Origin of the sequence: Kitasatospora sp. NPDC101447, from assembly GCF_044767225.1 — a bacterium.
Lineage (GTDB): Bacteria > Actinomycetota > Actinomycetes > Streptomycetales > Streptomycetaceae > Kitasatospora.
In genome coordinates this window covers 1-57,671 of the sequence record NZ_JBIWNL010000014.1, presented here as the reverse complement: position 1 = coordinate 57,671, position 57,671 = coordinate 1, and the positions used below count along the sequence as shown (strand labels likewise).

The 57,671-nt window shown below is 72.7% G+C and carries 45 protein-coding genes and 2 tRNA genes (1 of these 47 running past the window's edge); 13 read left to right on the top strand and 34 right to left on the bottom strand.

The features are described from left to right. On the top strand, positions 1-16 hold the final stretch of the coding sequence (locus ACIRST_RS21160; RefSeq protein ID WP_402803543.1) for a hypothetical protein. Its footprint begins 788 nt before the window's first position; the window shows 16 of its 804 coding nt (coding positions 789-804); its start codon lies beyond the left edge, outside the window; its stop codon occupies positions 14-16. An 85-nt stretch (positions 17-101) separates the two neighbouring features. Here ACIRST_RS21160 and obgE read toward each other — a convergent pair whose 3' ends face one another. The 6 genes from obgE to ACIRST_RS21130 all read right to left on the bottom strand — a co-directional run bounded on the left by obgE (position 102) and on the right by ACIRST_RS21130 (position 9,477). After that, a complete protein-coding gene (obgE, locus tag ACIRST_RS21155; RefSeq protein ID WP_350525626.1) occupies positions 102-1,580 on the bottom strand; it encodes a GTPase ObgE in 1,479 nt (492 codons plus the stop codon). A 117-nt stretch (positions 1,581-1,697) separates the two neighbouring features. Beyond that, positions 1,698-1,955 carry a 50S ribosomal protein L27 gene (gene rpmA / locus ACIRST_RS21150; RefSeq protein ID WP_030058248.1) on the bottom strand — a complete coding sequence of 86 codons (258 nt, stop codon included), beginning with the start codon at positions 1,953-1,955 and terminating at the stop codon, positions 1,698-1,700. A gap of 14 nt (positions 1,956-1,969) precedes the next feature. After that, positions 1,970-2,287, bottom strand: coding sequence for a 50S ribosomal protein L21 (rplU, locus tag ACIRST_RS21145; protein ID WP_030233759.1), 318 nt, complete (start codon positions 2,285-2,287; stop codon positions 1,970-1,972). Positions 2,288-2,515: 228 nt separating this feature from the next. Continuing rightward, positions 2,516-6,076 carry a ribonuclease E/G gene (locus tag ACIRST_RS21140; protein ID WP_402803540.1) on the bottom strand — a complete coding sequence of 1,187 codons (3,561 nt, stop codon included), beginning with the start codon at positions 6,074-6,076 and terminating at the stop codon, positions 2,516-2,518. 395 nt (positions 6,077-6,471) lie between these two features. Beyond that, on the bottom strand, positions 6,472-7,272 hold the full coding sequence (locus tag ACIRST_RS21135) for a TIGR03936 family radical SAM-associated protein (RefSeq protein ID WP_350525628.1): 801 nt from the start codon (positions 7,270-7,272) through the stop codon (positions 6,472-6,474). A gap of 276 nt (positions 7,273-7,548) precedes the next feature. After that, positions 7,549-9,477: a TIGR03960 family B12-binding radical SAM protein gene (locus ACIRST_RS21130; protein WP_396551707.1), complete on the bottom strand. Its 1,929-nt coding sequence runs from the start codon at positions 9,475-9,477 to the stop codon at positions 7,549-7,551. Between the two features lie 491 nt (positions 9,478-9,968). Here ACIRST_RS21130 and ACIRST_RS21125 point away from each other — a divergent pair, with 491 nt between their 5' ends. Next, complete coding sequence (locus tag ACIRST_RS21125; protein WP_350525646.1) at positions 9,969-11,270, top strand: M14 family zinc carboxypeptidase; 1,302 nt, start codon at positions 9,969-9,971, stop codon at positions 11,268-11,270. Between the two features lie 138 nt (positions 11,271-11,408). Here the strand turns inward: ACIRST_RS21125 and rodA are convergent, their stop codons facing one another. The 8 genes from rodA to ACIRST_RS21085 all read right to left on the bottom strand — a co-directional run bounded on the left by rodA (position 11,409) and on the right by ACIRST_RS21085 (position 20,252). Further along, the gene (gene rodA / locus ACIRST_RS21120) at positions 11,409-12,608 is read right to left on the bottom strand and encodes a rod shape-determining protein RodA (RefSeq protein WP_350525647.1); all 1,200 of its coding nucleotides are present in this window, start codon (positions 12,606-12,608) and stop codon (positions 11,409-11,411) included. Next, complete coding sequence (gene mrdA / locus ACIRST_RS21115; RefSeq protein WP_402803537.1) at positions 12,605-14,989, bottom strand: penicillin-binding protein 2; 2,385 nt, start codon at positions 14,987-14,989, stop codon at positions 12,605-12,607. The genes rodA and mrdA overlap by 4 nt, the downstream gene beginning before the upstream one ends. Before the next feature lie 52 nt (positions 14,990-15,041). Further along, positions 15,042-15,680: a rod shape-determining protein MreD gene (gene mreD, locus ACIRST_RS21110; RefSeq protein ID WP_402803535.1), complete on the bottom strand. Its 639-nt coding sequence runs from the start codon at positions 15,678-15,680 to the stop codon at positions 15,042-15,044. Positions 15,681-15,683: 3 nt separating this feature from the next. Continuing rightward, entirely contained in the window at positions 15,684-16,619 is a 936-nt protein-coding gene (gene mreC, locus ACIRST_RS21105; RefSeq protein ID WP_350525650.1) for a rod shape-determining protein MreC, read from the bottom strand. Between the two features lie 97 nt (positions 16,620-16,716). Next, the gene (locus tag ACIRST_RS21100; protein ID WP_030256393.1) at positions 16,717-17,742 is read right to left on the bottom strand and encodes a rod shape-determining protein; all 1,026 of its coding nucleotides are present in this window, start codon (positions 17,740-17,742) and stop codon (positions 16,717-16,719) included. 321 nt (positions 17,743-18,063) lie between these two features. Then, on the bottom strand, positions 18,064-18,477 hold the full coding sequence (gene ndk / locus ACIRST_RS21095; protein ID WP_030058261.1) for a nucleoside-diphosphate kinase: 414 nt from the start codon (positions 18,475-18,477) through the stop codon (positions 18,064-18,066). A gap of 108 nt (positions 18,478-18,585) precedes the next feature. Beyond that, positions 18,586-18,939, bottom strand: coding sequence for a DUF4233 domain-containing protein (locus ACIRST_RS21090; protein ID WP_402803532.1), 354 nt, complete (start codon positions 18,937-18,939; stop codon positions 18,586-18,588). A gap of 2 nt (positions 18,940-18,941) precedes the next feature. Continuing rightward, positions 18,942-20,252 (bottom strand): bifunctional folylpolyglutamate synthase/dihydrofolate synthase, encoded by a 1,311-nt coding sequence (locus ACIRST_RS21085; protein WP_402803689.1) that lies wholly within the window; start codon positions 20,250-20,252, stop codon positions 18,942-18,944. Between the two features lie 278 nt (positions 20,253-20,530). On the opposite strand from ACIRST_RS21085, the gene ACIRST_RS21080 reads away from it, so the two are divergent. Together ACIRST_RS21080 and wecB are read left to right on the top strand one after the other, a co-directional pair. Then, the gene (locus tag ACIRST_RS21080) at positions 20,531-21,964 is read left to right on the top strand and encodes a glycosyltransferase family 2 protein (RefSeq protein ID WP_402803531.1); all 1,434 of its coding nucleotides are present in this window, start codon (positions 20,531-20,533) and stop codon (positions 21,962-21,964) included. A 49-nt stretch (positions 21,965-22,013) separates the two neighbouring features. After that, complete coding sequence (wecB, locus tag ACIRST_RS21075; protein ID WP_402803529.1) at positions 22,014-23,168, top strand: non-hydrolyzing UDP-N-acetylglucosamine 2-epimerase; 1,155 nt, start codon at positions 22,014-22,016, stop codon at positions 23,166-23,168. Between the two features lie 100 nt (positions 23,169-23,268). Here wecB and ACIRST_RS21070 read toward each other — a convergent pair whose 3' ends face one another. Beyond that, entirely contained in the window at positions 23,269-23,793 is a 525-nt protein-coding gene (locus tag ACIRST_RS21070) for a hypothetical protein (protein ID WP_350525655.1), read from the bottom strand. A gap of 319 nt (positions 23,794-24,112) precedes the next feature. Then, a complete protein-coding gene (locus ACIRST_RS21065; RefSeq protein WP_402803687.1) occupies positions 24,113-26,725 on the bottom strand; it encodes a valine--tRNA ligase in 2,613 nt (870 codons plus the stop codon). Positions 26,726-26,943: 218 nt separating this feature from the next. Here ACIRST_RS21065 and ACIRST_RS21060 point away from each other — a divergent pair, with 218 nt between their 5' ends. Beyond that, positions 26,944-27,756, top strand: coding sequence for a hypothetical protein (locus ACIRST_RS21060; RefSeq protein ID WP_350525656.1), 813 nt, complete (start codon positions 26,944-26,946; stop codon positions 27,754-27,756). A gap of 80 nt (positions 27,757-27,836) precedes the next feature. Here ACIRST_RS21060 and clpX read toward each other — a convergent pair whose 3' ends face one another. The 5 genes from clpX to ACIRST_RS21035 form a co-directional block, all read right to left on the bottom strand. Further along, on the bottom strand, positions 27,837-29,126 hold the full coding sequence (clpX, locus tag ACIRST_RS21055) for an ATP-dependent Clp protease ATP-binding subunit ClpX (RefSeq protein WP_045696864.1): 1,290 nt from the start codon (positions 29,124-29,126) through the stop codon (positions 27,837-27,839). A gap of 395 nt (positions 29,127-29,521) precedes the next feature. Then, complete coding sequence (locus ACIRST_RS21050; RefSeq protein ID WP_329931164.1) at positions 29,522-30,184, bottom strand: ATP-dependent Clp protease proteolytic subunit; 663 nt, start codon at positions 30,182-30,184, stop codon at positions 29,522-29,524. A 56-nt stretch (positions 30,185-30,240) separates the two neighbouring features. Further along, positions 30,241-30,858, bottom strand: a complete 618-nt coding sequence (locus tag ACIRST_RS21045) for an ATP-dependent Clp protease proteolytic subunit (protein WP_046386806.1) — start codon at positions 30,856-30,858, stop codon at positions 30,241-30,243. Positions 30,859-31,127: 269 nt separating this feature from the next. After that, complete coding sequence (gene tig, locus ACIRST_RS21040; RefSeq protein WP_402803526.1) at positions 31,128-32,516, bottom strand: trigger factor; 1,389 nt, start codon at positions 32,514-32,516, stop codon at positions 31,128-31,130. 293 nt (positions 32,517-32,809) lie between these two features. After that, a tRNA-Pro gene (locus ACIRST_RS21035) sits at positions 32,810-32,883 on the bottom strand. A 197-nt stretch (positions 32,884-33,080) separates the two neighbouring features. On the opposite strand from ACIRST_RS21035, the gene ACIRST_RS21030 reads away from it, so the two are divergent. Next, positions 33,081-33,151 (top strand) — tRNA-Gly (locus ACIRST_RS21030). 59 nt (positions 33,152-33,210) lie between these two features. On the opposite strand, the gene ACIRST_RS21025 is transcribed toward ACIRST_RS21030, so the two are convergent. Continuing rightward, positions 33,211-33,780, bottom strand: coding sequence for a hypothetical protein (locus ACIRST_RS21025; protein ID WP_402803524.1), 570 nt, complete (start codon positions 33,778-33,780; stop codon positions 33,211-33,213). A 190-nt stretch (positions 33,781-33,970) separates the two neighbouring features. Here ACIRST_RS21025 and ACIRST_RS21020 point away from each other — a divergent pair, with 190 nt between their 5' ends. Beyond that, positions 33,971-34,762 carry a DUF6348 family protein gene (locus tag ACIRST_RS21020; protein ID WP_402803523.1) on the top strand — a complete coding sequence of 264 codons (792 nt, stop codon included), beginning with the start codon at positions 33,971-33,973 and terminating at the stop codon, positions 34,760-34,762. Positions 34,763-34,795: 33 nt separating this feature from the next. Here the strand turns inward: ACIRST_RS21020 and ACIRST_RS21015 are convergent, their stop codons facing one another. The 4 genes from ACIRST_RS21015 to ACIRST_RS21000 form a co-directional block, all read right to left on the bottom strand. Further along, positions 34,796-34,993 (bottom strand): hypothetical protein, encoded by a 198-nt coding sequence (locus ACIRST_RS21015; RefSeq protein ID WP_030058274.1) that lies wholly within the window; start codon positions 34,991-34,993, stop codon positions 34,796-34,798. Between the two features lie 540 nt (positions 34,994-35,533). Continuing rightward, positions 35,534-36,673 (bottom strand): PP2C family protein-serine/threonine phosphatase, encoded by a 1,140-nt coding sequence (locus ACIRST_RS21010; RefSeq protein WP_402803521.1) that lies wholly within the window; start codon positions 36,671-36,673, stop codon positions 35,534-35,536. A gap of 392 nt (positions 36,674-37,065) precedes the next feature. Then, entirely contained in the window at positions 37,066-37,551 is a 486-nt protein-coding gene (locus ACIRST_RS21005; protein WP_350526079.1) for a ribose-5-phosphate isomerase, read from the bottom strand. 82 nt (positions 37,552-37,633) lie between these two features. Then, positions 37,634-38,233 carry a biotin transporter BioY gene (locus ACIRST_RS21000; protein WP_350526078.1) on the bottom strand — a complete coding sequence of 200 codons (600 nt, stop codon included), beginning with the start codon at positions 38,231-38,233 and terminating at the stop codon, positions 37,634-37,636. Between the two features lie 266 nt (positions 38,234-38,499). Between ACIRST_RS21000 and ACIRST_RS20995 the strand changes: the two genes are divergently transcribed. Further along, entirely contained in the window at positions 38,500-39,912 is a 1,413-nt protein-coding gene (locus tag ACIRST_RS20995; protein ID WP_350526077.1) for an amino acid permease, read from the top strand. Positions 39,913-40,025: 113 nt separating this feature from the next. Here the strand turns inward: ACIRST_RS20995 and ACIRST_RS20990 are convergent, their stop codons facing one another. Further along, positions 40,026-40,658, bottom strand: a complete 633-nt coding sequence (locus tag ACIRST_RS20990) for a disulfide bond formation protein DsbA (protein WP_396551692.1) — start codon at positions 40,656-40,658, stop codon at positions 40,026-40,028. A 223-nt stretch (positions 40,659-40,881) separates the two neighbouring features. On the opposite strand from ACIRST_RS20990, the gene pepN reads away from it, so the two are divergent. Further along, on the top strand, positions 40,882-43,446 hold the full coding sequence (gene pepN, locus ACIRST_RS20985; RefSeq protein WP_402803518.1) for an aminopeptidase N: 2,565 nt from the start codon (positions 40,882-40,884) through the stop codon (positions 43,444-43,446). A gap of 110 nt (positions 43,447-43,556) precedes the next feature. Here the strand turns inward: pepN and ACIRST_RS20980 are convergent, their stop codons facing one another. The 4 genes from ACIRST_RS20980 to ACIRST_RS20965 all read right to left on the bottom strand — a co-directional run bounded on the left by ACIRST_RS20980 (position 43,557) and on the right by ACIRST_RS20965 (position 49,094). Then, positions 43,557-44,864: a glycoside hydrolase family 18 protein gene (locus ACIRST_RS20980; protein WP_402803516.1), complete on the bottom strand. Its 1,308-nt coding sequence runs from the start codon at positions 44,862-44,864 to the stop codon at positions 43,557-43,559. Positions 44,865-45,048: 184 nt separating this feature from the next. Further along, complete coding sequence (acnA, locus tag ACIRST_RS20975; protein WP_350526074.1) at positions 45,049-47,697, bottom strand: aconitate hydratase AcnA; 2,649 nt, start codon at positions 47,695-47,697, stop codon at positions 45,049-45,051. 183 nt (positions 47,698-47,880) lie between these two features. Further along, the gene (locus ACIRST_RS20970; protein WP_350526073.1) at positions 47,881-48,036 is read right to left on the bottom strand and encodes a hypothetical protein; all 156 of its coding nucleotides are present in this window, start codon (positions 48,034-48,036) and stop codon (positions 47,881-47,883) included. After that, positions 48,033-49,094: a hypothetical protein gene (locus tag ACIRST_RS20965; RefSeq protein WP_402803513.1), complete on the bottom strand. Its 1,062-nt coding sequence runs from the start codon at positions 49,092-49,094 to the stop codon at positions 48,033-48,035. Before ACIRST_RS20965 ends, ACIRST_RS20970 begins: the two co-directional genes overlap by 4 nt. Positions 49,095-49,123: 29 nt before the next feature. Between ACIRST_RS20965 and ACIRST_RS20960 the strand changes: the two genes are divergently transcribed. From ACIRST_RS20960 to ACIRST_RS20950, 3 genes are all read left to right on the top strand, one after another. Beyond that, positions 49,124-49,471, top strand: a complete 348-nt coding sequence (locus ACIRST_RS20960; protein WP_350526071.1) for a hypothetical protein — start codon at positions 49,124-49,126, stop codon at positions 49,469-49,471. A 118-nt stretch (positions 49,472-49,589) separates the two neighbouring features. After that, on the top strand, positions 49,590-49,997 hold the full coding sequence (locus ACIRST_RS20955) for a type II toxin-antitoxin system VapC family toxin (RefSeq protein WP_402803511.1): 408 nt from the start codon (positions 49,590-49,592) through the stop codon (positions 49,995-49,997). A gap of 206 nt (positions 49,998-50,203) precedes the next feature. Then, on the top strand, positions 50,204-50,740 hold the full coding sequence (locus tag ACIRST_RS20950) for a superoxide dismutase family protein (RefSeq protein WP_402803509.1): 537 nt from the start codon (positions 50,204-50,206) through the stop codon (positions 50,738-50,740). A 57-nt stretch (positions 50,741-50,797) separates the two neighbouring features. Here the strand turns inward: ACIRST_RS20950 and argF are convergent, their stop codons facing one another. The 3 genes from argF to ACIRST_RS20935 all read right to left on the bottom strand — a co-directional run bounded on the left by argF (position 50,798) and on the right by ACIRST_RS20935 (position 56,351). Further along, complete coding sequence (gene argF, locus ACIRST_RS20945; RefSeq protein ID WP_396551685.1) at positions 50,798-51,799, bottom strand: ornithine carbamoyltransferase; 1,002 nt, start codon at positions 51,797-51,799, stop codon at positions 50,798-50,800. Between the two features lie 149 nt (positions 51,800-51,948). Further along, complete coding sequence (locus ACIRST_RS20940; RefSeq protein ID WP_402803507.1) at positions 51,949-54,573, bottom strand: polynucleotide kinase-phosphatase; 2,625 nt, start codon at positions 54,571-54,573, stop codon at positions 51,949-51,951. After that, complete coding sequence (locus tag ACIRST_RS20935) at positions 54,570-56,351, bottom strand: 3' terminal RNA ribose 2'-O-methyltransferase Hen1 (RefSeq protein ID WP_402803506.1); 1,782 nt, start codon at positions 56,349-56,351, stop codon at positions 54,570-54,572. Before ACIRST_RS20935 ends, ACIRST_RS20940 begins: the two co-directional genes overlap by 4 nt. 141 nt (positions 56,352-56,492) lie before the next feature. Here ACIRST_RS20935 and dapD point away from each other — a divergent pair, with 141 nt between their 5' ends. After that, positions 56,493-57,497, top strand: coding sequence for a 2,3,4,5-tetrahydropyridine-2,6-dicarboxylate N-succinyltransferase (dapD, locus tag ACIRST_RS20930; protein ID WP_350526065.1), 1,005 nt, complete (start codon positions 56,493-56,495; stop codon positions 57,495-57,497). Positions 57,498-57,671 lie beyond the last annotated feature (174 nt).

The window sequence follows — 57,671 nt, the reverse complement described above, 5'->3', positions numbered from 1 at the left end:
CTCCTGGGCGAAGTGACGCACCATCGGCCCTGAGCACGGGAACGGCCCCCGCCACCTCGACAGGTGGCGGGGGCCGTTCGCGTCAGCCGGTCCGAGCCGGCTCAGTCCTCGTCGTCGTCGCCCTCGATGGCGGCCTGGCGGCCGCTGGACAGCGCCTCGAAGGCGAGGAACTCGGCCTCCGCCGCGTCCCGGCCCTTCTGCTTCTCGCGGCGGCGGTCGACCGCCGGGCGGGGCGACTCGAAGCGGTGGTCCTCACCGCGGCGGCCGAGCATCTCGGCGCCGGCGGCCATGGTCGGCTCCCAGTCGAAGACGACGGCGTTCTCGTCCGGGCCGATGATGACGGTGTCACCCTCGTGCGCCCCGGACTTCCACAGCTGGTCCTCGACACCGAGGCGGGCCAGCCGGTCGGCGAGGTAGCCGACGGCCTCGTCGTTGGAGAAGTCGGTCTGGCGGACCCAGCGCTCCGGCTTGACGCCGCGGATGCGGTAGGCGCCGTCCTCCTCGGTGATGGTGAAGCCCGCGTCGTCGACGGCCTTGGGCCGCAGCACGATCCGGGTGGACTCCTCGGCCGGCTTGGCGGCGCGCGCCTCGGCGACGATCCCGGCCACCGCGAAGCTCAGCTCGCGCAGGCCCTTGCGGGAGGCGGCGGAGACCTCGAACACCCGGTAGCCGCGCTCCTCCAGGGAGGCGCGGGTCAGGTCCGCGATGTCCTGGCCGTCCGGCACGTCCACCTTGTTGAGCGCGACCAGGCGCGGACGGTCCTCCAGGCCGCCGTACTCGGCGAGCTCGGCCTCGATGGTCTCCAGGTCGGTCAGCGGGTCGCGGCCGGGCTCCAGGGTGGCGCAGTCCAGCACGTGCACCAGCACCGAGCAGCGCTCGACGTGCCGCAGGAACTCCAGGCCCAGGCCGCGGCCCTGGCTGGCGCCCGGGATCAGGCCGGGCACGTCGGCGATGGTGTAGACGGTCTCGCCCGCGGTGACCACGCCCAGGTTGGGGATCAGGGTGGTGAACGGGTAGTCCGCGATCTTCGGCTTGGCGGCGGAGAGCACCGAGATCAGCGAGGACTTGCCGGCGCTCGGGTAGCCCACCAGGGCCACGTCGGCGACGGACTTGAGCTCCATGACGATGTCACGGGCCTCGCCGGGCTCGCCGAGCAGCGCGAAGCCGGGCGCCTTGCGGCGGGCCGAGGCCAGCGCGGCGTTGCCGAGGCCGCCGCGGCCGCCCTGGGCGGCGATGAAGCTGGTGCCGTGCCCGACCAGGTCGGCGAGCACCTCGCCCTTGCGGTCCAGCACCACGGTGCCGTCCGGCACGAGGAGGACGAGGTCCTGGCCGTCGGCGCCGGTGCGGTTGCCGCCGGCGCCCGGCTTGCCGTTGGTGGCCTTGCGCTTGGGCGAGTGGTGGTACTCCAGCAGGGTGGTGACCTGCGAGTCCACGGTGAGGATGACGCTGCCGCCCTCACCGCCGTTGCCGCCGTCCGGGCCGCCGAGCGGCTTGAACTTCTCGCGGTGCACGGAGGCGCAGCCGTGGCCCCCGTTACCCGCGGCGACGTGAAGTTCGACGCGGTCCACGAAGGTGGTCATGGGTGTGCCTCCAGTGCGCGAGAGTCTGCTTCTACCTGCGTAAAGCGTGAAGGGTGGACCGGAGAATTCCGGCCCACCCTTCACTGTGAGTCATACGACTCGGGAGTCCGCTGGGACTCAGGCCTCGACGGCCACGATGTTGACGACCTTGCGGCCGCGACGGTTGCCGAACTGCACGGCACCGGCGGTCAGCGCGAACAGGGTGTCGTCGCCACCGCGACCGACGCCCGCACCCGGGTGGAAGTGGGTGCCACGCTGGCGGACGAGGATCTCGCCGGCCGAGACGACCTGGCCGCCGAAGCGCTTCACGCCGAGGCGCTGGGCGTTCGAGTCACGGCCGTTACGGGTAGAGCTTGCGCCCTTCTTGTGTGCCATATCTCGCTATCCCCTTACTTGCTGACCGAGTCGATGCTGGTGATGCGCACCGCGGTGTGCTTCTGGCGGTGGCCCTGACGACGGCGGTAGCCGGTCTTGTTCTTGTAACGCAGGATGACGATCTTGTCACCCTTGGTCTGGTCGACCACCTCGGCGTGAGCCTTCACGCCGGCCAGGACCCACGGGTCGGAGGTGACGGCGTCACCGTCGACGACGAGGATGGTCGAGAGCTCGACCGAGTCACCCGGCTTGGCCTCGATACGGTCGATCTCCAGCACGTCGCCGACGGCGACCTTGTGCTGGCGGCCGCCTGCGCGAACGATCGCGTACATGCGGTACCTGCTTTCCTTGCTCGGTCGGAACCCCCGACGCCAGCCACCTGGGTACGGACACAGGAGCCTCTCCCCGGCTCTCCGCGCGGACGCGGCGACCTCGGGAAGGTGATGTGCTCGGGAGCATGGCGTAGACACGCCGATGGTCAAGAATACGGACCGGCCGCCCGGGGGGCAAACCGGCCCGTACGACCCGGGGCGGGATCGCTCCCGCCCCGGGCGTGGGCACTACTCGGCTGCCGTATCACCCTCGGCGGCCGCGGCCTTCTTGGCCGCCGCGCTCGTCCGCTTGGTCGCGGTCTTGCGGGCGGTGGTCTTCTTGGCCGCCGTGGTCGTCTTCTTGGCGGCGGTCTTCTTCGCGGCGGTCTTGCGGGCGGCCCGCTTCTTCGGCGCCGGCGCCTCCTCGGCGGCGGCCTCCTCCGTGGCGGCCTCCGCGACCGGTGCCTCGGCGGCGGGAGCCTCGACGGCCTCCTCGGCCGGGGCCTCGACGACCGTGGCCTGCGCGACGACGACCGGCTCGGCGGCGGCTTCCGCGACGGCCGGGGATGCGGCCTCCAGGGCCGCCTCCAGCGCCGCCTCGGCCTTCGCCTGCAGCACCACGATCTCGGCGGTGTCCGGCGAGCCCGCCGGAGCCGTGGCCTTGCGCACCGCGCGGCGGCGCGGACGGCCCGCCGGAGCGGCCGGCGGGGCCTGCTCCACGACCGGCTCGACGACGGCCGGAGCCTCGACCTCGGCCTCGGCGCCCGGGACCTCAAGCGCCAGCTGGCCCTCGATCTCCTCGCGCACCGGCTCGCCCGGCAGCTCGGCGATCTCGGCCACCGACTCGGTCACGACGGCCTCGACGACCTGCGCCTCCTCGTGGCCCGCACCGCCCTTGCCCCGGCGACGGCGCTTGCCGCTGCCGGCCTCGCCCGCCGGGGCGGACGGGGCGTGGACGTGGGCGCTCGGCTGCTCCATGTGGACGATCACACCGCGGCCGTTGCAGTGCACGCAGGCCTCGGAGAAGGACTCCAGCAGGCCCTGGCCGACCCGCTTGCGGGTCATCTGGACCAGGCCCAGCGAGGTGACCTCGGCCACCTGGTGCTTGGTCCGGTCCCGGCCCAGGCACTCCAGCAGACGGCGCAGCACCAGGTCGCGGTTGGACTCCAGCACCATGTCGATGAAGTCGATCACGATGATGCCGCCGAGGTCACGCAGCCGCAGCTGGCGCACGATCTCCTCGGCCGCCTCGATGTTGTTGCGGGTGACCGTCTCCTCCAGGTTGCCGCCCTGGCCGACGAACTTCCCGGTGTTGACGTCGATGACGACCATCGCCTCGGTGCGGTCGATCACCAGCGAACCGCCGCTGGGCAGCCAGACCTTGCGGTCCAGCGCCTTCATCAGCTGCTCGTCGATCCGGTAGGTCGCGAAGACGTCCACCTCGGAGGTCCACCGCTGGAGGCGCTCGGCGAGGTCCGGGGCCACGTTGGAGACGTACTCGTGGATGGTCTTCCACGCCTCGTCGCCGGAGACGATGACCTTGGTGAAGTCCTCGTTGAAGATGTCGCGGACGACCCGGACGGTCATGTCCGGCTCGCCGTACAGCAGCGCCGGGGCGTTGCCGGTCGCGGCCTTCTTCTGGATGTCCTCCCACTGCTGCTGAAGGCGCTGGACGTCGCGGGTCAGCTCCTCCTCGGAGGCGCCCTCGGCGGCGGTGCGCACGATGACGCCCGCGTCGTCCGGGACGATCTTCTTGAGGATCTGCTTCAGGCGGGCGCGCTCGTTCTCCGGCAGCTTGCGCGAGATGCCGGTCATCGAGCCCTCGGGCACGTACACCAGGTAGCGGCCGGGCAGCGAGATCTGGCTGGTCAGGCGGGCGCCCTTGTGGCCGATCGGGTCCTTGGAGACCTGCACCAGCACGGACTGGCCGGACTTCAGCACGGACTCGATCCGGCGCGGGCCGCCGTGGCCCAGCGCACCGAAGTTGACCTCACCGGCGTACAGCACCGCGTTGCGGCCCTTGCCGATGTCGACGAAGGCGGCCTCCATCGACGGCAGCACGTTCTGGACCTTGCCCAGGTAGACGTTGCCGACGTACGAGGTGGCCTGCTCCTTGTTGACGTAGTGCTCGACGAGCACGCCGTCCTCCAGGACGCCGATCTGGGTGCGCTGGCCGTTCTGGCGCACCACCATGACGCGCTCGACCGACTCGCGGCGGGCCAGGAACTCGGCCTCGGTGATGATCGGCACCCGGCGGCGGCCCAGCTCGCGGCCCTCGCGGCGGCGCTGCTTCTTCGCCTCCAGACGGGTCGAACCCTTGATGGACTGCACCTCGTCCGGGTCGAACGACGGCTCGGTGGAGCGGCGGCGCGGCTCGCGCACCTTCACGACGGTGCGGACGCCGTCCTCGGTGGTCTCGGCGGCCTCGACGGCGCCGGCCTCACCGCTGCGACGGCGGCGGCGACGGCGACGACGGGACGAGGACAGGCCCGCGGCCAGCTCGTCGTCCTCCTCGCCCTCCTCGTCGTCGGCCTCGGCCGGCTCCTCGGCGACGGGCTGCTCGGCCTCGGCGGCCTCGAAGTCCTCGGCCTCGCCACGGCGGCGGCGACGGCCGCCCCGGCGACGACGGCGCGACGGACGGCCGTCGTCCTCCCAGTCGCCCTCGGTCTCCGGACCGGCGGCGGGGGCCTCGACGGCCGGGGCCTCGACCGGAGCGGCGGCGACCGGCGCCTCGGCGACCGGCTTGGCGGCGGCGGCGGGCTTGGCGGCGGCGGGCTTGGCGGCGGGCTTCTCGGCAGCCTGCTTGGCGGCGGCAGCCTTGCGGCGGCCCGGCTCGACCCGGGTGCGGACCCGGCGGCGGCGGCCGACACCGCTGTACTCGTACTCGTCCTCCTCGTGCCCGGCCTCGGCCTCGACCGGGGCCGGAGCCGGAGCCTCGACCGGCGCCGGGGCGGCGGCGGGCTGCTGCGGCGCGGTCGGCGCGACGTAGGGGGCCGGCTCCTGGAAGACCGGGGCCTGGAAGACCGCGGTGGCCGGGCGCACGGCGCGACGGCGCACCCGGTGGTGCGGCTCGGCCTCGGCGGCCGGAGCGGGGGCGGGGGCGGGGGCGGGCTCGGCCACCGGAGCGGCAGCCTCGGCGGCCTCCTCCTCCGGCTCCTCGACAGCGGGCTCCTCGGCCTGCGGCTGCTCGGCGGCCGGCTCCTCGACCGGGGCCTCGACGACCGGCGCGGCCTCGACCACGCGACGGCGGCGGGGGCGGCGGGCCGGAGCGGCGGGAGCCTCCTCGGCCGCCGGCTCGGCGGCGGCGGGGGCCGGGGTCTCGACGGCCGGGGCCGGTACGGCAGGGGCTTCGGCAGCGGGCGCCTCGGCGGCGGGCGCACCGGCCGGGGCCTCGGCGCGCTTGCGGGTCCGGCGGGCCCGGGCGGGCTTCTCGGCGACCGGCTCGGCCGGCGTCTCGGCGGCGGCCTCGGCCGCGGGGGCCTGGTCGGCCTCCGGCGCGGTGACCGCGGCCGGGGTAGCCTCCGGCGTCCCGGCCGGGGCCTCGGCGCGCTTGCGGGTCCGGCGGGCTCGGGCGGGCTTCTCGGCGACCGGCTCGGCGGCCGGCGCCGGAGCGGCCTCGGCCGCGGGCGTCTCGGCCGGCAGGACGGTCTCGGCCGCCTCGGCGGCCGCGCCCTGCGGGGTGCCCGCCGGGCGGGAGACCGCGCGGCGACGGCGGCGCGGCGGCGCGGCGGACGCGCCCTCGCTGCCGGTCGCGGCGGTTTCGTCGTGTTCCGTGGCCGCAGTCTGCTGCGGATCGGTGTTATCGAGCATGCGGGTGGATCTCCCGTCAGGCCCCCGGGCTCCGCATCCGGGCACGGCGCGGCACCGGTGGGCGGCCGGCATCGCGACGATGCTCGGGCCGGACCCATTCACGGTGCCGCCGTGCGGACGCGAGGCCGCACAGGGGCTCGTAGTCTCGCTCGGCGCCCCGCGCTCGGCGGGGTGTCGAAAGTCTTCTGGTCTGACCAGTCTTCTGAGGTTTTCCCAAGCTGCGCCGTCCCCCAACCCCGGGTGGCTCCCGGACCGGGCCCCGGGCCCACCGGCCTTCTTGCCGGCAGGCCCCGGGTGGCAGGCCTGTGCTGCGACGACGCTCGCTCCCCTGGGGAGCCGCGGGAACCCTGGAGGACCGTCGGGCCCAGTGAGGCACTGGACCCGGCCTCCGCCCGCTAGGCGGGCGCGGTAGCGCGCGGCCCGGCGCCCGGCTCCGAGCCGGCCTGGGCCGCGGCGCGGTCGAGCGCCAGCGGGTCGGTCACCGTGCCGGTCCCCTCGTCGAGCGGCCCCTGCGCCAGCCTGGTCACCTCTGCGGGGACCGGCGGCGCCAGGTCGGCCGTCGCACGGAGACCGGACAATACGTCGTCGGGTCGTACGGCGGGTGTGGCGTGTCGTACTACCAGGCGCAGTATCGCACAGGGACGGCCGGTCCGAACATCGCGGTCGGTTCCGGTCGCCGTGTCCGCACCGCCGTCGACCTGGGGCGGGAGGACGTCGAGCGCCGCCACCGCACCGCGCGCGTCGAAGACCCGCACGCCGTTCTTGGTGAGGCGTTCGACCTCGACCCGCTCCTCGGCGAGGAAGCGCGACGCCGCGTCGGCCGCCTGCTGCGGCTCTACGCCGTCGAGCCGGACGAGCCACTCGGAGGCCTCCAGGCGCTCCACGAAGTTCGGCGTCCGCACCTCGACCGCGTCGATCACGTCCAGGCCGGCCGGCAGCGACTCGTCCAGCTGCGCCCGAAGCTGCTCGGGGTCGCGGACGGCGGCCAGGCCGATCTCCAGGTACTCCGCCTCGCTCGCCACCCCGGTGGGGGCGGCGTTGGCGTAGGAGACCTTCGGGTGCGGGGTGAAGCCGGCCGAGTAGGCCATCGGAACGGCGGACCGGCGCAGGGCGCGCTCGAAGGCGCGCTGGAAGTCGCGGTGGCTGGTGAAGCGGAGCCGGCCGCGCTTGGTGTAGCGGAGACGGATCCGCTGCACCGTCGGCGCGGGCGGCGGACCGTCGGGCGTACGGCGTGCCAGGGTCGCTCAGTCCTTAGTCAGTTGTCCCCGTCCGGCGTGGCGTGTTCCCGCCACTGTCCGGACTCTGTCACCTCAAAGGGTACGCGCCCCGCCGGCCCGCTCGCTCCGCCCCTGGTCAGCGCCTGGTCAGCCGGTGGTCAGCCGCGAACCGGAGGCCCCCGGCCGGAAGGTTCCGACCGGGGGCCCGGGGTGTGGGGACCGTCACTCGCCGACGTCGCCGCCGCCGACCGACGGCTACTTGTTGACGACCGTCAGCGGCAGCATCTTCTTGCCGGTGGGGCCGATCTGGATGTGGGTGTCCATCTGGGGGCACACGCCGCAGTCGAAGCACGGCGTCCAGCGGCAGTCGTCGACCTCGACCTCCTCCAGGGCGTCCTGCCAGTCCTCCCAGAGCCAGTCCTTGTCGAGGCCGCTGTCCAGGTGGTCCCAGGGCAGCACCTCCTCGTAGGTGCGCTCGCGGGTGGTGTACCAGTCGACGTCGACGCCGGTGCCGGCCAGGCCCTTCTCGGCGCACGCCATCCACCGGTCGTACGAGAAGTACTCGCGCCAGCCGTCGAAGCGGCCGCCGTCGTCGTAGACCGCGCGGATGACCGCGCCGACCCGGCGGTCACCGCGGGAGAGCAGGCCCTCGATGATGCCCGGCTTGCCGTCGTGGTAGCGGTAGCCGATGTTCTTGCCGTACTTGCGGTCGCCGCGGATCGAGTCGCGCAGCTTGGCCAGACGGGCGTCGGTGGCCTCGGCGGACAGCTGCGGGGCCCACTGGAACGGGGTGTGCGGCTTGGGCACGAACCCGCCGATAGAGACGGTGCAGCGGATGTCGTTCTGGCCGGTGACCTCGCGGCCCTTCTGGATGACGTTCTTCGCCATCTCGCCGATCTGGAGCACGTCCTCGTCGGTCTCGGTCGGCAGGCCGCACATGAAGTACAGCTTCACCTGGCGCCAGCCGTTGCCGTACGCGGTGGCGACGGTGCGGATCAGGTCCTCCTCCGACACCATCTTGTTGATCACCTTGCGCATGCGCTCGCTGCCGCCCTCGGGGGCGAAGGTGAGGCCCGAGCGGCGCCCGTTGCGGGACAGCTCGTTGGCGAGGTCGATGTTGAAGGCGTCGACGCGGGTGGACGGCAGCGACAGGCCGATCTTGTCCTCGGTGTAGCGGTCCGCCAGGCCCTTGGCGATGTCACCGATCTCGGTGTGGTCGGCGCTGGACAGCGACAGCAGGCCGACCTCCTCGAAGCCGGTCGCCTTCAGCCCGCGCTCGACCATCTCGCCGATGCCGGTGATGCTTCGCTCCCGCACGGGGCGCGTGATCATGCCGGCCTGGCAGAAGCGGCAGCCGCGGGTGCAGCCGCGGAAGATCTCCACGGACATCCGCTCGTGCACCGTCTCCGCGAGCGGGACCAGCGGCTGCTTCGGGTACGGCCACTCGTCCAGGTCCATCACGGTGTGCTTGGACACCCGCCACGGCACGCCCGGGGCGTTCGGCACGACGCGGCCGATCCGGCCGTCGGCCAGGTACTCCACGTCGTAGAACCTGGGGACGTACACGCCGCCGGTGCGGGCCAGCCGCAGCAGCACCTCGTCGCGCCCGCCCGGGCGGCCCTCGGCCTTCCAGGCGCGGATGATCTCGGTGATGTCGAGCACGGCCTGCTCGCCGTCACCGACCACCGCCGCGTCCAGGAAGTCCGCGATCGGCTCCGGGTTGAAGGCCGCGTGGCCGCCGGCCAGGACGATCGGGTCCTCGTCGGTGCGGTCCTTGGCCTCCAGCGGGATGCCGGCCAGGTCGAGCGCGGTGAGCATGTTCGTGTAGCCGAGCTCGGTGGAGAACGACAGGCCGAACACGTCGAAGGCCTTCACCGGGCGGTGGGCGTCCACGGTGAACTGCGGGACGTCGTGCTCGCGCATCAGCGCTTCGAGGTCCGGCCAGACGCTGTAGGTGCGCTCGGCGAGCACGCCCTCGCGCTCGTTCAGCACCTCGTAGAGGATCATGACGCCCTGGTTGGGCAGCCCGACCTCGTAGGCGTCGGGGTACATCAGCGCCCAGCGGACGTCGCAGGCGTCCCAGTCCTTGACGGTCGAGTTGAGCTCGCCGCCGACGTACTGGATCGGCTTCTGGACGTGCGGGAGGAGGGCCTCCAGGCGTGGGAAGACCGATTCGACAGTCATGTACTAGGAACCCTTACGACGTGATTCGGTGCCGCGAGTCGGCACGGGAGGGGTGACCCTCAAGGGTAGCCCAATCCGGGGATCGGGCCGTCTGCCCCGGAGCACGGGCCCTCCGCGCTCCGGCGCGACCCTGCCTTTGGGCGCCCGCCCCGGCACGCGCAGTGCGCGCCCGCCGCCCGGCGCCGTCCGCCGTTGACACGCCCGGACGGCCCGTGCGGTACTGACAGGGCTCCGCCAAGAACCCCTGTGCCCCTTCCGGACAAGGGAGTTGGGTCGTACGCTCGGCCCTCGTCGGAGTTCCCCCGGCGCTGCCCTCTCCCTCCCCCCGCACACGGCCCAGTCCACCCTCACCAGGCCCGTCCCGTGTCCGCCCGGCCGCCGTCCCCGGCCCGCGGTGCCCCGTCCCCCGCCCGCACCCCGTGCGCGGCGGCGCACCGGCGTTCCCGCGCTCCGGCGGCCGTGCGAGCCGTGCGACCGGCGCAAGGAGAACCATGACCGACACCGGTCGGCGGATCCGCCCCCTCCGGACCCTCGACGCCCGGCCGGCCCGCTACCCCACGCCGGCCCAGGCCGAGTGCGCCGCCCGGCGGCTCGCCCTGCGCCACCCGGACCGCTGCCGGCTGCGCGAGGTGGGCCGCTCCCGGGCCGGGCGACCGCTGCTGCTGCTCTCGGTCGACCGCGGCCCGCGCGCCGTCCTCGTGGTCGGCGGCCCGCACCCCAACGAGCCGGTCGGCACCGCCGGGGCGGTCCGGCTGGCCGAGCTGCTGCTGGACCGCCCCGCCCGCCCCGGCCTCTCCTGGCACCTGCTGCTCTGCCTCGACCCGGACGGCGCCGCGCTCAACGCCGGCTGGCTGGACGGCCCGCTCACCATGCGCCGCCACTACGAGCACTTCTTCCGCCCGGCCTTCGAGGAGCAGCCCGAGCTGCTGCCCGCCCCCGGCACGGGCCGCCCGCCGATGCCGGAGAGCCTGGCGCTCACCGACCTCATCGACGAGCTGCGCCCGTTCCTGCAGTGCTCGCTGCACGGGGTGGACTTCGGCGGCGCCTTCGTCCAGCTCACCGGCCCGGTGCCCGGACTGTCCGAGCGCTTCGCCCGCTCCGCCGAACGGGCCGGCCTCCCGCTCGACGTGGACTCCTACGACGCGATCGGCTGGGCCAGCCCCGCCCCCGGCACGTACCTGATGCCGGCCCCGGACAGCGCCGGGGTCTCCCGGGCGCTGCCGGACGAGCCCGAGCTGTCCACCTGGGCCTACGCCGCCCGGCTCGGCGCCGTCACCGCCGTCCTGGAGGTCCCGATGTGGGCCGTGGACGCGGTCGGTGACGCCCGCCCCCACCCGGCCGGGCCGCAGGCCCTCACCTCCGCCGCCCGCGACCTCACCGCGCGCGCCGAGGAGCTCACCGCCCTGCTCGCCCGCGTCCCCGCGCACGGCCACGAGGCGTACGGCCCGTTGCTGCGCACCGCGGAGTTCAGCCTGGCGGTGGCACCGCGGGTGGCGCAGGAGTGGCTGGAGCGCTGGCGTCCCGAGCCGCTCTCCTGCTCGCGGGTGACGACCGCCGGGCTGGTGGCGGCCCGGCTGCCGTTGCGGGCGGGGTCGATCCTGCTGCGCCTGCTGGCGGACGCCCGGGGGCCGGGCGCGGAGGCGGCCCGCGAGCGTGCCCGCGCCGTGGTCGCCGACAGCCTGGACCGGCTGCGCCACCGCTTCGGCGCCCGCTGGGTGCCGGTGCAGGAGCAGCTGGCGCACCAGTCGCGGGCCGTCCTCACGGCCGCCGACTGCCTGCTCCAGACGCCCTGAGGCGCCGCCGACCGCCGTCGGCCGCCCTCACGGCCACCCCGATCGCCGTCGGCCGCCGCCGAGCGCCGCGCGGGCAGACGAAGGGCAAGACGAAGGGCCGACCCGGGAGTCCCCGGACCGGCCCCGCCGTGCACCCGCTCAGGCCGCTATCGGCCGTTGGCTGCGAACCGCCTGGAGCAGCCCGACGGCCATCCAGTTCGCGAACATCGAGGACCCGCCGTACGAGACGAACGGCAGCGGGATGCCCGCGACCGGCATGATGCCCAGGCACATCCCTATGTTCTCGAAGGCCTGGAAGGCCAGCCAGGCGATGATCCCCGCCGCCACGATCGTGCCGTAGAGGTCGGTCGCCTGCCGGGCGATCCGGCAGGCCCGCCACAGCACCACGCCGACCAGCAGGATGATCGCCAGCGCGCCGACGAAGCCCAGTTCCTCACCGGCGACGGTGAACACGAAGTCGGTCTGCTGCTCCGGCACGAACTGCCCGGTGGTCTGCGTCCCGTGGAACAGGCCCTTGCCGGTCAGCCCGCCCGAGCCGATCGCGATCCGGGCCTGCGCGGTGTTGTAGCCGACGCCGTTCGGGTCCAGCTGCGGGTTGGCGAAGGCGGCGAAGCGGTCGATCTGGTACTTGCTCAGCAGCCCGAACTTCCAGATCGCCACGCACCCGGCGGCGCCCGCCACCAGCAGTCCGAGGACCCAGCGGTTCGCCGCCCCGGAGCCGAGCAGGATGCCCAGCACGATCGCGGCCATCACCATCACCGAGCCGGCGTCCGGCATCAGCAGCACTATGCCCATCGGCACCCCGGCCCAGAGCAGGCCGCGGAACACGGCCCGGTGCGAGGGGAACTCCCGCTCCCCCGCGTCCACCTGGTCCGACAGCACGACCGCCATCGCCAGGACAATCGCGAGCTTCGCGAACTCGGCGGGCTGGATGGAGAAGCCGCCGCCGAGCTGGATCCACGAGTGCGCGCCGTTGATGGTCGAGCCCAGCGGGCTGAGCGTCGCCAGCAGCAGCATGAGCACGCCGACGTACAGGAACGGGACGATGGTGCGGAAGCGGCGACTCCCTATCGCTATCACCACGGAGCACAGCACCAGGCCGACCACGAAGTTCGTCAGGTGCCGGTACAGGAAGTACTGCGGGTCCCCGTGGGTGAGCGAGTCGCGTCCGCGGGTGGCCGACCAGACCAGCAGCGAGCTGCCGGCCGAGAGGGCCAGCGCGGCCAGCAGCAGTATCCAGTCCAGCCGCCAGAGCGTGGAGTCCTTGGCGAGGGCCTTGGAGACCCCGTTGCGCTGCGGGGCGAGCCGCAGCTGCCGGTAGGAGCCGTAGGAGGTCATGCCCGTCCCCTTCCCGGGCCGCGGCCGGGTTCGAGCGCGGCGTCGGCCGCGGTGTACGACGCCGGGCGGTCGGTCGGCGGTGCCTGGTCGAGGTAGGCCGCCGCCGGGGCAGGGGCGGCCTGCGCCGGGTCGAGCAGCGTCGGCAGCGGCGCGGAGGCCGTGGCGGAGGCCGGGACCGGCGCGGAGGCCGACGCGGCGGGCGCGGTGGCCCCGGCGGGCACGGTGACCGGGCCGACCGGGGCGCCGACGGCCGGGGTCGTACCGGCGGTGAAGGCGGCCGGCTTGATGATCGCGGTGCCGTCCGGGTTGAACTTCGGCAGCTCGGCCTGCGGCGCGGTCAGCAGCGCCTTGCCGTTGTCGACGTTGCCCTTGTCGTCCACGCCGTACAGCGCCTGGTAGATCCGGCGCACGGCGTCGCCGGAGCCGCCGGAGCCGGTGCCGCCCTGGCTTATCGTCATGACGATCGCGTAGTCCTTGCTGTACGTGGTCAGCCAGGAGGTGGTCTGCTTGCCCTCGACCTCGGCGGTGCCGGTCTTGGCGTGCAGCGCGATCTTGTCCTGCGGCCAGCCCGCCCCGGCGAACTTCCAGGCGGCGGTGCCGCTGGTGATGACGCCGGCGGTGGCCTGGTCGATGTAGCTGAGCAGCTTCTGGTCGCCGGGGAACTTGGCGTCCGCCTGCGGGGCGATCTCGCGCACGAGCTCCCCGCCCGGGCTTATCACCGCCTTGGCGATGGTCGGCCGGTAGAACGTGCCGCCGTTGGCCAGCGCCGAGTAGATCCGGGCCATCTGGACCGGGGTGACGAGCGTGTCGCCCTGGCCGATCGCGAAGTTGACGGCGTCACCGGCGCGCATCTGGTAGCCGTCGACGCAGTTCTCCTTGGCGATCTGGTCGGAGAAGCTGTTGCCGCCCTTCTTCGCCTGGGCGCACCAGGCGTCCTTGTTGTTGTCGAAGAAGGACTGCTTCCACTGCCGGTCCGGGACGCGGCCGGTCACCTCGGCCGGCAGGTCGATGCCGGTCTTGGCGCCGAGGCCGAACTCGTGGGCGGTCTTGAAGAACCAGTCGGCCGGGTCCTTCTTCGGCTTGATGCCGCCGTCCTTCAGCCACTGGTCGTTCGCCAGGCCGTAGAAGACGGTGTCGCAGGAGACTTCGAGCGCCTTCTCCAGGGTGATGGAGCCGAAGCTCTCGCTCTCGAAGTTCTTGAACTCGCGGCCGCCGATGGTCATGCTCTTCGGGCACGGGTAGGTGCCGTCCAGCGGGTAGCCGGCCTGCACGGCGGCGGTGGTGGAGATGACCTTGAAGGTCGAACCGGGGGCGGACTGACCCTGTATGGCGCGGTTCAGCAGCGGGAAGTTGGAGTCCTTGCTGGTCAGCGACTGGTAGTCCTTGCCGGTGATGCCGCCCACCCAGAGGTTCGGGTCGTAGGTCGGGGCGCTCGCCATGGCGATGATCCGGCCGGTGTGCACGTCCATCACGACGGCGGCGCCGGAGTCGGCCTCGTAGTTGCGGTTGGTGACCTTGTCGAAGGTGTTCCGGGCGTCCGACATGGCCTGGGCCAGGTTGTCCTCGACGACCTTCTGCACCCGGGCGTCGATGCTGGTGACCAGGTTGTCGCCGGTCTTCGGGGCGACGGCGCCGGCGGTGCCGATCACCCGGCCGAGGTTGTCCACCTCCAGCTTGGTGATCCCGGCGGTGCCGCGCAGGTCGCGGTCGTACACCGACTCCAGGCCGGCCCGGCCGATCTGGTCGGCCGGCAGGTAGCGGTCCAGGCCGCTCTTGTCGGCGGTCTTGCTGACCTCCTCGTCGGTGACCGGCGAGAGGTAGCCGAGCACCTGGGCCATGTTGGCGCCCTCGGCGCCGGTGTAGCGGCGCACGGCGGTGGGCTGCGCGGTGATCCCGGGGAAGTCCTCGCGACGCTCCATTATCTGCATCGCCTGCTGGGTGGTCGCTTCCTTGGTGACCGGGATCGGCTGGTAGGGCGAGCCGTTCCAGCAGGGCTGCGGGGTCTTGGCGTCGCAGAGCCGGACCTTCTCCTGCACGTCCTTGGCGGGCATCCCCAGGACCTCGGCCAGCCGGGACAGCACCCCCTTGCCGCCGTCCTTCTGCTGCAGCAGGGAGGTGCGGCTGACCGAGACCACCAGCCGGGTCTCGTTGCCGGCCAGCACCCGCCCGGAGGCGTCCAGGATCTCGCCGCGGACGGCCGGTTCGACCACCTCGCGGATGTGGTTGCCGGTCGCCTTGGCGGTGTACTCCTTGGCGTTGCGGATCTGCAGGTACCACAGCCGCCCACCGAGGGTGGCGAGCAGCGACAGCACCAGGATCTGCAGCACCACCAGACGGATCGTCACCCGCCGGGTGCGGCCGGTCTCGGGGATGTTGCTCACGTCTCGTGCGCTCCAGGATGCGGGGGAGGTCGGGAGGTCGGGGCCGGACCGGTTACGGGCGGCGGGCGAAGCCGGGTACGCGCCGCTTCTTGTAGGAGGGGCCGGAGGAGACCTCGCGGGTGGTGCGGTAGCGGGCCAGCGTGCCCAGGCCCGGGCCGCCCTGGTCGTCGTCGGCGGCGGCCACCGGGTCGCGCCCGAAGCGGCGGCCGAGCAGCATCACCATCGGCACCACGAACGGCGCCAGCAGCAGGTCGTACAGCAGGGCGCTGATCACCAGGCCGCCGAGGCCGACGTGCCGGGCGGCGGTGTCGCCGACCAGGGCGCCGACCAGGGCGTACAGCAGCGTGGAGGCGACCGCGGCGGCGCCCACCACCAGGAGCGCGCTGGAGACGGAGCGCTGGCGGCCGTGCTCGGGGCGCAGCAGTCCGGCGGCGTAGCCCATCAGGCAGAGCACCAGTGCGTAGCGGCCGATGGCGTGGTCGGAGGGCGGCGCGAGGTCGGCCAGCAGGCCGCCCGCGAAGCCGACGAGGCAGCCTCCGGTGGGTCCGTAGACCATGGCGAGGCCGACCACGACGAGCAGCAGTATGTCCGGGGTGGCTCCCGGGAGCTGGAGCCGGCCGAAGACGCTGACCTGGAGGATCAGGCCGAAGAGGATCAGGCCGACGGAGACGGGGATGCGGGCGAGGCGCATGGCTCAGTTCCCCCCATTGGGCTTGGCGGGCGGGGCGGCGGGCGCGGTGGCCGGGGCCTGGCCCGGGGCGGGCGCGGCGGGGGCCGGCGGCAGCACGGCGTCGCGCGGGTCGGCGCGCGGCGGTACGACCACGACACCGACCAGGTCCAGCCGGGTGAACTGGACGAAGGGCTCGACCAGGACGGTCTTGGTGAGCTGGCCCGCGTTGGCCTGGACCTCGGTGACCTTGCCGATGGGGACGCCGGGCACGAACGGGCGGCCGCTCTGCGAGCCGAAGGTGACCAGCCGGTCGCCGGGCTTGACCTGGGCCTTGCCGTTGAGCAGGGAGACCTTCATGGGGCTGTCGCCGCCGCCGGAGGCGAAGCCGATCTCGCCGGTGCCCTCCAGGCGGGTGCCGGCCGAGAAGCCGGGGTCGGAGGCGAGCAGCACGGTGGCGGTGGTCGGGCCGACGGTGGTGATCCGGCCGACCAGGCCCTGACCGTTGATCACGGTCATGTCGCGGGTGAGGCCGTCGTCGCTGCCGGCGTCGATGGTGATGGTCCAGGAGAAGCCCTGGGCCGGGCCGATCGCGATGACCTGGGCGGCCTTGACGGTGTATCCGCCGGCGCCCGCGGTGCGCAGCAGGTCGTCGAGTTGTTTGGTGCGCCCGGCGGCCATGTCGGAGGAGGCGAGCTTCTGCCGCAGCTCGGTGTTCTCGCGGGCGAGCTGGTCGGTGCGGCCGCTGTTGGTGGCGGCGTCCCGGAAGGCCCGGACGGTGTCGGCGACGGGGTCGACGACGGTGGCGGCGCCGCGTTCGACGGGGCCGAGGACGCCGGCGGCCGCGTGCCGGGCCGGGCCGAGCGGGGAGTCCTCACCGCCCTTGATGTCGACGGTGATCAGCGCGAAGGCGACGGCCACCAGCAGGATGAGCAGCAGCCGGCTCTCTCGTGTGTCCCTCACGGTGCTGGTACTGCCCCTTCGTACCTGGCGGCCGCCCGGGGCCGTGGGGCCCGGGCGGCGGCCCGTTCAGTCGTGTCGGATGTCGTGGTGCGTGGTGCTAACGGCGCGGCTGAGCATCGAGTACCTGCTGGAGCGCCTCGAATTCCTCGACGCACTTGCCGGAGCCGAGCGCGACGGAGTCGAGCGGGTTCTCGGCGATGTGGATCGGCATGCCGGTCTCGCGGCGCAGTCGCTCGTCGAGGCCGCGGAGCAGGGCGCCGCCGCCGGTGAGCACGATGCCGCGGTCCATGACGTCGCCGGCCAGCTCGGGCGGGCACTGGTCGAGGGTGGTCTTGACCGCGTCGATGATCGAGTTGACCGGCTCGTCGATGGCCTCGCGGACCTCGGCGGCAGAGATGACGACGGTCTTGGGCAGGCCGCTGACGAGGTCGCGGCCGCGGATCTCGGCGTGCTCGTCCTTCTCGCCCTCCAGGCCGAAGGCGCTGCCGATGCTCATCTTGATCTGCTCGGCGCTGCGCTCGCCGAGGAGGAGCGAGTACTCCTTCTTGATGTGCTGGACGATCGCGTTGTCGAGTTCGTCGCCGGCCACCCGGATGGACTGGGCGGTGACGATGCCGCCGAGGGAGATGACCGCGACCTCGGTGGTGCCGCCGCCGATGTCGACGACCATGTTGCCGGTGGCCTCGTGGACGGGCAGGCCTGCGCCGATGGCGGCGGCCATGGGCTCCTCGATGATGTGCACCTGGCGGGCGCCGGCCTGCGAGGAGGCCTCGATGACGGCGCGGCGCTCGACGCCGGTGATGCCGGAGGGCACGCAGACGACGACGCGCGGGCGGGCGAGGTAGCGGCGGCGGTGGATCTTGAGGATGAAGTACCGCAGCATCCGCTCGGTGATCTCGAAGTCGGCGATGACGCCGTCCTTGAGCGGGCGGATGGCGACGATGTTGCCGGGGGTGCGGCCGATCATCTTCTTGGCCTCGGCGCCGACGGCGAGGATGCCGCCGGTGTTGGTGTTCACCGCGACGACCGACGGCTCGTTCAGGACGATGCCCTTGCCCCTGACGTACACCAGCGTGTTGGCAGTTCCGAGGTCGATCGCCAAGTCGCGGCCGATGAACGACAGGTTGCTCGCCATGGGGTGTGGGTGCCTTCCCGGGCTCGGAGTTCATGGTGGGTGGACGACTGCGTGCGCCCACGCTTGGGCGGAGACCAGCTGAGCTGCCTTACCGGGCCCGTGAGTCGCGTCCATCGTAGTCACGCCGCGCGGTACGGACGTCGAGGTGGGGCATAGCGTCCATTGTCCGGAGCGTGATCGCTTCTCCGAGGATTGGGACGACGTGTCGGCAGCCCCAGTTCCCTATTTCACGATAAGAATGCCCCGGCCGGGCCAATGGTCCCGACCGGGGCAGTCCCTAGGTCCTCCGGGCGCGTCGCCCGGCCCGGCTCAGGCGTGCGCCGGGAAGAAGATCTTGATCTCGCGCTCGGCGGACTCCGGGGAGTCGGAGGCGTGGATCAGGTTCTCGCGGGTGATCGTCGCGTAGTCGCCGCGGATGGTGCCGGCCCCGGCCTCCAGCGGGTTGGTGGCGCCGGCCAGCATGCGGATGCCGGGCACGACCTCCTCGCCCTCGACGATCAGCGCGATCGACGGGCCGGAGGTCATGAACTCCAGCAGCGGCTCGTAGAACGGGCGGCCGACGTGCTCCGCGTAGTGCAGCTCCAGCGTCGCCCGGTCGAAGGTGCGCAGCTCGACGGCGGCGAGCTTCCAGCCGGCCTTGCGCTCGATGCGGCTGATGATCTCGCCCGCCAGGCCGCGGCGGACGGCGTCGGGCTTGAGCAGGACGAGAGTGCGCTGGGACACGGTGCGTCTCCTGGGGAATCGGTTCGGCAGACAGTCGGGTCGACGCGGGGGCCGACACGGCAGAGGTTACCTTGCGTACACGGCGTGTCGGTGCGCCAGTCCTGCCGCTCAGGCCTGTACGGCGGCGGCCTCGATGGCGGCGGCGCGGGCGGCCTTGAAGTCGTCCACCTTGCGGCCGTAGTGCACCGAGCACCACCACAGGCCGGCGAAGACGACGCCGAGGCCGAACATGGTCGGCAGGACGAAGCCGCTGGCGATCAGGCCGATCTGCAGCGCCCAGCCGATCTGCACCGCGCCGGGGCGGTTGATCATGCCGCAGAGCACGATGCACAGGGCCATCGCGATGCCGCTGACCGTCCAGATCTCCCCGTTGGAGACGTCGGTGAGCCGCATCGCGACCAGGGCCGCGAACATGATCAGCAGCGCTTCGCCGATCAGTGTCGAGGAGCAGAGCGTCCTCATGTTCACTTCCTCCCGAGCAGCAGGCGGGCCTCGCCCACCGTGATGACCGAACCGGTGACCAGCACCCCGGCGCCGCCGAGGTCGCCCTCCTCCTCGGCGAGGGTGACGGCGGCGGCGATGGCGTCGTCGAGGCGGGGCTCGACCTGGACGCGGTCCTCGCCGAAGACCTCGACGGCGAGGGCGGCGAGCTCGTCGACGTCCATCGCACGGTGCGTGGAGTTCTGGGTGATGACGACCTCGGCCAGGATCGGCTCGAAGGCCTCCAGCACGCCGGCCACGTCCTTGTCGCCGGAGGTGCCGATCACGCCGACGAGCCGGGTGAAGCCGAAGGACTCGGTGAGCGCGGCGACGGTGGCGCGGGCGCCGTGCGGGTTGTGCGCGGCGTCCAGGACGATCGTGGGGCTACGGCGGACGACCTCCAGGCGGCCCGGCGAGGACACGCCGGAGAAGGCCTGGCGGATCTTGTCGACGTCGAGCTGCCCGCCGCGGGCGCCGCCGACACCGAAGAAGGCCTCGACCGCGGCCAGTGCGAGCGCCGCGTTGTGCGCCTGGTGCTCACCGTGGAGCGGGATGAAGACGTCCTCGTACTCCTCGCCGCCGAGTCCGCGCAGCGTCACCAGCTGGCCGCCGACGGCGAGTTCGCGGCGGATCACGCCGAACTCCATGCCCTCGCGGGCGACGGTGGCGTCGACCTCGACGGCGTGGCGCAGGATGGTCTGGGCGGCGTCCAGCTGCTGCTGGGCGACGACGGCGACGGCGCCGGACTTGATGATCCCGGACTTCTCGACGGCGATCTCGCCGGTGGTCTCGCCGAGCTTGTCGGTGTGGTCGAGGCCGATCGGGGTGATCACGGCGACGGAGGCGTCGATGACGTTGGTGGCGTCCCAGGAGCCGCCCATGCCGACCTCGACCACGGCGACGTCCACCGGCGCGTCGGCGAAGGCGGCGTACGCCATGCCGGTCAGCACCTCGAAGAAGGACATCGGCACCGGCTGCGCCGCGTCGACCATCCGCACGTAGGGCTCGATGTCGCGGTAGACCTCGACGAAGCGCTCGGGGCTGATCGGGGCGCCGTCCAGGCTGATCCGCTCGGTGACGGACTCCACGTGCGGGCTGGTGTAGCGGCCGGTGCGCAGCTCGAAGGCGTTGAGCAGCTGCTCGATCATCCGGGCGGTGGAGGTCTTGCCGTTGGTGCCGGTGATGTGGATGGAGGGGAAGGACCGCTGGGGCTGGCCCAGGATGTCCATCAGCGCCTCGATGCGGTCGAGCGAGGGCTCCAGTTTGTTCTCCGGCCAGCGCTCGGAGAGTTCCATCTCGACGTCCCGCAGGGCGTCGCCGGTGCCGCCGTCGGCGGGGCGGATGGTGTACGGGTTCGGGTCGGCCTTGTCGCTCACGACCACAGTCTACGGAGCGCTGGCGGGGGTTCCTCACAGGGTGAGGGCGGGGGTGAGAACGACCACTTTGTCCAGTCTTTGCCTGTCGCTTCCAGTTTGATCCCTTTACTATCTATTTAGCGAATCCGACCCGCAATGAAGCATCGATTCGCAGCCGATAGGAGCCGCCAGCCTTTGATCGCGAGGAGCACTGCGCCATGCCCGACGCCCTGCACGACTGGATCACGCTTCGCCAGGACGCCGTCGTCCGGGTCGCCGGACTGATCTCCCTGGCCCTCGTGGCCTACATGGCGCTCGTCTTCGGACGCTTCCTCGTGTACTGGGCCGGCTCCCGCCACGCGTACCTGCGCAACCGGCCCGCCGAGCCCGGCGACCCCGCCGCCTTCGGGTGGCACCTGGTGATCCCCTGCCGCGACGAGGAGGCCGTGGTCACCCAGACCCTGGACGGCCTGCGGGCCGGTGCGCCCGAAGCCCACCTGTGGGTGATCGACGACGACAGCGAGGACGCCACCCGCGAACTGGTGCTCGCCGCGGCCGCCCGCGACCCGCGCGTCCACCTCGTCCAGCGCCGCCGCCCGCACGCCCGGATCGGCAAGGGCGCCGCCCTCAACGCCGCCTACCGGGAGATCTCCGCCTGGCTCCCCGAGGACACCGACCGCTCCCGCGTGGTGATCGGCGTGGTCGACGCCGACGGGCAGCTCGACCCGGGCACCCTCGCCCAGGTCTGCAACGACAAGGCCCTCGGCCGCCCCGACACCGGCGCCGTCCAGATCGGCGTCCGGATGCGCAACGCCGACGACGAACGCCCGCTGCCCGGACGCGGCCGCACCGCCAACGCCCTCGCCCGCGCGCTGGTGCGGATGCAGGACGTCGAGTTCCAGGCCAACAACGCCGGCATGCAGCTGCTGCGCCGGCGCACCGGCAGCGTCGGCCTCGGCGGCAACGGCCAGTTCGTCCGGCTCACCGCCCTCGACTCGCTGACCGCCGAGGAGGGCCGCGCCGGACGCCCCTGGCCCGAGCGCGCGCTACTGGAGGACTACGAGTCCGGCCTGGCCCTGCGCCTGGCCGGCTGGCGGCTCACCCACGTCACGGAGACCCAGGTCTCCCAGGAGGGCCTGGTCTCGCCGCGCCGCTTCCTCACCCAGCGCACCCGCTGGGCCCAGGGCAACATGCAGTGCCTGCGCTACACCGGCCGGGTCCTGCGCTCCCCGCACTACACCCGGGCCGGCAAGGCCGAGGTGATGTACACCTTCCTGCAGCCCGTGGTCTGCGTGCTGCTGGTGCTGCTGTTCCCGCTCTCGCTCGGGATCACCGCCGCCGGGCTGGTGCTCTTCCCCGCCGAGACCGCCGACTTCCAGCTCAGGTTCGGGCCGTGGATGCTACTGGTCCTCGTGCTCGCCACGCTGCCGATGGTGTTCTGGGGCCTCGCCTATCGCAAGGCCGTCCACCCCGACCGCAGCCGGCTCACCGGCCTCCTCTGGGGCGTCCTGGTCTGGCTCTACGCCTACCACCTCTTCGTGGTCGCCGCCCGGGCCGCCGTCCGGCTGCTGCTCGGCCGCAACGGCTGGGCCAAGACCCGCCGCAACGCCGAGAAGGTCGCCGTCGGCGCCCCCACCGCGCTCGAATCCTGAGCCGCCCCTCCCCCGCGCTTCCTCCCCACTCCCCCACCGGAGCCCCCGCATGAGCACGTGCCTGCCCCCGTCCAGCGTCGCCGTCGTCCTCGGGACCCGCCCCGAGCTGGTCAAGCTCGCCCCGCTGATCCACGAACTCGGCGACGCCACCCGGCTGGTGCACACCGGCCAGCACTGGGACGAGGCGATGTCCGGCCGCTTCCTGCGCGACCTGGGCCTGCCCCGGCCCGAGCTGCTCACCGGCGTCGGCGGCCGCCCCCGGGCCGGCCAGATCGCCCAGTCCCTGGGCCAGCTGGACGCCGCCTTCGCCGAGGACCGCCCCGCCGCCGTGGTCGTCCAGGGCGACACCAACGCCACCCTCGCCGGGGCGCTGGCCGCCAACGCCCGGGAGATCCCGCTGGTCCACGTCGAGGCCGGGCTGCGCAGCTTCGACCGGGCGATGCCCGAGGAGCACAACCGGGTGATGGTCGACCACGTCTCCGACCTGCTCTGCGCCGCCACCGACGACAACGTCGCCAATCTGCGCGCCGAGTCGCTGGCCGAGGACCGGATCGAGCTCACCGGCAACACCGTCGTCGAGGTGGTCCGACGCCGACTGCCGGACGCCGCCGCCCGCGCCGCGCTGCTCGCCGCGCACGGAATGCGCCCGGACGGGTACGTCCTGGCCACCGTGCACCGCCCGGAGAACACCGACACCGCCGAGGCGCTCGGCGCCGTGCTCGCCGAGCTGGACCGGATCGCCCGGGCCGGCACCCCGGTGCTGTTCCCGATGCACCCGCGCACCAGGGCCGCCGTCGAGCGCTTCGGCCTGGAGGGCCTGCTGGAGCGCCTGGCCGTCACCGGCCCGGTCGGCTACGGCGACTTCCTGGGCCTGGCGGCCCGTGCGGCGCTGCTGGTCTCCGACTCCGGCGGCGTGCAGGAGGAGTGCACCGTGCTCGGCCGGCCGCTGCTGGTGGTGCGCCGCTCCACCGAGCGCCCGGAGGCGGTCGCGGCCGGCTTCGCCGCACTGGTGCAGCCCGGCCAGGAGCTGGGCGAGCTGGCCCGCGCCTGGCTCTCCGACACCCCCGAGCGCCTCGCCCGGCTCGCGGCCACCCCGAGCCCGTACGGCGACGGCCTCGCCTCCGCCCGGATCGCCGCGCTGACCGCCGCGCTCGCCGGGGCCGCCGACTTCGCCGAGCCCGCGGCGCCGCTGCTGGCGGCCTGAAGCACCGACGGGCCCGACCGGATCAAGTCCCTTTCACCTGAGGGGACTTGTCGACCATCAGCGCCCGCGCGCCTCGGCGATGCCCCGGCCGCGCCGCGGGTCAGACCCCGGCCCGGGCCTCCGGCACGTGGGCGGCGCCGCCGTGCCGGCGGCGCAACTCGGCGGTGATCTCGGCCAGTTCGCCCTCGGGCAGCAGCGGCAGCATCATCGCCACGCCCTGCAGCAGCCCGCCCAGCAGGAAGGTGGTGTCGGCCGTCGAGGCGACCAGCCCGCGGACCTCGGCCACCTCGCCGGCCGCGACCGCCTCGATCAGCCGGGCGGCGTTGGCGCTCTCCTCGTCCACCGCGACCGCGCCGGTGTCGGCCGGAGCGCGCCGGGCCATCGACCGCAGCACCCGGTCGCCCACCTCGGGGGCGTAGGCCTTGCGGACGGCCTCGGCGGCGATCCAGGCGAGCAGGGTGGTCACCTCGCGCCCGGCGTGCTCGGCGAAGAGCATTTCCAGCTCGTGGTCGAACGCGACCTGGTTGCCGTGCCGGAAGGCGAGCAACAGGGTCGCCGCCCTGGCCTTGGCCTCATCGACCGCCTCGGCAGGCAGTTCGTCGGCCAACTCCTCGGTCACCACCACGCCATGCCCTCCCGTCCGTCGCCCCATCGGGAACACCCCGCAGGAACGCTCAGCAGAAACGCCTTCGGAAACTCCGTGCACACCGTACACATCCGACCTGCAAACTTCCGCGAACGCGCGCGGGCAAGACCGGAATCAATTCGCTCGGAATAGGACCTCACCCGGTCCAGGATGAATATTCGCCGGAAGGGAGCAATGTTGCTGCGCTATTAGGGGTAACGAAAGCCCCCCGACGCGCCGCCGGGCGCGGAACCCGCGAAACGCCGAGGGGCCGCACCCCGCGCGTCGCGGAGTGCGGCCCCTTGCGGGCGGTACGGGCTCAGCCCTGCGGCAGCGCCGCCAGCTGGGCGGTGATCCGGGCGATGTCCGCCTCGGCGGCCTCCTGGCGGCCCTTGATCTTGGCGACCACCTCGTCCGGCGCCTTGGCGAGGAACGCCTCGTTGCCGAGCTTGGCGGTGGTCTGCGCCTTCTCCTTCTCGGCGGCCGCGAGGTCCTTGGCGAGGCGCTTGCGCTCCGCCGCGACGTCGATGGTGCCGGAGAGGTCCAGCGACACGGTGGCGCCGGCGACCGGCAGCGAAGCGGTGGCCGAGAAGCCCTCCTCGGGGGCGGTCAGCCGCAGCAGCGAGCGGATCGCGTCCTCGTGGGCGGCCAGCGCGGTGCCGTCCAGCTCCAGGGCGGCCGGGACGCGCTGGCCCGGCTTGAGGCCCTGGTCCGTACGGAAGCGGCGGACCTCGGTGACGACCTGCTGCAGCGTGGCGATCTCCGCCTCGGCCCCGGCGTCGCGGAAGCCGCTGTCCTTCGGCCAGTCGGCGATGACCACCGACTCGGCTCCGGTCAGCGTCGTCCACAGCGTCTCGGTGACGAACGGCACGATCGGGTGCAGCAGGCGCAGCGTGACGTCCAGGACCTCGCCGAGCACCCGGCGCGCGGCGTCGGCCTGCGGGCCGCCCTTGGCCAGGGTGGTCTTGGAGAGCTCGACGTACCAGTCGAACACCTCGTCCCAGGCGAAGTGGTACAGCGCCTCGGAGAGCTTGGAGAACTGGTAGTCCTCGTACAGCCCGTCCACCTCGGCGACGGTGCTGTTCAGGCGCGACAGGATCCAGCGGTCGGCCGCGGTCAGCTCCTCCGGCGCGGGCAGCGGGCCCTCGACGGTGGCGCCGTTCATCAGCGCGAAGCGGGTGGCGTTCCAGATCTTGTTGGCGAAGTTGCGGGCCGCCTGGACCCAGTCCTCGCCGATCGGCACGTCGACGCCCGGGTTGGCACCGCGCGCCAGCGTGAAGCGCAGCGCGTCGGAGCCGTACTTGTCCATCCAGTCCAGCGGGTTGACGACGTTGCCGAAGGACTTCGACATCTTCTTGCCGTTCTGGTCACGGACCATGCCGTGCAGCGCGATGGTGTGGAACGGCGGGGTGCCGTCCATCGCGTAGAGGCCGAACATCATCATCCGGGCGACCCAGAAGAACAGGATGTCGTAGCCGGTGACCAGGACGGAGTTCGGGTAGAACTTCGCCAGGCTCTCGGTCTGCTCCGGCCAGCCGAGCGTGGAGAACGGCCAGAGGCCGGAGGAGAACCAGGTGTCCAGGACGTCGGTGTCCTGGTGCCAGCCCTCGCCGGCCGGCGGCTGCTCGTCGGGGCCGACGCAGACGACCTCGCCGTTGGGGCCGTACCAGACCGGGATGCGGTGGCCCCACCACAGCTGGCGCGAGATGCACCAGTCGTGCAGGTTGTCGACCCAGTCGAAGTACCGCTTCTCCATCTCCTGCGGGTGGATCTTGACCTTGCCGTCGCGGACGGCGTCGCCGGCGGCCTTGGCGAGCGGGCCGACCTTGACCCACCACTGCATGGACAGCCGCGGCTCGATGGTGGTCTTGCAGCGCGAGCAGTGGCCCACCGAGTGGACGTACGGGCGCTTCTCGGCGACGATCCGGCCCTCGGCGCGCAGCGCGGCGACGATCGCCGAGCGGGCCTCCAGGCGGTCCAGGCCGAGGAAGGGGCCGTGCACGGTGATGACGGCGTGCTCGTCCATGACCGCGATGTTCGGCAGGCCGTGGCGCTGGCCGATCTCGAAGTCGTTCGGGTCGTGCGCGGGCGTCACCTTGACGGCGCCGGTGCCGAACTCCGGGTCGACGTGGGCGTCGGCGACGATCGGGATGCGGCGGCCGGTCAGCGGCAGCTCGATCTCGGTGCCGACCAGGTGCTTGTAGCGCTCGTCCTCCGGGTGGACGGCGACCGCGGTGTCGCCCAGCATCGTCTCGGCGCGCGTGGTGGCGACGACGATGGAGTTCTCGCCCTCGCCGTAGCGGATCGAGACCAGCTCGCCGTCGTCGTCCTGGTACTCCACCTCGATGTCGGAGATGGCCGTCAGGCAGCGCGGGCACCAGTTGATGATGCGCTCGGCGCGGTAGATCAGCTCGTCGTCGAAGAGCTTCTTGAAGATGGTCTGGACGGCCTGGGACAGGCCCTCGTCCATCGTGAAGCGCTCGCGGGACCAGTCGACGCCGTCGCCCAGGCGCCGCATCTGGCCGGAGATCTGGCCGCCGGACTCCGCCTTCCACTTCCAGACGCGCTCGACGAAGGCCTCGCGGCCCAGGTCGTGGCGGGACTTGCCCTCCTTGGCGAGCTCGCGCTCGACCACGTTCTGGGTGGCGATGCCGGCGTGGTCCATGCCGGGCTGCCACAGGGCCTCGTAGCCCTGCATGCGCTTGCGGCGGACCAGGGCGTCGATCAGCGTGTGCTCGAAGGCGTGGCCCAGGTGCAGGCTGCCGGTGACGTTCGGCGGGGGGATGACGATGGTGAACGGAGGCTTGTCGCTCTTCGCGTCGGCGCTGAAGTACCCACGCTCCACCCAGCGCTCGTACAGCTCGCCCTCTACGTCCGCGGGGGTGTAGGTCGTCGGGAGGGTTGCTGCTTCGTCCCCGGCGGAGGTGCTCACGGGGTGCTGGTTCGTCGTGTCGGTCACGACGCACAGTTTACGTAACCGGGGGGGCGGGTTACGAACCGCTTTCGGTCCGCGGACGCGCCACGCCCGAACGGGCCCGTGTCCGGCGCCGTGCGGTAGCGTGCCCGGGCACTCGTCCGGTTGACCGGACGTGCACGGAACGACTCCACACCGAGACAGGCCGCGGGTGCGGCGGGGGAGCACAGACGCAGATGTACGGCCAGGGACAGCAGTATCCGCAGGGACAGCCGCCGCAGCAGCCCTACGGGGGGCCGCCGCCGCAGTACGGCGCCCCGCAGCAGCCTTACGGCGCCCCGCAGCCCCAGTACGGCTACCCGCCGCAGCAGCCCTACGGCGCGCCCCAGCAGCCGTACGGCGCGCCGCCGCAGGCTCCGTACGGGCAGCCGGGCTACCCGGTGGCGCCGCCGTCGAAGGGCAAGGGCGGCCTGGTCATCGGCCTGGTGGTCGGCGCGCTGGTGCTGGGCGGCGGCGGCTTCGCCGCGTGGAAGTTCCTCGGCGGCAGCGACTCGGGCGGCAAGTACAAGATCACTTCGCCGCAGACCCTGGCCGACGGCTACGTCCAGAAGTCGTCCAAGGAACAGGCCGCCGACATGAGCAAGCCCGAGGCGTCCAAGCTCGGCACGGACCTCCACGTCCTGGTCGCCAGCTACAGCAAGGGTTCGGACGCGATGGACACCTTCTCGGTGATCGGCGTCTACGGTGACCTCAACGACCCCGGGCAGATCATCGAGGACTCCAAGAAGGACAGCGGCGGCCTGTCCGTGTCGATGACCGACTTCCCGGCGCAGGACGCCAACAACTCCTCGGCGAAGCTCTCCTGCGGCACGTCGACCATGCTCGGCAAGCCCGGCCCCACGATCTGCGTGTGGGCGGACAAGTCCACCACCGGTCGGGTCTCCTTCACCAAGCTCAGCCTGAGCGGCGGCAGCAGCCAGGCGCTCACCGCGGAGCAGGCGGCCGCCAAGACCCGGACCATCCGCGACGCCATGGTCGTCGCCAGGTAGCACCCGCGCCGGCCGGCGCACGCACGCGAGGGGCCCCGCACCGGATCCGGTGCGGGGCCCTTCCGTGTGACGGCCTCGGGTCAGGCGCTCTTCTCGCGGCGCTCGCGCTTGATCATGTCGCGCGGGACGAGGGTGGGGATGGCGTGCTTGGAGACCACGTCCCCGGTGACCACCACGCGGGCGACGTCCTGGCGCGAGGGGACCTCGTACATCACGGACATCAGCACCTCCTCCATGATGGCCCGCAGCCCGCGCGCTCCGGTGCCGCGCAGGATCGCCTGGTCGGCGATCGCCTCCAGCGCGTCCCGGGAGAACTCCAGCTCCACGCCGTCGAGTTCGAAGAGCTTGCGGTACTGCTTGACCAGCGCGTTGCGCGGCTCGGTGAGGATCTGCAGCAGCGCCTCGCGGTCCAGGTTGTGCACGCTGGTGATCACCGGCAGACGGCCGATGAACTCGGGGATCATGCCGAACTTCACCAGGTCCTCGGGCATCACCTGGCGGAAGTGGTCGCTGGCGTCCGACTCCCGCTTGGAGCGGATGTTGGCGCCGAAGCCGATGCCCTTGGCACCCGCGCGGCCCTCGATGATCCGCTCCAGGCCGGCGAACGCGCCGCCGACGATGAACAGCACGTTGGTGGTGTCGATCTGGATGAACTCCTGGTGCGGGTGCTTGCGCCCGCCCTGCGGCGGCACCGAGGCGGTGGTGCCCTCCAGGATCTTCAGCAGGGCCTGCTGCACGCCCTCGCCGGAGACGTCCCGGGTGATCGACGGGTTCTCGCTCTTGCGCGCGACCTTGTCGATCTCGTCGATGTAGATGATCCCGGTCTCGGCCTTCTTGACGTCGTAGTCGGCCGCCTGGATCAGCTTGAGCAGGATGTTCTCGACGTCCTCGCCGACGTAGCCGGCCTCGGTCAGCGCCGTGGCGTCCGCGATCGCGAACGGCACGTTGAGCATCCGGGCCAGGGTCTGCGCCAGCAGCGTCTTGCCGGAGCCGGTGGGGCCCAGCAGCAGGATGTTGGACTTGGCCAGCTCGATGGCGTCCTCGCGGCCGTTGCCGCCGCTGCGGCCCGCCTCGCCGGCCTGGACGCGCTTGTAGTGGTTGTAGACCGCGACCGACAGCGCCTTCTTGGCGAGGTCCTGGCCGACCACGTACTGGTCCAGGAACTCGTAGATCTCGCGGGGCTTCGGGAGCTCCTCGAAGCGCACCTCGGAGGTCTCGGCGAGTTCCTCCTCGATGATCTCGTTGCACAGGTCGATGCACTCGTCGCAGATGTACACGCCTGGGCCGGCGATCAGCTTCTTCACCTGCTTCTGCGACTTGCCGCAGAACGAGCACTTGAGCAGGTCGCCACCGTCTCCGATGCGTGCCACGAGGTGCTTCCCCTTCGCCAGGGGCCCCGCAGGGGTTCCGGGGCCTGGTGCTGTGGACCGTCAACGCCGACGGCGCTCGGTCTCGCTATCCGACGGTACTCTGCCGGGCCCGTGATTCCGTCCTCTTCGCCAGGTCTGCCCTACGCCCTGGGCGAATTGATACCGAACAGATGCCGTGACACGGGCCCGCCGATGGGTGGGGGGGGGGGGGGGGGGGGGGGGGGGGGCCCCCCCCCCCGGGCCCCCCCCCCCCCCCCCCCCCCCCGCGGGGCCCCCCCCCCCCCGGGCCCGCGCGGGGCGGGGGGCGGGGGGGGGGGGGGGGGGGCCCGGGGGGGGGGCCCCCCCCCCGCCCCGATGGGCCCCTCCCGCCCCTCGGGGCCCGGAGGGAGCCGACCTCAGGAGGTCAGCGAGGTCTTGCGGGTGGAGATGATCTGGTCGACCAGGCCGTACTCGGCGGCCTCCTCGGCGGTCAGGATCTTGTCGCGCTCGATGTCCTCGCGCACCTGCTCCACCGACTTGTTGGAGTGCTTGGAGAGCATCTGCTCCAGCTGCTCGCGCATCCGGAAGATCTCCTTGGCCTGGATCTCCAGGTCGGACACCTGGCCGCGGCCGGTCTCGGTGTACGGCTGGTGGATCAGGATCCGGGCGTTCGGCAGGGCCATCCGCTTGCCGGGGGTGCCGGCGGCGAGCAGCACGGCCGCGGCGGAGGCCGCCTGGCCCATGCAGACCGTGGTGATGTCCGGCTTCACGTACTGCATGGTGTCGTAGATGGCCGTCAGGGCCGTGAACGAGCCGCCGGGCGAGTTGATGTACATCTGGATCTCGCGGTCCGGGTCCATCGACTCCAGGCACAGCAGCTGCGCCATGATGTCGTTCGCCGAGACGTCGTCGACCTGCGAGCCGAGGAAGATGATGCGCTCCTCGAACAGCTTGGCGTACGGGTCGTACTCGCGGATGCCCTGGGTGGTGCGCTCGACGAAGCGCGGGACGATGTAGCGGCCCTCGGCGCGCATGTCCTCGACGCGGGCCTGGGCGGCCGACAGGCTGGGGATGTTCATGGGGATTCTTGTCCTCCGGGGCGTTGGGGCTGTGGTCTCGTGGGCCGGGCCGAGGCTCAGGCGCCCGTGCCGCCGCCGCCGGGGACGTCCGCGGCGCTGTGCATGATCGCGTCGATCAGGCCGTACTCCAGGGCCTCCTCCGGCGTGAACCAGCGGTCGCGGTCGGAGTCCCGGGTGATCTGCTCGAAGGACTGGCCACTGTGGAAGGCGATCAGCTCGGACATCCGCTTCTTGGTGCGCAGGAGCTGCTCGGCCTGGATGCGGATGTCGGTGGCGGAGCCGCCGAGGCCCGCGGAGGGCTGGTGCATCAGGATGTTGGCGTTCGGCAGCGAGAAGCGCTTGCCCTTGGCGCCGGCGGTCAGCAGGAACTGGCCCATCGAGGCGGCCATGCCCATCGCGATGGTGACGACGTCGTTCTTGATGTACTGCATGGTGTCGTAGATCGCCATGCCGGCCGAGATCGAGCCGCCCGGGGAGTTGATGTAGAGGAAGATGTCCTTTTCCGGGTCCGCGGCCAGCAGCAGCAGCTGGGCGGTGATCTTGTTGGCGATGTCGTCGTCGACCTGCTGGCCGAGGAAGATGATCCGCTCGTTGAGCAGCCGGTTGTAGACCTGGTCGCCAAGGCCGCCGAGCACGTCACCAGCGGCGGCGTGCGGCGCCATCGGGCCAGGCATCTGCATCTGCGGGAACGTCACTTAGCCACCTGCTCAGTCGATTTGGAGGGCCGTTCCGCGGCTCTCGCGATGTCGCACAGCTTCCGGGTATCACGTCGTGATTGTTGCTGTCCAAGGACCCTAACGCGCAGGCCCGGCCGCAGAATCCCTCACGCAGAACTGTTCGCTGTGAGCGCAGGGTCGCGGCGTGCCGCGGGCGGGAAGACAGCGGGCCCGGACACCATGACGGCGTCCGGGCCAGCTGCGTGCCCTCAGGGGGCTGCCGGGGCTCAGGCCTCGGTCTTCTCCTCGGCGCTCTCCTCGGCGGCGGCCTCGACGGTCTCGCCCGTCTCGTCCTCGTCGTCGAAGTTGATCTCGTTGCCCTCGGTGTCGACGACCTTGGCGGCCTCGACCACGGTGGCCAGCGCCTTGCCGCGGGCGACCTCGCCGACCAGCATCGGCACCTGGCCGCCCTGGACGACCTGCTGCGCGAACTGGTCGGGGGTGAGGCCCGAGCCGGCGGCGCGGCGGATGAGGTGCTCGGTCAGCTCCTCCTGGTTAACACCCAGCTCCTCGTCGGCGACGATCTGGTCCAGGACGAACTGGGTCTTGATGCCCTTCTTCGCCTGCTCCTCGATCTCCGCGTCCCACTCCTCGCGGGACTTGCCCTGGGTCTCCAGGTAGGTGTCGATGTTCAGGCCCATCGGCTCCAGCTGGTGGTGCTCGACGTTGTGCTTGCGGGTCTCGATCTCGTCCTTGAGGAGCTTCTCCGGGTACTCGATCTCGACCAGCGTGAGCAGGGCGTCCAGGACCTTCTCCTGGGCCTGGGTGGCCTGGTCGTACTCCTTCATGCGCTCCAGGCGCTTGCGGGAGTCGCCGCGCAGCTCCTCCAGGGTGTCGAACTCGCTGGCCAGCTGGGCGAACTCGTCGTCCAGCTCCGGCAGCTCCTTCTCCTGGACGGTGGTGACGGTGACGGTGACCTCGGAGGTCTTGCCCGCCTGGGTGCCACCCTTGAGCTCGGTCTCGAAGGTCTTCTCCTCGCCGGCGGACAGGCCGACGACGGCCTCGTCGATGCCGTCGATGAGGCGGCCCGAGCCGATCTCGTAGCTCACGCCGGTGGCGGTGCCGTCCTCCGGCACCTCACCGTCGACCTTGGCGACCAGGTCGACGACCACGATGTCACCGGCAGCGGCGGCGCGCTCGACGTCCTTGACCGAGGAGAAGCGCTCGCGCAGCTGCTCCAGGGACTTCTCGACGTCCTCGTCGGAGACGACGATCGGGTCGACCGTCACCTCGATGGACGAGAACTCCGGCAGGGTGATCTCCGGACGGATGTCGACCTCGGCGGTGAACTTGAGGTCACCACCGTCGGCGATCTTCTCGACACCCTCGATGTTGGTGATGTCGGGCTGGCCGAGGACCTCGATCTTGCCCTCGTCGACGGCCTGCGTGTAGAAGCGCGGCAGGGCGTCGTTGACGGCCTCCTCCAGCACGGCACCACGGCCGAAGCGCTGGTCGATGACGCGAGCCGGGATCTTGCCCTTGCGGAAGCCCGGAACCGTGACCTGCTGGTTGATCTTCTTGTACGCCGCGTCGAGGCTGGGCTTGAGCTCCTCGAAGGGCACCTCGACGGTGAGTCGAACCCGGGTCGGGTTCAGAGTCTCGACGGCGCTCTTCACGGTTACGTCTCCTAGGGGCTTGCGGTCAGGTTGTCTCCGCCCGTCCCCGCCGCTAGGCCGGAGCCGTACGGGTGGGTCGGACGAGACGGGCGATGGGCGGTTGGAGCTGCATCTCCCGTGGGGTGGACGGTGAGCTTGACTCCTCGCCCTCGTGCGGTTGACCTGGGTGGACGCCACAGGGACTACCGCCAGCGCCCCATCCTACCGGTACCACGAAAGGCGGACGCCAGACGCCACCGTACCGGCCGAACAGAACAGGGCCCCGCCCCGGTGGGCGAGACCCTGCCGCACTGTCGGGGTGACCGGATTCGAACCGACGGCCTTCCGCTCCCAAAGCGGACGCGCTACCAAACTGCGCCACACCCCGTGGTGCCGAGAGGAAGCGTACACGGCGGGCCTGTTCGGCTCGCCGACTATTCGGGCGCGGGCGCGGGCGCGACGGCGCCGGTGTTCCAAGCGGGCGCGGGGGGCGGAAACGCGGTGTGCGAAACGGGGTGTGCACGCGGGCGGCCGGACCAGGTACGCTGTTGCCCGAACTTCCGGCCGTCACGGCTGGGGGATCATGCGGGCGTAGCTCAATGGTAGAGCCCTAGTCTTCCAAACTAGTCACGCGAGTTCGATTCTCGTCGCCCGCTCTCCGCCCGGCCCCGGTGCGCACTCGCGCGCCGGGGCCGGCTGCGTTTCCAGGGGCCGCTCAGAGCCCGAGGCGGGCGGCCCGGGCGGCGGCCCGGTCGAGCAACTGGTGGACGTCGCCCTCCCGGGTGGTGGGGCGGTCGTTGAACTCGTCCGGGGAGCGCGCCGGACGGCCGGTGCCGTGCAGCACCTCCATCAGCTGGACCCGCGCGGTGCGGACGGTGGCCGGGGTGCCGTAGCCGTGCGCCAGCACGGCGGCCTGGGCGCCGAGCAGGCAGACCCGGCCGGCCTGGTCCCACATCGCGCCCTGCAGCCAGCCGTGGGCGCCGATGTAGCGGGAGGCGAGCCGGAGGTGGTCGGCCGCGGTGACCGGGACGGGGCGGGCGGGGCGGCGCAGCGCCCGGTCGAGCAGGGTGGCGCGGGGCGCCGGGTGGCCGGCCTGCCAGGGTCGCGGGGTGCTGCCGTACGGGCAGACGTACCAGGCGGGGGTGCGGGCGGGGGCGGGCAGCGAGGCGAGGTACGCCTCGATCTCGGCGACCAGGGCGGCGCCGTCCGGACCGGACGGCAGCGGCCGGAGCGGGAGCGGTCGGACCGGGGGCGGGGGGAGCGTCGGGTCGGTGGTGCGGGGCATGCGGGTTCTCCGGGCGGAAGGCGTTCGGGTTCCGCTGCCCAAAGTGGGGCATACAGGACGTTTCCGCGACCGGAGGGCCGGGCGGTCCGGATGGTTTCCCGGTTGGGTGCCGGGCCGATAGCCTCGGGCCCGTTCGAGCGCAGTTCGAGCGCGAGCTCAGCGGCCGCGCTCCCGAGGTGGAGGAGTCCCGGTGCGTCCGCAGGAGCGACTGGCCGTCATACAGCACTGCGTGGTGCGGGAGATGGCGCGGCTGGGCCAGGTGTTCCGCCTGGACGGCGAGGTCGTGCGCGGCCCGGGCACCACGGCGGTGGCGGTGCGTGAGCACCCGGGGCACGACGGCACCGGGCACGTGGACCTCGGCTTCGTGCTGCGGCTCGGCCGGGCGGACGCGCCGGTGGTGTGGGACTGCGCGGCCGGTCTCGGCAAGACCGAGGAGGAGAAGCTCGCCAACGCGGTGAAGATGTGGGCGACCACCACCGCCTCGGTGCTGGTCGAGCTGGCGGAGGGCCGCGGGGTGCACGCCGACCACCCGGACCTGCCCGAACTCCCGGGCTGGCGGGCGGTCCAGGGGCCGGCGGCGGTGTTCGGCTTCGGCAACGAGCACCTGGCGGGCTGGCTCGCCGAGAACCGGGTGCTGCCGGCGCTGGCGCCGGCGCTGCGCTCGGAGCTGTCCGGGCCGGGCCCGGTCGGGGTGAAGCTCTTCCTGGGCGGGAAGGCGGGGGACGACGTCGCCGAGGTCCGGGTGGGCGGCGAGGTGTCCGAGGCGGCCTCGGCGGCGCTGCGCGCGCTGGACTGGCCACGGGGTGAACGGCTGTGCTGGGCGCGGCTGTTCGTCCTGCTGGCGGCCGAACGGGAGGAACCGGCGCAGGCCGCACCGGCGGGTGCCGCGGCACCCGCACCGATGCGCGTTCCGGCCCCGGCGGCAGCGCGGCCCCGGGGTTTGTTCGCTCGCTGGCGGCAGGCCAGACGGGCCGGCCGGTGACCCCCGGGCGGGGGTGCGGACGGCCCGGTCGGGTCAGCCTCCGGTGATGCTGGAGATGCTGTGCGCGAGGTTGGCCAGCAGGGAGTTGATCGAGGTCGCGACCGTGGTCTCGTGCAGCATGAAGCCGAACAGGGCGGCGACGATCGCGTGCGGGATCTTCATCTGCTTGTTGCGGATGAAGATGATGCTCAGGATCGCGAACAGGACCAGCGCGGAGACGGAGAGTGCCACCCGGACTCACTTCCTCGTTTTCATAGCGGGGTGCCACCACCCGGCGACACCAGCGAAAGCCGGACCCCGGCATGTCCCACGGTCCCGAGGCGGAATCGCGGACCGTCCGACACACCGCCGGTGAGGGAGCCCACGATCGACCGCTGTCTGTCGTGCCGCACGTGACGCCCCCTATCCCCCGAATCCTGAACAGTCCCGCCCGGACTCAGTGTGGTCGACCGTGCCGATTGCGTAAAGGTCTGACAGTCGGCCCAACGCCGATATCCTGCGCTGCGGGACGAGTTTCCGCCGACCGGGACGATAGCCGAGTCGTCCTGACGAATCGTCGGCGGGGCCGTGCTGAGCGGCCGGGAAACGGTCGGGGGCGGTTAACGGAAGCCGCTGGTCCGGTCCGCCGACGGGCCGTCCGATTTGGCCGAAGATCAGCTGCCGGACTTGACAGTCACTGCCCCCGGCATGTGCCGCCGCGTCACCCGTGGCCGGGCCGTCGACGGCTCACGCGCGCGAACGGCCCGCCTCCCCCGGCCGCGCCCGGCGGCGCTAGTCGCGCCAGAGCAGCAGCACCGCGCGGTCGTCGTTGATGTCCCGCGCGACCGTCTCGATCAGCGCGGCGGCGGCCCCGGCGCCCGCGCCCGAACCGCCTCCCGGCACCAGCCGGTCGGCCTCCCCCATCAGCCGGTCCATGCCCTCGGTGAGGTCCCGGCCGGGCGCCTCGACCATGCCGTCGGTGCACAGCATCAGCACGTCGCCCCGGTTGAGCCGGCCGCGCACGCCCTCGAACTTGGCGCCGTCGTAGATCCCGAGCAGCGGGCCGTCGGCCTCCTTGACCTCCCAGCGGCCGGCGCCCGCGACGCGCTGCATGCCCGGCAGGTGCCCGGCCGACAGCAGCTCGTACTCGCCGGTGTCCAGGTCCAGCACCAGGTGGACGGCGGTGGCGAAGCCCTCCTCCCAGGACTGGCGCAGCAGGTAGCCGTTGGCGGCGGGCAGGAAGTCGTGCGCGGGCAGCGAGCCGACCAGGCCGCCGAAGGCGCCGGAGAGCAGCAGCGCGCGGGAGCCGGCGTCCATGCCCTTGCCGGAGACGTCCGCGAGGACCACCTCCAGCAGGCGCTGGCCGGGGCCGGTGCGGGCGGCGACCACGAAGTCCCCGGAGAAGGACTGGCCGCCGGCCGGGCGCAGCGCCATGTCCGCGTGCCAGCCGACCGGGAGCGCGGGCACCCGGCTCTGCACCCGCAGCCGCTCGCGCAGGTCGAAGAGCATCGTGGAGCCGCCCCACCAGGGCACGCCGACCCGGGCCCGGAACTGGGCCAGCAGCAGGCCGCCCACCCCGGCGGCGCCGACCACCAGGGCCGCGCCCGGGGTGACGCCGTAGACGTAGGCCTCCGGGTTGTCGCTGGCGACCCGCTGGCCGGTGTGGATCACGGACTCGGCGGACAGGCCGAGCGCGGCCAGCGCGTAGAGCACCACCAGGCTGCCCGGGCGCAGCAGCAGGGCGCCGGCCAGGATCGGCAGGACCAGGGAGGTGGGCGGGGCCCAGTCGGGGAGCCAGATGTTGAGCAGGATCAGCAGGGGGACGAGCAGGGCGAGCGCGCAGAGCACCGGCCAGTCGGCGGCGCCGCCGCGGAAGTAGTCCACACCGGCCGTGCGCAGCCTTCGGCGGACCCGGCGGAGCCTCTTGCGCAACCGGGCCGTCACGGGCTCGGACGCGGGGGTGGCGCCGGGCCTCGTCGCAGTCGTCTGGGGCGGTGCGCCCGGCGGTCTGCCAGCCATGGGGACCGACCCTATCCACGGGCACGGCCCGGCGTCGACGGCCCGGACGCGGGCGGGTGCGCCGGTGCGCGGGGCGCTCAGCGGGTTTCGGCCGATCGGAACGGTTGCGGGCGCGCCGTCAGGAGGCCTGCGCCGATTGGGCGTACGGAACGGGCGGGTGGCGTGTGCACCCCGCGCACGGGCTGGTCCGCGCGCCGGGTGCTGTGGCCGATCCCACAGGTCGGACGGGTCCGTCGGGGTGCCCGGGACGGCGGCGGCCGGCCGCGCGGGGTGCGCGGCCGGCCGTGGGAGGAGGGGTGGGTGGATCAGCCCTGGGGGTGGTGGGCCGGGATCGGCGGGAGCTCGCCGGTGGTCTCGTACTCGCTCAGCATCTCGATCCGGCGGGTGTGCCGCGGCTCGCCGCTGTAGGGGGTGTTGAGGAAGATCTCGACGAACTCGGTGGCCTCCTCCTGCGTGTGCATGCGGCCGCCGATGGAGATCACGTTGGCGTTGTTGTGCTGACGGCCGAGCTCGGCGGTCTGGGTGCTCCAGGCCAGCGCGGCCCGGACGCCCTTGACCTTGTTGGCGGCGATCGCCTCACCGTTGCCCGAGCCGCCGATCACGATGCCCAGGGCCTCGGAGTCGGCGGCGGTGCGCTCGGCGGCGCGCAGGCAGAACGGCGGGTAGTCGTCCTCGGCGTCGTAGATGTGCGGCCCGCAGTCGACCGGCTCGTGGCCGGCCCCCTTCAGCCACTCCACGAGGTGGTTCTTCAGTTCGTATCCGGCATGGTCGGAGCCCAGGTACACGCGCATGGCACGAGTGTGGCATGCGCGTGCGCCCGGGCCCGACAACGGGGGCTTCAGCGGGGGTTTCAGCGGGGGTTTCGGCGGGGCTTCAGCGGCGGCCGAGGAGCTTCCAGGCCAGCGGCAGGGCGCCCGCGGCGAGGGCGGCCTTGAGGGCGTCGCCGACCAGGTACGGGTAGAGGCCGAGCTCGGCGGCGCGGGTGAGCGGCACGTGCAGCGCGAGGGCCAGGTACGGGACGCCGACCGCGTAGACGGCGAGGCTGCCGAGGGCCATGGTGACGGCGGTGTTCACCGGGGTGCGGTCGGCGCCGCGGCGGGCCAGCACGCCGGTCAGGGCGGCGGCGAGGACGAAGCCGAGCACGTAGCCGAACGAGGGCATCGCCCAGCCGGAGGTGCCCTCGGCGAACCAGGGCAGGCCGGCCGCGCCGGCGAGCAGGTAGAGGGTGAGCGAGGCGGCGCCGCGGCGGGCACCGAGCGCGGTGCCGACCAGCAGGGCGGCGAAGGTCTGGCCGGTGACCGGCACCGGCGAGCCGGGGACGTTCACCGACAGCTGGGCGGCCACGCCGGTCAGCGCGGCGCCGCCGGCCACCAGGGCCAGGTCGCGGACCTGGCCGCCGATGCGGGTGGCGGCGGCGGGCAGCAGGTCGGCGAGGACGGCGCGGTGCGGTATCGGGGTGGTGGCGGTGGCCATCGGGGGATCCTCCGTGGGCTCCAAGTGGGTGAACACCTGTGAACCTACGCGGTGATCCACTGCGCGAGCGGCACGGTTTCGGACAAAGCCCCGCCCTCGGGCGTTGTCGGATCCGGCCCGAAGTGACACACGGTCACGGCGACGGCACCCGGCGTGCCCGCCCGGTCCGCAATGTGGGCCCGGGCCGGACATTCTTGGCATGGGCAGAGGTGTCCCCGGATATTGGACAACTCATGTCGCATACCGCACAGTCTGGAAGCACCCCTATGGCCCCCACCTCCGCGCCCACGGCGCCCGGGACCACCGACGCCACCGAGTCGGCGCCGGGAAGCCAGCAGCTCTCGCACGGGCTGAAGCAGCGCCACCTGTCGATGATCGCCCTCGGCGGGGTGATCGGCGCGGGCCTCTTCGTCGGCTCCGGCGCGGGCATCGCGGCCGCCGGCCCGGCGATCATCCTGGCCTTCGTGCTCTCCGGCCTGCTCGTCATGCTCATCATGCGGATGCTCGGCGAGATGTCCGCGGCCCGCCCCGCCTCCGGCTCGTTCTCGGTGCACGCCGAGAAGGAGATCGGCCCCTGGGCCGGGATCACCGCGGGTTGGATGTACTGGGTGATGCTCTGCTGCGGCGTCGCCGCCGAGGCCACCGCCGCCGGGAAGATCGTCAACGGCTGGATACCGGGCGTCTCCTCCTGGGTCTGGGTCGCCCTGTTCATGGTCTTCTTCTGCGCCAGCAACCTCACCGCGGTGAAGAACTTCGGCGAGTTCGAGTTCTGGTTCGCCACGATCAAGGTCGCCGCGATCATCGCCTTCCTGGTCCTCGGCGGGCTCGGCATCGCCGGGGTGATCGGCCCCGGCGCCCCCGGCGCCGACAACCTCACCGGCCACGGCGGCTTCCTGCCCACCGGCGTCAGCGGACTGATCGTCGGCCTGCTCGCCTCGGTCTTCGCGTACGGCGGTCTGGAGACCGTCACCATCGCCGCCGCCGAGTCCGACGACCCCAAGAAGAACGTCGCCAACGCCGTGCGCACCGCGGTGTGGCGGATCGCGATCTTCTACATCGGCTCGATGGCCCTGGTGGTCACCCTGGTCTCCTGGAAGGACCCGTCGGTCGTCACCGACGGCCCGTACGTCACCGTGCTGCGCCACCTCGGGGTGCCCGGCGCGGGGGCGATCATGCAGGTCGTGGTGCTGGTAGCGCTGCTGTCGGCGATGAACGCCAACATCTACGGCGCCTCCCGGATGGCGTACTCGCTGGTCGGCCGCGGCCAGGGCCCCAAGGTGCTGGCCAAGGTCAGCGGCGGGGTGCCGCGCCGGGCCGTGCTGGCCTCCTGCCTGTTCGGCTTCGGCGCCGTGCTGGCCGCCAAGTTCTGGCCGGAGACGGTGTTCACCTGGCTGATGAACACCACCGGTGTGGCGATCCTGGTGGTCTGGCTGTTCATCTGCGTGGTCCAGCTGCGGATGCGCCGCCGGCTGGAGCGCGAGGCGCCCGAGCTGCTCACCGTGAAGATGTGGGGCTACCCGTACCTGACGTGGGTCGCGATGGCCGCCGTGGCCGGCATCCTCGCACTGATGACCACCACCGAGGGCAACCGGGAGCAGCTGTACGCGGCCGGGGTGCTGGTCGCGGCGCTGACCGGCGCCGGACTGCTCAAGCAGCGCCGGGACGCCGCCGCCCGCTGAGCCCGGACACCGAAAAGGGCCCGGTACCGCTTGCGGTACCGGGCCCCTTCGCATCGCCGCAGTCGTCGACGGCAAGGACCGCACCGACGGCGACTGCGACTGCGACTGCAGGGCTACTCGAAGGACGGGCCGGCCGTCCGGGTGCGCTTGATCTCGTAGAAGCCCGGGGTGGAGGCCACCAGCAGGGTGCCGTCCCACAGCCGGGCCGCGGCCTCGCCCTTCGGAGCGGGGGTGACCACCGGGCCGAAGAAGGCGACCCGCTCGCCGTCCGCGCCCTCGACGGCGATCACCGGGGTGCCGACGTCCTCGCCGACCAGGGTGATGCCCTCCTTGTGGGAGGCGCGCAGGGCCTCGTCGTGGATGTCCGTGCCGGCCGCGTCGGCCAGCTCGACGGGCAGGCCGGCGGCCACCAGGGCGGCCTCGATGGTCTCGCGGTTCTGCGGGAGGCCCTGGTTGTGGAAGCGCACGCCCAGCTCGGTGTAGAGCCGGCCGAGCACCTCCTCACCGTGCTTCTCGGCGGCGGCGATGCACACCCGCACCGCGCCCCAGGCGTTGTTCAGCAGCTCGCGGTAGTTGTCCGGGAGGTCCCGGTGCTCGTTCAGCACCGACAGGCTCATCACGTGCCAGCGCACGTCGACCGGACGCAGCTGCTGAACCTCGATCAGCCAGCGGGAGGTCATCCACGCCCACGGGCAGGCCGGGTCGAACCAGAAGTCGGCGGTCTTGCGCTCAGCGGCAGCAGTCACTGCGTGTCGTCCTTCGTGAGGTGATCCGGGCAGGGGTGTGTTCCCCGTGTAGCCCAACACCCGCAGGACGCCGCTGATTCCGCCGCGGACGCGTCGGTCTGTGCAATGGTACCGGCGGCCCGGAGCGTGACAGGATGGTGCCGCGTGCACGGACGACACCGCGCACCGAGACCGCACCACCCACACGCGCACCACCGTGCGAGCCGGACAAAGGAGTACCGCCGTGCCGGGCAAGAACCTCAGCCGCGACGAAGCCCAGCAGCGGGCCAGCATCCTGGCCGTGGACGGCTACCGGGTCCGGCTGGACGTGACCTCGGCCCCGGACCGGGCGGCCGCGACCTTCCGCTCCACCACCACGATCACGTTCCGCTGCTCCCAGCCCGGCGCGGACACCTTCCTCGACCTGCTCGCCCCGGCCGTCCGCTCGGTCACCCTCAACGGACGCGCCCTCGACCCGGCCACCGCCTACGACGGCGCCCGGGTGCACGTCGAGGGCCTCGCCGCCGAGAACGTGCTGACCGTCGAGGCGGACTGCGCCTACAGCCGCACCGGCGAGGGCCTGCACCGCTTCGTCGACCCGGTGGACGGCGAGACCTACCTCTACACCCACTACGAGCCGGCCGACGCCCGCCGGGTGTTCGCGACCTTCGAACAGCCCGACCTGAAGGCCCCGTTCACCTTCACGGTGACCGCCCCGGGTGCCTGGGACGTGTGGTCCAACGCCCCGCACGAGGACGTCACCGCCGAGGACGGTGCCCGCACCTGGGAGTTCGCGCCGACCAAGCCGATCTCCACCTACCTCACCGCGGTCGTCGCCGGCCCGTACCACGTCGTCCGCGACCACTACAGCCGCGAGCTCGCCGACGGCAGCACCCTGGAGATCCCGCTCTCCGCCATGTGCCGCCGGTCCCTCGCCCCGTACTTCGACGCGGACGAGATCCTCGGCGTCACCAAGCTCGGACTCGACTTCTTCCACGAGGAGTTCGACTACCCGTACCCCTTCGGCAAGTACGACCAGGCGTTCGTGCCCGAGTACAACATCGGCGCGATGGAGAACCCCGGCTGCGTCACCTTCCGCGAGGAGTTCGTCTTCCGCTCGAAGGTCACCGACGCCGCCTACGAGGGCCGGGCCAACGTCATCCTGCACGAGATGGCGCACATGTGGTTCGGCGACCTGGTCACCATGCGCTGGTGGGACGACCTGTGGCTGAAGGAGTCCTTCGCCGACTTCATGGGCTCCTACGGCCTGATCGGCGCCCGCACCCGCTACTCCTCCGCCTGGGTCACCTTCGCAAACCAGCGCAAGGCCTGGGCCTACCGGCAGGACCAGTTCCCCACCACGCACCCGATCACCGCGGACATCCGGGACCTGGAGGACGCCAAGCTCAACTTCGACGGCATCACCTACGCCAAGGGCGCCTCCGTCCTCAAGCAGCTGGTGGCGTACGCCGGTTCGGAGGCCTTCTTCGAGGGCGCCCGCCGCTACTTCAAGCGCCACGCCTTCGGCAACACCGAGCTCACCGACCTGCTGGACATCCTGGAGGAGACCAGCGGCCGCGACCTCAAGGCCTGGGCCGCCGCCTGGCTGCAGACCGCCGGCGTCAACGCGCTCACCCCGCAGGTCACCAGCGACGCCGAGGGCCGGATCACCGAACTGGCCGTCCTGCAGGACGGGGAGGTGCTGCGCCCCCACCGCGTCGCGGTCGGCCTGTACGACCGGAACGCCGACGGCGCCCTGGTGCGCACCGAGCGGATCGAGCTGGACGTCACCGGCGCCCGCACCGTCGTCACCGCGGCGGCCGGCAAGCCCCGTCCGGCGCTCGTCCTGCTCAACGACGACGACCTGACCTACTGCAAGATCCGCTTCGACGAGGACTCCCTGGAGGCCCTGCGCACCGGCCTCGGCGACATCGACGACCAGCTGGCCCGCGCGCTGGCCTGGTCCGCCGTCTGGAACCTCACCCGGGACGGCCTCATGCCGGCCCGCGACTACGTCGCCCTGGTGCTGCGCTTCGCCGGCCAGGAGGGCAACATCGGCGTGCTGCAGTCGCTGCACGCCCAGGCCAAGACCGCCGTCGACCTGTACGCCGACCCGGCCTGGCGCGGCGAGGGCGGCCGGCTGCTCGCCGACGGCGCCCTGCGCGAGCTGCGCGACGCCGTCCCCGGCAGCGACCACCAGCTGGCCTGGGCCCGCTTCCTCGCCCAGACCGCGGGCGGCGCCGAGCACCTCGGCCTGGTCCGCGGCCTGCTGGCCGGCAGCGCCCGGATCGACGGCCTGGACGTGGACCAGGAACTGCGCTGGTCGCTGTGGCTGGCCCTGGCCGCCGCCGGCCAGGCCACCGACGAGGAGCTGGACGCCGAGCTGGCCGCCGACAACACCGCGAGCGGCAAGCGCCAGTACACCCAGTGCCTGGCCGCCCGGCCCACGCCGGAGGCCAAGGCCGCCGCCTGGTCGGCCGTGGTCGACTCGGACGAGCTGCCGAACGCCCTGGTCGAGGCCGACATCGCGGGCTTCGCGCTGCCCGCCCACCGCGACCTGACCGCCCTCTACGCGGCCCCGTACTTCAAGCTGCTGGAGAGGATCTGGGCCGAGCGGACCATCGAGATCGCGATGCGCTTCGTCAGCGGGTTCTTCCCGAGCGCCCAGACCGACGAGCAGACCCTGGCCGAGGCCGACGCCTGGCTGGACGGGCACCCGCAGGCCGCGCCGGCGCTGCGCCGCCTGGTGCTGGAGCGCCGCGACGACCTGGCCCGCGCGCTGCGGGCGCAGGCCTGCGACCGGGCCTGAGCCCGCGGAACCCGGGGCCCGCCGTGCTCGTCACGGCGGGCCCTTCGCGCGGTCGCGCGGGTCGTGCGTGGTCGCGCGGGTCGTGCGCGGACGTCAGTCGTGCGCGGACGTCAGTCGCGGCGCAGGCCGCGGTCCAGGGCGGCGATGGCGCTGCCCCGGGCGTCGTCCCCGTCCAGCGACCAGACCATCACGCCGCCCAGGCCGTTCCACCGCGCGTAGCGGGCCTTCCGGGTGAGCACCTCGGCGGTGTCGTAGCTGTAGAAGGTGGTGCCGTCGTACTTCCAGGACGCGCCGTGGTCGCGGTCCACGTGGACCGTGCCCGGCAGCGCTTCGACCTCCCGGTAGGAGCGGTCGGGCGCGGCGGCGGTGGCGCTCTGGAAGAGGCCGGCGCGAGGGCCGGCGGCGACGCCCGTCCAGCCGTGGCCGTAGAGCGGGGCGCCGAGGACGAGCTGTCCGGCGGGCAGGCCGCGCTCCTGGTAGTGCGTCACGGTCTGGTCGGCGCTGCGCTGCCGGGGGTCCGGATCGGCCGGGTCGGAGTAGAGGTTGGCCTGGTGGCCGGTCGGGCCCTTGCCCTCCCAGGGGCCGTGCAGGTCGTAGGCCATCAGGTTGAGCCAGTCCACCGACCGGCTCAGTTCGGGCAGTTCGAGCCGGTCGGCGACGGTCTCGTTGGCGGCGACGGCGGCGGTCAGCAGGTAGTGCTTGCCCTTCTTCCCGCTCAGCGCGTCCAGCTGGCGGCGGAACTCCCGCATCAGCAGGGTGAAGTTGCGGCCGTCCTCGGGGCGGACGACGTTGCCCGCGTCCCCGCCGCCGCCCGGGTACTCCCAGTCGATGTCGATGCCGTCGAAGACGCCCGCGGCGGCGCCCCTGCCGCCCTCCGGGGAGCCGGCCAGGACCGGGACGTCGCCCTTGAGGTAGAGGTCGATGCAGGAGGAGACGAACTTCTTGCGGGCCTCGTCGGTGGCGGCCGCGTCCGAGAAGTACCTGGACCAGCTCCAGCCGCCCAGCGAGATGACCGTGCGCAGCTGCGGGTTCTTCGCCTTGAGCTTGCGCAGCTGGTTGAAGTGGCCCTTCAGCTCCTGCTCCGGGGCGTCGGCCACGCCGTCCACCGACTCGGCGGCGGAGAAGGCGCGCTGGTAGTCGTCGTGGGCGTCGCCCTGGCCGGCGTCGTTGGTCTGGAAGCAGGTGCCGTCGGCGGAGACGTTGCCGAAGGCGTAGTTGATGACGGTGAGCTTGGCCGCCTGGCCGGTCTCCTGGACCCGCTTGGCGGAGCTGTCGGCGCCCCACTGGGTGAAGTAGCCGACCCGCTGGCCGTTCGGCTTCGGGCCGTGCCGCCCGTCGGAGGCGGAGGCGGGGGCGGTGGCGGCGAGCAGCGCGGCGACGGTGGCGGCGGCGAGCAGGGCTGAGGCGCGAGTGGGCATACCGGACCTGTTCTCTGAAGCGGCGTCAAATGGTCTGGACCAGATGGGACAGAGGTTTAGTCCATCCGCCGCTCACCGCACAAGGGGGCCGGTCCGGCCGGCGCGGTGCGCAGGGCCGGTGCGGCATGCGGAAGGGGCCGGACCGCGTGGTGCGGTCCGGCCCCTTCGGGCGCTATGCCGGAGCTCAGCCGTTGATCAGCGAGCGCAGCACGTACTGCAGGATGCCGCCGTTGCGGTAGTAGTCCGCCTCACCGGGGGTGTCGATGCGGACGACCGCGTCGAACTCCTTGTCACCGGCCTTGACCTTGACGGTCTTCGGGGTGCGGCCCTCGTTGAGCTCGGTCACGCCGGTGAAGGAGAAGGTCTCCTCGCCGGTCAGGCCGAGGGAGTCGGCGTTCTCGCCCTCCGGGAACTGCAGCGGCAGGACGCCCATGCCGATCAGGTTCGAGCGGTGGATGCGCTCGTAGGACTCGGCGATGACGGCCTTGACACCGAGCAGCGCGGTGCCCTTGGCGGCCCAGTCGCGGGACGAGCCGGAGCCGTACTCCTTGCCGGCCAGGACGACCAGCGGGGTGCCGGCGGCCTGGTAGTTCTGCGAGGCGTCGTAGATGAACGACACCGGCGCGTCGGCCTGGGTGAAGTCGCGGGTGTAGCCGCCCTCGGTGCCCGGCGCGATCTGGTTGCGCAGGCGGATGTTGGCGAAGGTGCCGCGGATCATCACCTCGTGGTTGCCACGACGGGAACCGTAGGAGTTGAAGTCGCGCTTCTCCACACCGTTGGCGGTCAGGTACTGCGCCGCCGGGGTGCCCGGCTTGATGTTGCCGGCCGGGGAGATGTGGTCGGTGGTGACCGAGTCGCCCAGCTTGGCCAGGACGCGGGCGCCGGCGATGTCGGTCACCGGGCTCGGGGTCTTGGCCATGCCCTCGAAGTACGGGGGCTTGCGGACGTAGGTGGACTCGGCGTCCCACTCGAAGGTGTTGCCGGTCGGGACCGGGAGCGACTGCCAGCGGTGGTCGCCGGCGAAGACGTCCTGGTAGCCCTTGTCGAACATGGCCTCGTCGATGGAGCCGGCGACGGTGTCGGCGACCTCCTGCTCGGACGGCCAGATGTCGGCGAGGAAGACGTCGTTGCCGTCGGCGTCCTGGCCCAGGGCGTCCTTGGTGATGTCGATGTTCATGTTGCCGGCGAGGGCGTAGGCGACCACCAGCGGCGGGGAGGCCAGGTAGTTCATCTTGACGTCGGGGTTGATCCGGCCCTCGAAGTTGCGGTTGCCGGAGAGCACCGAGACGACCGCGAGGTCGGACTCGTTGACGGCGGCCGAGACCTCCTCGGGCAGCGGGCCCGAGTTGCCGATGCAGGTGACGCAGCCGTAGCCGACCAGGTTGAAGCCCAGCTTCTCCATGTACGGGAGCAGGCCGGCCTTCTCGTAGTAGTCCATGACGACCTTGGAGCCGGGCGCCAGGGTGGTCTTGACCCAGGGCTTGACGTGCAGGCCCTTCTCCACGGCCTTCTTCGCCAGCAGGGCGGCGCCCAGCATGACGGAGGGGTTGGAGGTGTTGGTGCAGGAGGTGATCGAGGCGATCACGACCGCGCCGTTGTCGATCTCGTAGGTCGAGCCGTCGGGGGCGGTGACGGCGGTCGGCTTCGAGGCCTCGGCGGAGTAGGTCGGCAGCGCCTCGGCGAACCTCTCGGCGGCCTCGGCCAGGATCACGCGGTCCTGCGGGCGCTTCGGGCCGGAGATCGACGGGACGACGGTGGAGACGTCCAGCTCCAGGTACTCGGAGTAGACCGGCTCGACCGACGGGTCGTGCCAGAGGCCCTGCTCCTTGGCGTAGGCCTCGACCAGGGCGAGCTGCTGCTCGTCGCGGCCGGTCAGACGCAGGTAGTTGATGGTCTCGGCGTCGATCGGGAAGATCGCGCAGGTCGAGCCGAACTCCGGCGACATGTTGCCGATGGTGGCGCGGTTGGCCAGCGGGATGGAGCCGATGCCGTCGCCGTAGAACTCGACGAACTTGCCGACCACACCGTGCTTGCGCAGCATCTCGGTGATGGTGAGCACCAGGTCGGTGGCGGTGGTGCCGGCCGGCAGCTCGCCGGTCAGCTTGAAGCCGACGACGCGCGGGATCAGCATGGAGACCGGCTGGCCGAGCATCGCGGCCTCGGCCTCGATGCCGCCGACGCCCCAGCCGAGCACGCCCAGGCCGTTGACCATGGTGGTGTGCGAGTCGGTGCCGACGCAGGTGTCGGGGTACGCCTGGCCGCCGCGGACCATGACGGTGCGGGCCAGGTGCTCGATGTTCACCTGGTGGACGATGCCGGTGCCCGGCGGGACGACCTTGAACTCGTCGAAGGCGGTCTGGCCCCAGCGCAGGAACTGGTAGCGCTCCTTGTTGCGGCCGTACTCGATCTCGACGTTCTGGGTGAACGCGTCCTTGGTGCCGAACTTGTCGGCGATGACCGAGTGGTCGATGACCAGCTCGGCCGGGGCCAGCGGGTTGATCTTGGCCGGGTCGCCGCCCAGCTCCTTGACGGCCTCACGCATGGTGGCGAGGTCGACCACGCACGGCACGCCGGTGAAGTCCTGCATGATCACGCGGGCCGGGGTGAACTGGATCTCCTGGCTCGGCTGGGCGTTCTCGTCCCAGCCGCCGAGGGCCCGGATGTGGTCGGCGGTGATGTTCGCGCCGTCCTCCGTGCGGAGCAGGTTCTCCAGCAGCACCTTGAGGCTGTACGGCAGCCGCTCGGAACCCTCGACGGCGGAGAGCTTGAAGATCTCGTACGACTCGTCGCCCACCTGCAGCGAGCTGCGGGCGTCGAAGCTGTTCGCGGACACGACTGACTCCTTCTGGGTGCTTCGTGCGATATCCGGCCGCCACGCGGTGGTAAGGTCAGCCTTAGTTAGGCTTGCCTTGCCCGCATCGCCGGTGAGCGCCTCTCGGCAAGTATCTTGATGTCGAGATATATCGTAAGGGGCAGTTATCTCGATGTCGAGATAAACCATAGTGCATGCCGTGGCTCACTGGTCGTCCGGGCCGCGCCGCTTGCGCTCCAGCCTGATCAGCCAGACCGCTCCCGCCACCACGGCCGCCGCCATCAGCAGCACCACCACAAGCTCACCACCGGAACCGTCGGTCGGCGAGGGGGCGATGTCGGCCAGCAGGATCGTCCTCATGTCTTCACCTCCGCTCCCTGTGCGTTCTCCTGCGGTCCACCCGGCGGCCGCCCGGCCTCCGAGCGGCCCGCGCCGAGGCCCAGCACCAGCATCAGCAGCACCGGGAACTCCAGGTAGGCGTGATAGGCGGCCAGCGCCGCGTACAACGACCGGCCCTGGGCGTAGTCCAGCGCGAACAGCAGGGCCAGCAGCGCGCCGGCCCCCGCACCCAGCGCCCACGCCCGCCCGCCGCGCAGCGCGGGCACCCGGGCGTCGAACCGCTCCGCCGCCTCCGGCGCGTACCGGGGCAGGAACCAGACCCAGACGACGTAGTGCATCGTCTGCAGGAAGGCGAACACCGCCAGGAAGCGCAGGCCCGCCTCCGGCGTCAGCAGCGCCGGCGGGGTGTAGGCCGCCGCCAGCCGGTCCGTCCAGCCGCCGGGCCGCTGCGACAGCAGCCCGTCCAGCAGGCCGCTCAGCAGCAGGGCCGGCACCAGCAGCACCCAGCCGGACTGCAACGCCAGGAACGCCCACCGCCCCCGCGGCAGCCGACGCGACCACTCGGCCAGGAACAGTAGCGGCACCACGTTGTGCAGGTGGGCCAGCACCACGAAGTGGTACGCGGGGAAGGACAGCGAAGCCGCACCGGCCCCGACCAGCAGCACCGCGCTCCCGGCGAGCAGCCGCGGTCGGCCGCGCAACCCGTACCGGCACGCCGCCGCCAGCAGGCCGTACGCCAGCAGGATCTCCACCGTCTGCGCGGCCCGGGAGGGCGGCAGCAGGCGGCACAGCACGATGCCGGTCACCAGCACCAGCAGCAGTCGCAGCAGCGGGCCGGCCAGGACGACGGCGAACCGGCCCGCCACGTAGCGCAGCTCCAGCACGTTGTGCAGCAGGCCGAAGGCCGCCAGGCCCAGCACCGCCAGCCCGGTCGGCGCCCGCAGGGCGGTCACCAGCGCCAGGGCGGCCGACAGCGCGAACCCCGCGAACGGCGCGACGCCCAGCCGGACGGCCGGCCCGGGCCCGGGCCAGACCGGCGCGGCCGCCGACGCCGGTGCGGTTACGACCCCGGTGGCCATGGTCCCCTCCCCGTGGCACGATCCCCGCCGTGCCCTACGTCCTCGCCCTGGCCCTCACCCTGCTGGTCGAGGTCCCCGTCTACACCGTCGCGCTCACCCGGGCGGGCGGGCTGCGGCCGTCCCGGGCCGCCGGTGCCGCCGTCCTGGTCAACCTGCTGACGCACCCGCTGCTCTGGTGGTCCCTGCGGCCGTACGCCGCCGGGCCCGCCGCAGCGTACTGGACCGCGTTCGGGCTCGGCGAGGCCGGCGTCTGCCTGGTCGAGGGCGCCCTGCTCGCGCCCCTCACCGGGCTGCCGCCGCGCACCGCGGCGCCCTGGGCCGCCTCCGCCACCGCCAACGCCGCCTCGGTGCTCGCCGGGTTCCTGCTCGGGCGCTGATCCGCCGCCGGCGGGACGGGCCCGCGCCCCGTCCGCCTCCGCCTCCGCCTCCGCCTCCGCGGGCCAAGTCCGGGGCCGGTACGGTGGCCCGTGACGTGACAGGCAGAGGGGGCCTCCGATGATCGTGGTGGACGCGTCCGCGCTGGTGCTGGCGCTGGCCGACGAGGGCCCGCGCGGGGCCGCCGCCCGGGCCGAACTCGCCTCCGACAGCGAGTGGGTGGCGCCCGAGCACATCGTGGTCGAGGTGATGCAGTCGCTGCGCGGCCTCTACCTGGCGAAGGAAGTGACCGCCGCGCGGGTCGCCGAACTCACCGGCGAGCTGGCCGCGGTGGCGATCCGCAAGGTCGAGGTGGCGCCGCTGCTCGGCCGCATCTGGGAGCTCAAGGACAACCTGACCCCGGACGACGCCGCGTACGTCGCGGTCGCCGAGCGGTACGGGGCGCCACTGGTCACGGCCGACCTGCGGTTGATGCGGGCCAGCGGGCCGCGCTGCGAGATCCGGGGGATCCGGCGCGAGCCGGCCTGAGGGCGGCGTCCTTCCCGCGGTTGTCCTTCCCGCGGTTGTCCTTCCCGCGGTTGTCCTTCCCGCGGTTGTCCTGCGTGCGGTGCGGTGCGCTGCGCGCGGTGTGGGCTGTGCTGCGTGCGGTGCGCGGTGTCCTGCGTGCGGTGTCCTGCGCGGGCCGGTGCCGTTAGCAGGGAGACCGTCGCCCTGCCCCGTGGAAGGCCCGACCGATGACCGCTCCGCTCGCCGCCGCCCTGCTGCCGCTGGCCCTGCTCACCCCCGCCGCCTCGCCGGTCTCCGTCGTCGAGGCCGACTTCGACCCGGCCAGCGCCTTCGTCCCGCCGTCCGCCGTCAGCTACGCGGCCGACCTGGTGCCGTACGGCTCGCACGCCGTGGTCGTCACCGACCGCTCGGCGCCCGGGCGGACGGTGCTCACCCTGACGGTGTCCGGGCTCGCCCCCGACCACCGGTTCCCGGCGCACCTGCACACCGGCGGCTGCGGGGCCGACCCGGCGTCCTCCGGGCCGCACTACCAGGACGTGACGGACCCGGTGCAGCCGTCCACCGACCCGGCGTACGCCAACGAGCGCAACGAGCTGCGGCTGGTGCTGCGTACCGACGGGCACGGCAAGGGCACCGCCACCACCGCGGTGGACTGGCAGCCGCGGCCGGGGGAGGCACGCTCGCTGGTGCTGCACGCGGGCACCCCGGTCGCCGGCCCGCGCGGGGCGGGCGACCGGGTGGCCTGCGTCAAGCTGGAGCGCTGACCCTCACGGGGTCTCGGGGCCCGGGCTCCTGCGGGTCCGGGCCCCAGGCCCGAGGCTTCAGGAGCCGAGGGTGGCGACCAGGACCGCCTTGATGGTGTGCAGGCGGTTCTCGGCCTGGTCGAACACGATGGAGTGCGGCGACTCGAACAGCTCGTCGGTGCATTCCAGCTCGGTCATGCCGGTCGCCTCGTACATCTGCCGTCCGAGCACCGTGCCGAGGTCGTGGAACGCGGGCAGGCAGTGCAGGAACTTCACGGCCGGGTTGCCGGTGGCCCGGACGGTCTCCATGGACACCTGGTAGGGCTTGAGCAGCTCGATCCGCTCGGCCCAGACCTCCTTGGGCTCGCCCATCGAGACCCAGACGTCGGTGTAGAGGAAGTCGACGCCGGCCACGCCCTCGGCCACGTCCTCCGTCAGGGTGATCCGGGCGCCGGTCGACTCGGCCAGGGCCTGCGCCGACTTCTGCACGTCCTCGGTCGGCCACAGTGCGCGCGGGGCGACGATCCGGATGTCCATGCCGAGCAGGGCGCCGGTGACCAGCAGCGAGTTGCCCATGTTGGAGCGGGCGTCGCCGAGGTAGGCGAGGGCGACGTCGGTCAGCGGCTTGACGGTGTGCTCGGTGACGGTGAGCACGTCGGCCAGCATCTGGGTGGGGTGCCACTCGTCGGTGAGGCCGTTCCAGACCGGGACGCCGGCGTGCGCGGCGAGCTCCTCCACGACCTCCTGGCCGTGGCCGCGGTACTCGATGCCGTCGAACATCCGGCCGAGCACCCGGGCGGTGTCCTTGATGGACTCCTTGTGGCCGATCTGCGAGGCCGACGGGTCCAGGTAGGTGGTGGTGGCGCCCTGGTCGTGGGCGGCGACCTCGAAGGCGCAGCGGGTGCGGGTGGAGGTCTTCTCGAAGATCAGCGCGATGTTCTTGCCGCGGAGCCGGGGCTGCTCGGTGCCCGCGTACTTCGCCGCCTTGAGCCCGGCGGCGAGGTCCACCAGGAAACGGAACTCCTGGGGCGTGAAGTCGAGCTCCTTGAGGAAGTGCCTGTTCCGGAGGTTGAAGGCCATGCCGGGCTCCTGGGGTGACGGGACGAGGGGGGAAGGCTGGCAAGTGTATACGATGTTCGGAATTTCTATACAGGAACGGGGCGGTGGAGGTGAGCCCCGCTCTCCGGGACTCCCCTCCACCCTGCTCCCCCGGCGGGGTCGCGGCACGGCTACAGGCGCGGGTCGACCGGCTCCGACTCCAGCGCCAGCACCGCGAACACCGGCTCGTGCACCCGCCACAACGGCTCCCCGGCCGCCAGCCGGTCCAGCGCTTCCAGGCCCAGCGCGTACTCGCGCAACGCCAGCGAGCGCTTGTGGCCCAGCGAGCGCTGCCGCAGCCGGTCCAGGTACTCGGTGTAGTCCGGGCCGTAGATGATCCGCAGGTACTCCCGGCCGCGGACCTTCACCCCGGGCTGCACCAGGCCACCCGGACGGCCCTCGCCGCGCGAGGTCCGCACCAGCGAGGCCAGCGGCTTGACCACCATGCCCTCGCCGCCCGCCCCGGTCAGCTCCTCCCACCAGGCGGTGGCGGCGGCCGTCGAAGCCTCGTCCTCGGTGTCCACCAGGATCCGGCCGGTGCGGTGCAGCACCGGCTCCTTCCCCTCCGTGGCGTCGGCGCCGTCGGCGTCGGCGGCCACCAGGCGGTCGATCCAGGTCAGGTGCTCGTCGTGCGGGCGCACCGCGAGGTTCGCCCCCTCGGCGGCCAGCAGCTGGAACGGCGCCAGCCGGATTCCCGACAGGCCCTCGGTCGGCCAGCAGTAGCGCCGGTACGCCTCGGTGAACGCGGTCGCGTCGGCGGAGCGCTGCCGCTGGCGGGCGGTCAGGTCCGCCAGGTCCAGGCCGCGCCCGGCCGCCCGCTCCAGCGCGGACAGCACCTCCGGCAGGGCGGCGCCCGCCGCCGCACCGACCGCCGCGTACTGACGGCGGAGCAGCTCCACCGCCTTCAGCGACCACGGCATCAGCTCGGCGTCCAGCAGCAGCCAGTCGGTGCCCAGCTCCTCGAAGAGGCCGGCGCGCTCGGCGGCCTCCCGCACCCGGTCGAGCACAGCGGCGGTCAGCCCGTCGTCGTGGAGGAAGGCGCGGCCGGTGCGGGTCCAGATCGCGCCGGGGCCGGCCACCCCGAAGCGGCGCTCCAGTGCGCCGCCGTCCCGGGCGACCAGCAGCACCGCGCGCGAGCCCATGTGCTTCTCCTCGCACACCAGGTGCCGCACGCCGTCCGCGCGGTAGGCGAGGAAGGCCTCCTCCGGGTGCTCCAGGTAGCCGTCCCGGCGGGAGGTGGGGCTCGGCGCCATGGTCGGCGGCAGGTAGGCGAGCAGCCGCGGGTCCAGCGCGAAGCGGCTCATCACCTCCAGCGCGGCCGCCGCGTTCTCCTCCCGGACGGCGACCCGCCCGTGCAGGCCGGTCTCCACGATCCGGCGCCCGGCCACGTCGGCGAGGTCCAGCGGGCGGCCCTCGCGGGCGCCCGGCGCGTCGGTGATCATCGGACGCACCGGGGCGTACCACTCGCGCTCCGCCTCGACGCTCACCAGCTCGCGCTCCGGGTAGCGCAGCGCGGTCAGGCTGCCGCCGAAGACGCAGCCGGTGTCCAGGCAGATGGTGTTGTTGACGAAGCTCGCGGTCGGCACCGGGGTGTGGCCGTAGACGACCAGCGCCCGGCCGCGGTACTCCTCCGCCCACGGGTAGCGCACCGGCAGGCCGTACTCGTCGGTCTCGCCGGTGGTCTCCCCGTACAGCGCGTGCGAGCGGACCCGGCCCGAGTTGCGACCGTGGTACCGCTCCGGCAGACCGGCGTGGCAGACCACCAGGGCGCCGCCGTCCAGCACGTAGTGGCTGACCAGGCCGCGCATGAACGCGCGGACCTCGGTCCTGAACTCCTCCGACTCGCCCGCCAGCTGGTCCAGCGACTCCTGCAGGCCGTGCGAGACGGTGACCTTCTTGCCGTCCATCGACCGGCCGAGCTTGTTCTCGTGGTTCCCGGGCACGCAGATCGCGTGGCCGGCCGCCACCATGCCCATCACCAGGCGCAGCACGCCCGGGGTGTCGGGGCCGCGGTCGACCAGGTCGCCGACGAAGACGGCGGTCCGGCCCGCGGGGTGCGCGGCGTCCACCGGGCGGCCCTGCTCGTCCCGGGTCAGGGTGTAGCCGAGGCGGGTGAGCAGGGTCTCCAGCTCGGACCGGCAGCCGTGGATGTCGCCGACGATGTCGAACGGGCCGGTGAGGTGGCGCAGGTCGTTGTAGCGCTTCTCCAGCTCGATCTCGGCGGAGGCCACCTCGGCCTCGCCGCGCAGGATGTGCACCTTGCGGAAGCCCTCGCGCTCCAGCCCGCGCAGGGAGCGGCGCAGCTCGCGGTTCTGCCGCGGGATCACGTGGGCGGGCAGCTGGCGGTCCGGGCGGGAACGGTTGCGCTCGGCGCACACCCCCGGCGGGACGTCCAGGACGATCGCGATCGGCAGCACGTCGTGCTCGCGGGCGATCCGCACCAGCTGGCGACGTGCCTCGGGCTGGACGTTGGTGGCGTCCACGACCGTCAGCCGGCCGGCCGCCAGGCGCTTGCCGACGATGTAGTGGAGGAGGTCGAAGGCCTCGGCGGAGGCGGACTGGTCGTTCTCGTCGTCCGCGACCAGGCCGCGGCAGAAGTCGGAGGAGACGACCTGGGTGGGCAGGAAGTGGCGGCGGGCGAAGGTGGACTTGCCCGCTCCGCTGGTGCCGATCAGGACGACGAGTGAGACATCGGTGACGGGGAGGCGGCGGGGGGTCGTGCTCTCGGTGGTTCCGTCGGCTGCGGCGTCGGTCATCGGGGTTCGCCTCCTTCGGGCGTCGTCTGGTCGCTGGTCGCGGGCGGTTCGGGGGCGGCCGGTTCGGCAGGCGCGGACGGTTCGGCGGGCGCGGACGGTTCGGCGGGCGCGGGCGGTTCGGCGGGCGCGGACGATTCGGGGGTGGCGGCCATGCGGGTGTCTGCGTCGCCGGTGGCCGGGGTGGTGACGGCCGCGGGCTCGGTCGCGGTGGTGAACAGGGCGAGCTGGGTCGGTGCGCCGACCTCCTCGTCCTGCGGGCCGACCGGGCGCAGCACCACGGCGTACCCGTAGGCGGCCGCGACCTTCTCGGCCCAGGCACGGAACTCGGCGCGGGACCACTCGAAGCGGTGGTCGGCGTGCCGGACGCTGCCCGCCGGCAGGGTCTCCCAGCGGACGTTGTACTCGGCGTTCGGCGTGGTGACCACGACGGCCCTCGGCCGGGCGGCACCGAACACGGCGTACTCCAGGGCGGGCAGCCGCGGCAGGTCCAGGTGCTCGATCACCTCGCACAGCACCGCGGCGTCGAAGCCCTTCAGCCGGGCGTCGGTGTACGTCAGCGCACCCTGCGCCAGCTTCACCCGGGCCGCCTGCCGCTCGGGCAGGCGCTCCAGGCGCAGCTTGCGGTTCGCCGCCTGCAGCGCCCGCACGGACACGTCCACGCCGAGGATCTCGGTGAAGCGGGCGTCCTTCAGCAGTTCGCCGATCAACTCGCCCTGGCCGCAACCGAGGTCGGCGACGCGGGCGGCGCCGGTCTCGCGCAGGGCGTCGAGGATCGCGGTGCGGCGCTGCTCGGCGAGGGACGGCGGACGGGGCTGCACGGGCTCCGCGGTGTTCTCGGCGCCGTTCTCCGCGGTGTTCGCCGCGGTGTTCGCCGCGGCGCTCTCCGCGGCGCTCTCCGCTCCGTTCTCGGCGCCGTGGGCCCGGCCGTGCTCCTCCGCGGGCCGGTCGTCGACCGCGTTGTCGATCTCCTCGACCTCGCGGTCGTCCGCCTCCGCGAGCCGGGCCAGTTCCAGGCGCTCCATCGCGGCCCTGGTCAGCGACCAGCGCCGGGCGAGGTAGCGGCGGGCGATCAGGGCCCGCTCCGGGTGGACCGCCAACCAGCCCTCGCCGGCGGCGAGCAGCTTGTCCACCTCGTCCGGGGCGACCCAGTAGTGCTTGGCGCCGTCCAGCACCGGCAGCAGCACGTAGAGCTGCTGGAGCGCGTCGGCGAGCCGCACGGTGTCGGAGGAGAGCGCGACGCGCACGTACCGGGAGTCGCCCCATTCCGGGAACGCCTCGTCCAGCGGGATCGCCGCCGCCTCGACCCGCCAGCCCAGCGGCTCGAACAGCCGGGTCACCATGCCCGGACCGCCGCCCTCGCCCGCGCCGTTCGCGGGCACGGCGGGCAGCTCGATCCGCAGCGGACGGGCCTGCCCCGGAAGGTCGGGGCGGACCGGGCAGGCGCCCTTCATCGCGGACCGGAACACCGTCCGCAGCGCCACCGCGAGCAGCGAGGACGCGGCGTACGGCCGGTCGTTGACGTACTGGGCGAGCGCGAAGTCGGGCGAGCCGCCGCGCCCCTTGCCGTCGCCCCGGCCCTTGCGAACCAGTGCGACCGGGTCGATGTCCAGCAGCAGCGCCGCCGTGCAGACCTCGTCCCCCGCTTGCGGGTAGAAGACGTGGGCCTCACCGTGCGACGTGGCGAACCGCTGGACCTTGCCGGGATGCTTGTGCAGCAGGAACCCGAGATCCGTCGCCGGGCTCTCGGCGCTGCCGGTGGTGGAGATCGACATGAACACCCGCCGAAGTATTGCCCAGCGTCCCGGCCCTGAGCACCGGGTTTTCCCGGCCGGCACCCCGGTGGCCGGGACGTCCGTCGGGCACGTCCGCACGGTGGGCGTGTTCGGCACCGGGGCCCCGCATTGGCTAACGTGCACGATGTGACTGCTGAATCCACCTCGCTCGAATCCACCTCCCCGGCGACCGGCGCCGTGGCCACCGGTCTGGCCACCATCGCCGCCGACGGCACCGTCCTCGACACCTGGTACCCCGCCCCCGCGCTGGCCGCCGAGCCCGGCCCGGCCGGCACCGTCCGCCTGACCGCCGAGCAGGCCGAGGCCGAGCTCGGCGCCGGCGCGGCCGAGGCGCTGCGCGCCGACGCGCGCCGCGGCGTCGAGGTGGTCGCCGTGCGCACCACCATCGCCTCGCTGGACGAGAAGCCGCTCGACACGCACGACGTGTACCTGCGCCTGCACCTGCTCAGCCACCGCCTGGTCAAGCCGCACGGCCAGAACCTGGACGGCATCTTCGGCCTGCTGGCCAACGTCGCGTGGACCAGCATCGGCCCCGTCCCGGTGGACAAGGTCGAGCAGACCCGCCTCGCGGTGCGCGCCCAGGGCGGCCAGCTGGCCGTCTACGGGATCGACAAGTTCCCGCGGATGACGGACTACGTCGCCCCGACCGGTGTGCGCATCGCCCACGCCGACCGCGTCCGGCTCGGTGCGCACCTGGCCGTCGGCACCACCGTGATGCACGAGGGCTTCGTCAACTTCAACGCCGGCACGCTGGGCACCTCCATGGTCGAGGGCCGGATCAGCGCGGGCGTCGTCGTGGGCGACCACAGCGACATCGGCGGCGGCGCCTCGATCATGGGCACCCTGTCCGGCGGCGGCAAGCAGGTCGTCTCGGTCGGCGAGCGCTGCCTGCTCGGCGCCAACGCGGGCATCGGCATCTCGCTCGGCAGCGACTGCGTGGTCGAGGCCGGCCTCTACGTCACCGCCGGCACCCGGGTCACCACGCCGGACGGCACGGTGGCCAAGGCCGTCGAGCTGTCCGGCCAGGACAACCTGCTGTTCCGTCGCAACTCGCAGACCGGCGCGGTCGAGGTCATCGCCCGCTCCGGCTCCTGGGGCGGCCTGAACGCGGACCTGCACGCCCACAACTGACCTGCGGGCAGCGACCGTCGGGGTCCGGCGCCGGGCGGCGCCCGCCCCCCCCCGCGGGTGCGGGGGGGCGGGGGGGGGGGCCCGGGCGCCCACCGGGGCAGCGCCGCCCGGGGCGCCGCACCCCCCCCCCGGCGTGGGGTGCCCCCCCCGCGCCAACGCCCGCCCCGACCCCCC

Coding starts and splice junctions, on each gene's coding strand:
- ACIRST_RS21045 (WP_046386806.1), bottom strand. CDS start 30,858: ATGCCTGGCCCGATGGCGCCGCACGCCGCCGCTGGTGACGTGCTCGGC.
- wecB (WP_402803529.1), top strand. CDS start 22,014: ATGAGCACGTGCCTGCCCCCGTCCAGCGTCGCCGTCGTCCTCGGGACC.
- rodA (WP_350525647.1), bottom strand. CDS start 12,608: ATGACCTCCTACGGCTCCTACCGGCAGCTGCGGCTCGCCCCGCAGCGC.
- ACIRST_RS21060 (WP_350525656.1), top strand. CDS start 26,944: ATGTACGGCCAGGGACAGCAGTATCCGCAGGGACAGCCGCCGCAGCAG.
- ACIRST_RS21140 (WP_402803540.1), bottom strand. CDS start 6,076: ATGCTCGATAACACCGATCCGCAGCAGACTGCGGCCACGGAACACGAC.
- ACIRST_RS21085 (WP_402803689.1), bottom strand. CDS start 20,252: ATGGAACTCTCCGAGCGCTGGCCGGAGAACAAACTGGAGCCCTCGCTC.
- ACIRST_RS21005 (WP_350526079.1), bottom strand. CDS start 37,551: ATGCGCGTGTACCTGGGCTCCGACCATGCCGGATACGAACTGAAGAAC.
- argF (WP_396551685.1), bottom strand. CDS start 51,799: ATGGCCTTCAACCTCCGGAACAGGCACTTCCTCAAGGAGCTCGACTTC.
- ACIRST_RS20940 (WP_402803507.1), bottom strand. CDS start 54,573: ATGACCGACGCCGCAGCCGACGGAACCACCGAGAGCACGACCCCCCGC.
- rpmA (WP_030058248.1), bottom strand. CDS start 1,955: ATGGCACACAAGAAGGGCGCAAGCTCTACCCGTAACGGCCGTGACTCG.
- ACIRST_RS21000 (WP_350526078.1), bottom strand. CDS start 38,233: ATGGCCACCGCCACCACCCCGATACCGCACCGCGCCGTCCTCGCCGAC.
- rplU (WP_030233759.1), bottom strand. CDS start 2,287: ATGTACGCGATCGTTCGCGCAGGCGGCCGCCAGCACAAGGTCGCCGTC.
- ACIRST_RS21080 (WP_402803531.1), top strand. CDS start 20,531: ATGCCCGACGCCCTGCACGACTGGATCACGCTTCGCCAGGACGCCGTC.
- ACIRST_RS21130 (WP_396551707.1), bottom strand. CDS start 9,477: ATGACTGTCGAATCGGTCTTCCCACGCCTGGAGGCCCTCCTCCCGCAC.
- mreD (WP_402803535.1), bottom strand. CDS start 15,680: ATGCGCCTCGCCCGCATCCCCGTCTCCGTCGGCCTGATCCTCTTCGGC.
- ACIRST_RS20955 (WP_402803511.1), top strand. CDS start 49,590: ATGATCGTGGTGGACGCGTCCGCGCTGGTGCTGGCGCTGGCCGACGAG.
- ACIRST_RS20970 (WP_350526073.1), bottom strand. CDS start 48,036: ATGAGGACGATCCTGCTGGCCGACATCGCCCCCTCGCCGACCGACGGT.
- ACIRST_RS21090 (WP_402803532.1), bottom strand. CDS start 18,939: ATGAGGACGCTCTGCTCCTCGACACTGATCGGCGAAGCGCTGCTGATC.
- ACIRST_RS20995 (WP_350526077.1), top strand. CDS start 38,500: ATGGCCCCCACCTCCGCGCCCACGGCGCCCGGGACCACCGACGCCACC.
- ACIRST_RS21025 (WP_402803524.1), bottom strand. CDS start 33,780: ATGCCCCGCACCACCGACCCGACGCTCCCCCCGCCCCCGGTCCGACCG.
- ACIRST_RS20965 (WP_402803513.1), bottom strand. CDS start 49,094: ATGGCCACCGGGGTCGTAACCGCACCGGCGTCGGCGGCCGCGCCGGTC.
- ACIRST_RS20950 (WP_402803509.1), top strand. CDS start 50,204: ATGACCGCTCCGCTCGCCGCCGCCCTGCTGCCGCTGGCCCTGCTCACC.
- ACIRST_RS21050 (WP_329931164.1), bottom strand. CDS start 30,184: ATGAACATCCCCAGCCTGTCGGCCGCCCAGGCCCGCGTCGAGGACATG.
- obgE (WP_350525626.1), bottom strand. CDS start 1,580: ATGACCACCTTCGTGGACCGCGTCGAACTTCACGTCGCCGCGGGTAAC.
- ACIRST_RS20980 (WP_402803516.1), bottom strand. CDS start 44,864: ATGCCCACTCGCGCCTCAGCCCTGCTCGCCGCCGCCACCGTCGCCGCG.
- ACIRST_RS21125 (WP_350525646.1), top strand. CDS start 9,969: ATGACCGACACCGGTCGGCGGATCCGCCCCCTCCGGACCCTCGACGCC.